Origin of the sequence: Inquilinus sp. CA228 (assembly GCF_052078665.1) — a bacterium.
In the GTDB taxonomy this organism is placed as follows: domain Bacteria; phylum Pseudomonadota; class Alphaproteobacteria; order DSM-16000; family Inquilinaceae; genus Inquilinus.
Map to the genome: position 1 here is coordinate 1 of NZ_JBQJIK010000054.1, position 56,194 is coordinate 56,194.

The following is a 56,194-nucleotide window of genomic DNA, read 5'->3' on the forward strand; positions in this document are numbered from 1 at the left end:
CCCGGAGCCGCTGGCGCGGCTCCGACCTCTCCCGCAAGCGGGAGAGGCAACGCCTCATTCTCGTGCGGAGATGGTGCCGGCCCCCGCAGGATCAACTCGACCCGGTCGAAGGACAGCGGCCCGCCGGCCAGGGGCAGCGCGCCGGGCGCGGCGTCGGCCAGGCCGAGCGGGCGCAGATACAGCCGCACCCCGGGCCGGGCGGCCCAGGGCGCGAAGTCGTCGGAGAGGGAAACGGCACGGGCCGCGTCGAAACGCGGCCCGTGGGTCTTGTCAGTCGCCATCCGGTCAGGTGCCCGCCCGATTACGTACCAGGTTGGGGCTCCGGGTCGATGCCCTTGGCGCCGCCCGAGGGCACCGAGGTGCGCTTGCCGCTGGTCGGGCGCTTCGGCGGCGGCGGCTCGTCGGTCGGCTCCGGCCGCACGATCGGCTCGCCGCGCAGGATCAGGCCCCGCACCTCGTCGCCGGTCAGCGTCTCGAACTCGAGCAGCGCGTTGGCCAGCAGATGCAGCTGGTCGATGTGCTCGGTCAGGATGTTGCGGGCCGTGCTCTCGGCCTCCTCGATCAGGCGACGCATCTCCTCGTCGATGATCTTGGCGGTCTCTTCCGAGATGTTCTGCGTCTGCGTCACCGAATGGCCCAGGAACACTTCCTGGCCGTTCGAGCTGTAGCGCAGCCGGCCCAGCTTCGGCGACATGCCCCACTCGGTCACCATGGCACGGGCCAGGTTGGTCGCCGCCTGGATGTCGCTCGAGGCGCCGCTGGTCACCCGCTCCGGCCCGAAGATCAGCTCTTCCGCCAGGCGGCCACCGAAGGTCATGGCCAGCCGCGATTCCATCTGGATCTTGGCCCAGCTGATGCGGTCGTTCTCCGGCAGGCTGACCACCATGCCGAGCGAGCGGCCGCGCGGGATGATCGTCGCCTTGTGGATCGGATCATGCTCCGGCACGTACAGCCCGACGATGGCATGGCCGGCCTCGTGATAGGCGGTGGTCTTCTTCTCGGCATCGGTCATGACCATGGAGCGGCGCTCGGCGCCCATCATGACCTTGTCCTTGGCCTCCTCGAACTCGGCATGGGCGACCACGCGCTTGCCGCGCCGGGCGGCCAGCAGCGCCGCCTCGTTGACCAGGTTGGCCAGGTCGGCGCCCGAGAAGCCGGGGGTGCCGCGGGCGATCACCCGCGGGTCGACATCCGGCGCCAGCGGCACCTTGCGCATATGGACCTTGAGGATCTTCTCGCGGCCCATGATGTCCGGGTTCGGCACCACCACCTGGCGGTCGAAGCGGCCGGGACGCAGCAGCGCCGGGTCCAGCACGTCCGGACGGTTGGTCGCGGCGATCAGGATCACGCCCTCATTCGCCTCGAAGCCGTCCATCTCGACCAGCAGCTGGTTCAGCGTCTGCTCGCGCTCGTCGTTGCCGCCGCCCAGGCCGGCGCCGCGATGGCGGCCGACCGCGTCGATCTCGTCGATGAAGATGATGCAGGGGGCGTTCTTCTTGCCCTGCTCGAACATGTCGCGGACGCGCGAGGCGCCGACGCCGACGAACATCTCGACGAAGTCCGAGCCGGAGATGGTGAAGAACGGCACGTTGGCCTCGCCCGCGACCGCGCGGGCGGTCAGGGTCTTGCCGGTGCCGGGCGGGCCGACCAGCAGCACGCCCTTCGGGATCTTGCCGCCCAGGCGCTGGAACTTCTGCGGGTCCTTCAGAAACTCGACGATCTCTTCGAGCTCCTGCTTGGCCTCGTCGATGCCGGCGACGTCGTCGAAGGTGACGCGGCCGGTGCGCTCGGTCAGCAGCCGGGCGCGGCTCTTGCCGAAGCCCATGGCCTTGCCGCCGCCGGACTGCATCTGGCGCATGAAGAAGATCCAGACGCCGATCAGCAGCAGCATCGGCAGCCACGACATCAGCGTCGTCAGCAGCAGGTTCGGCCCCTCGGGCGCCGCGGCCTGCACGCGCACGCCGGCCTGCGTCATCTTGTTGACGATGTCGGTGCCGTCCGGGACGTAGGTCCGGAACTCCCCGCCGCCGCCAGTCTGATTGTAATGGCCGACGACGGAGTTGCCCTGGACCTTGGCGTCCCCGACCTGGCCCTTCTCGACCGCGGTCACTAGGTCGCTGTAGGCCAGCTCACCCTGCGTGCTGCGGCCGCCGGAGCTCTGAAACAGGTTGAACAGCGCCAGGAGCAGCAGGCCGATGATGATCCAGAGCGCAAAGTTCTTGCCGAAATTGTTCACGGACGGTCGCCTCATGTCCCGCGCATGCCGCTTGCGCGGCGTCACGGCGTCGTGGGTCCCCGGAATGCCTCCGGAGGCTCGTTAGTAGATAATATAGCGCCGCGTCTAAACAACCGGGAATCCATTCGGCAGCAGCGGCGAAAGCGGCTCGAACCGCAGAATCAGGCCGTTTCCGGTTGTGCCGGCCAGGTTCGGGCGCCGCAGCACGTGGCCATTCCGCCACAGCGCCGGCAGCACCGCGGCCCGCGCGGATCCATCGACCAGGCGGTGTTGAAGGCGTTGGCCGCCTCGCCCGGGCGGCCTTGGGCCAGCAGGGACTCGCCGAGGCTGTAGGCGGCGGTCGCATCGCCGCCCGGCGCCGCGGCGAGGCCGTAGGATTGCGGCTCGGTCGAGGCAAAGCCCGGGACCGAGGTCCCGGGATCGGCCGCGCCCATGTCCTGAATCATGCCGCCCAGGCTGTCGCCCTGGCCGTCATAGGCCGGGGCCAGCGGGGCGGCGTCGGACCGCTTCGGCGGCATCAGCGGCGTCGGGGTGAAGGGCTGCGGCGTCCGCGGCGCGGCCGGGGCGCTCTGGGTCGGCGCCCGCTTGGCCGGGGCCGGGGCCGGCGCGGCCTTGGTGCTGCCACCACCGCCGCCCTCGAGCTCGTTCAGCCGGAACTCGATGTCGGCCTGGGCCCGCTTCAGCTGATCGGCGAGCTGCTGGTTCTGGTACTGCAGCTGCTCGATCTGGCCGGTCAGCTGCGAGATCTGCTGCTCCAGCGTGCTGACCCGGACCTCGAGCTGGGCCTCGTAGCTCTGCGCCCGGCCGGGCCCGGACGGGGCCAGGACCGCGACGGCAAACGCCGCGACCGCAAGAATACTCCATCGCCTGTGCGAAGCCGGCATGTCGCCTCCACCTCCATGGTTCGGGGCACGGGACCAATCCTGAGCTGATCCCAGCGGCGAAAATAAGACGCGCCGGGCACGGCGGCAACGGCGATGCCGTTGCCGCCGTCCGGCGCGCAAGTCGTCCGACCAGCGGCAGGCGGCCCCGCGAAGGCGCCGCCTGCCGTCCTGGCGGGGATCAGTTGACGATGGTGACCGCCCGGCGGTTCTGCGCCCAGGCCGACTCGTCGTGGCCCGGCACCGCCGGACGCTCCTTGCCGTAGCTGATGGTGGTGACCCGCGACGGGGCCACGCCATTGGCGATCAGGTAGTTGCGCACCGAGTTGGAGCGGCGGTCGCCGAGCGCGAGGTTGTACTCGCGGGTGCCACGCTCGTCGGCGTGGCCTTCGACGGTCACGGCGACGCTCTGGTACTGCTGCAGCCAGCCGCCCTGCTTGTTCAGCGTGGCCTGGGCCTCGGGGCTCAGGTCGAAGCCGTTGAACGAGAAGAACACCCGGTCGCCGATGTTCTGCGCCAGATCCTGCTGCGAGCCGGGAACGGCGGTGCCGGAGCCGAGGCCGCCGGCGCCTGCGCCGGTGCCGGCGTTCTGGGTGGAGCTGCAGGCCGTGGCCAGCAGCAGAGCCCCCATGAGGGACACAATCTTGAGACGCATGGTTCTTTGCCCCTGAGGTGGATCCGACTTTACGATTCGGAAAGCGGTTGAGGGAAAAGCAGGTTACTGCCCGCTCCGCAAGGTATTTCTTGCGTTATTTCTAGCATTTCTGCGGCTTGCCGTCACGGCAACAGTGGCGACCAGGCGGCATCGGACGCGTCGAAGGGCGTCGGCACCGCGGCGCTGACCCGGCCGGTGATGTCGACCGTGACCAGCTTGCTGCCGCCGCCGCCGCTCGCCGTGTACATCAGCACGCGGCCGTTCGGCGCCCAGGTCGGGCCTTCGGCCAGGAATCCCGAGGCCAGGTCGCGCTCGCCGGTGCCGTCCGGCCGCATCACGCCGATCGAGAATCCGGCGCCGCCCAGCTTGGTGAAGGCGATCAGGTCGCCGCGCGGCGACCACACCGGCGTGGCGTAGCGGCCCTGGCCGAAGCTGAGCCGCCGCACGCCCGAGCCGTCGGAGTTCATGATGTAGATCTGCTGGCTGCCGCCGCGGTCGCTCTCGAACACGATCTGCGTCCCGTCCTTGGAATAGGAGGGCGAGGTCTCGATCGAGGGGTCCGAGGTCAGGCGCTGCGCCGAGCGGGTGCGCAGGTCCATGACGTAGATGTCGGTGTTGCCGGCCGACGCCATGCTGAAGATCACCCGGTTGCCGTCCGGGCTGAAGCGCGGCGAGAAGGTCATGTTCGGGAAGTCGCCGAGCGATTCCTGCCGGCCGCTGCCGAGGTCGAGCAGATAGACCCGCGGCTTGTTGTTCACATAGGCCATGTAGGTGATCTGCTGCGTGTTCGGCGAGAAACGCGGCGTCAGCACCAGCTGGGAGCCGTCGGTCAGGAACTGATGGTTGGCCCCGTCCTGGTCCATGATCGCCAGGCGCTTGACCCGGTTGATCTCGGGCCCGGTCTCCGAGACGTAGACGATGCGGGTGTCGAAATAGCCGTCCTCGCCGGTGATGGCGCGGTAGATTTCGTCCGCGATCTTGTGGGCGACGCGGCGCATCAGGCTGCTGTCGCCGGTCAGGGTCAGGCCGGTCAGCTGCTGCTCGGCGCTGACGTCCCACAGCCGGAAGTCGACGTCGAAGCGGCCGTCGCCGCGCGGCCGGACCTGGCCGGTGACCAGGGCCTGGGCCGCCAGCACCTTCCAGTCGGCGAAGCGCGGGCCCTGCTGCAGCGAGGCCGCGTCCTGGGTGAAGGCACGCGGGTCGATCGGCGCGAACAGGCCGGAGCGCTGCAGATCCGCCGAGATGATCTGGCTGATCTGGCTGCCGACCGAGTCACCGGGGAAGTCGGTGATCGCGATCGGCATCGGCTGGGTCACGCCCTGGTTGATGTCGATCCGGATCTCGGCCTGCGACGGTGTCGCCGCCAGCGAGAGGGATACGACCGCAGCCAGGGCGGCCAGCGTGGTGTGGAGGAAGCCTCGTTTCATAGTCTGCACCTCGGTTCCTGGCTGGTCAGAACATTTGCGACGGATCGAACACTAGGCGGAAGGTGTCATCCGGCCATCCCCCCTGCGGGACGGGCCATTGATCGAACGTGACATAGACAGCGCGCACTGCCGCACGGGCCGCCGCGTTGCTGCGCATCGACGGATCGGCGATCTCCACGGAAGTCAGTTTGCCGCTGCTGTCGATCCGGACGAGAACCTCGACGACGGGAACGTCCTGCGCTTGGCGATCCACGTTCCACTGGTTTCCGACCACTCGGGCGATGGCATCCTTATCGCCTTTGCTGATGTCGCGCGACCGGGAGTTCTGGCCGGACGCTGCGGCGGGACGAGTCGAGCGGCTGGTGCTCGGCCGGGTCGACGTGGACTCACTGGCCAAGGCATCAAGTGCGTCGCTGTCGACCGACTGGGATTGGCCCTGCGACGACCGTGTCGGCGTGGCCGCCTGCTGCGCCGCCGGCGGGGGCGGCGACGGCCGTTTGCCGGGGCGCGGCGCCTCGGTCGGCGAGATCGCCATCGGGTCGGCCTGCGCCGTCTCGGCCGGCGGTGCCGGCGGGGAGGCGGTCGGGGTCGGCTCCGCCTGCGGCTTGCCCGAGGGCGGGTTCGGCCGCTGCGGCGGCGGGGGCGGCGGCGGTTGCGGCGTGGGCGGGGGTGGCGGCGAGCGTGTGGCCTCGGGCGACGGCGCCTGCACCGGCGGTGGCGGCGGCGTGGGCGGCGGCGGCGTCGGAGTCGGCGGCGTCGGCAGCTCCGGCGCCTGCGGCGGCGTCTTCGGCGCCGGCGGGGTCGGCGGCGGAGGCGGCGGCGAGGCCGGCTCGGGCTCCGGCGCCGGGCGTGCCTGCGGCGTCGGCTCGGACTGGCGCGGCTGCGGCAGCTGCGCCACCTTCGGCGGCTCCGGCCGCTGCGTCGGCGGCTTCGGCGACGGCGGCGACTTCGCCGCGGCGGGCGGTGGCGGCGCTTCGGCGTCGCCGGTGGCGTCCGGCGCCGGCGGGCGGTCCGGCGCGATCTCGCCGGTCGCACCCTGGTTCACCTCGTCGGCGCTGACGATCTCCACCGGCACGACCGCGATCGCCGGCGCGTCGCGCCGGAACAGCGGCAGCCCGAGCATCAGCACGACCAGCAGGACGCCGTGCAGGGCCAGGGAGATGATGAGACTGGGACGCATGGGGCTGGGTCAGCGCCTCGGTGCCGGTGCGGTGGGCGCGGCGGCCGGCACGGTGGTCACAGCGGCCTGGCCCTTCGGCGTCTCGGAGATCAGCGCCACCCGGGTGAATCCGGCCGCGGTGATGGCGCCCATCACCTGCATGATCCGGCCATAGGCCAGCGCCTGGTCGCCGAACACGAAGATCCGGGTCTCGTTCGGGCCGCCGCCCGCCGCCGAGGCCTGGGCCTTGGCGATCGCGGTCAGCATCGGCACCAGGTCCTCCGTCGCCACCTGTCTCTTCTGCACATAGATCTGGCCGGAGGCGTCGATGGTGACCTGGAGCGGATCCTCCTTGGTCGGGATGTTCTGGGCCCGGGTCTGCGGCAGGTCGACCGGCACGCCGACGGTCAGCAGCGGCGCCGTGACCATGAACACGATCAGCAGCACCAGCATGACGTCGACGAAGGGCGTGACGTTGATCTCGGCGTTGGGGCGGAAGGTGCGGCGGCCGCCGCGCGTCCGGCCGGTGGCGTGGGAGAGCGAGACACCCATCAGCTGCGGTCCTCGAGATAGCGCGACAGGATGGCGCCGAATTCGCCGGCGAAGTTCTCCAGCCGCTCGGCGTATTTGTTCAGGTCGTTCGAGAACTTGTTGTAGGCGGTGGTGGCGGGAATGGCGGCGAACAGGCCGATGGCGGTGGCGAACAGCGCCTCGGCGATGCCCGGCGCCACCACGGCGAGGCTGGTGTCGGCCTGTGCCGCGATCGACTGGAACGAGTTCATGATGCCCCAGACCGTGCCGAACAGGCCGATGAAGGGCGCGGTCGAGCCGACCGAGGCCAGCACGGTCATGCCGCGCTCGACCCGCCCGAGCTCACGGGTCATGGTCACCTGCATCACCCGGTCGATGCGCTGCTGCAGCCCGGCCCGCATGCTGCCGGAGGCGCCGATGCCGCGGTCGGCGGCGATGCGCCATTCCTTCATGCCGGCGGCGAAGGTGGCGGCCATCGGGTCGGGCGGGTTGGCGCCGACCTGGTCGTACAGGTCGTCGAGCGAGCCGCCGGACCAGAACGCGTCCTCGAAGGCATCGGCCTGGCGGTTCAGCCGGCGCACGCGGATCCACTTCTCGAAGATGATCGCCCAGCACCAGACCGATGCCGCCAGCAGCAGCAGCATCACGAATTTGACGACCACATCGGCCTGCAGGAACAGGCCCCACATGCTCATGTTGTGCACGCCACCCTGCCCGACCGCCTGAGCGGTTTCGATCACCGACTGCTCCATACCTTCGCCCTTCACTCCGCCGCGTGTGACGCGGTCTGACCCTTGATCGCGTTGAAGACCTCGCGGAGCCGGGGCGGCATCCGCGCCGCCCGGCCGTCACGAGTGATGCAGGCCAATTTCAGCAGCAATGTGACGATGTCATCCCCGCCGCGCCGGATCGCCTGCGACATTTCGAGACTGGCGCCGCCGATCGCCGTCACCCGGGTCTCGACCACCAGCTGGTCGTCGAGCCGGGCGGAACGGCGGAAATCGATGGCGCAGTGGCGCACGGCGAAGGCGATGCCGGTCTCCGCCAGCATCGTCCACTGCTCGAATCCCGCCACGCGCAACAGCTCGGTCCGCGCCCGCTCGGCGAAGCGCAGATAGGAAGCGTGATAGACGATGCCCGAGCCGTCCGTGTCCTCCCAATAGATCCGGACGGGGAAGCTGTGGGGCGCGCTCACGGCTCGTCTTCCGCCAACAGGTCGAGCTGGGAGGCGGCGCGCTTCGGCTCGGCCAGGCCGAGGGCGCGGTAGCCGCGGTCGCCCAGCACGCGGCCGCGCTGCGTGCGCTGCACCAGGCCCTGCTGCAGCAGGTACGGCTCGATCACGTCCTCGATCATGTCGCGCTGCTCGCTCAGCGCCGCCGCCAGCGTCTCGACCCCGACCGGGCCGCCGCCGTAATGCTCCGCGATCAGGCGCAGGTAGCGCCGGTCCATGGCGTCCAGCCCGGCCTCGTCGACATCGAGGCGCTTCAGCGCCTGGTCGGCGGCGTGGGCGTCGATCTGGGCCAGCCCGGCCACCGCGCCGAAATCGCGCACCCGGCGCAGCAGCCTTCCGGCGATGCGCGGCGTGCCGCGCGAGCGCTTGGCGATCTCGTGCGCGCCCTCCTCCGACAGCGGGCAGCCCAGCAGCCGGGCGCCGCGGGCGACGATCGATTCCAGCTCCGGCGTGCCGTAGAAGTTCAGGCGCAGCGGGATGCCGAAGCGGTCGCGCAGCGGCGTGGTGATCAGGCCCGACCGGGTGGTGGCGCCGACCAGGGTGAAGGGCGGCAGGTCGATCCGCACCGACCGCGCCGCCGGCCCCTCGCCGATGATCAGGTCGAGCTGGAAGTCCTCCATCGCCGGGTACAGGATCTCCTCCACCGCCGGGTTCAGGCGGTGGATCTCGTCGATGAACAGCACGTCGCGCGGCTGCAGGTTGGTCAGGATCGCCGCCAGGTCGCCGGCGCGGGCGATCACCGGGCCGGAGGTGGCGCGGAAGCCGACGCCGAGCTCGCGCGACACGATCTGGGCCAGCGTGGTCTTGCCCAGGCCCGGCGGGCCGAACAGCAGGACATGGTCCAGCGCCTCGGCCCGGCCGCGGGCGGCGGTGACGAAGACGCGGAGATTGTCGCAGACCTCGCGCTGGCCGACGAAATCCTCCAGCGTCTGCGGCCGCAGCGAGGCCTCATCGTCGCCCTGGCGCTCGCCGGTGACGATGCGGTCGGGCCCATCATCGTTTGGGGGGCCGCTCATGACGCCAGCTCACGCAGGGCCGCGGGGATGATCGCCGACACGGTCGCCTCGGGGCCGAGCTTGCCGCCGGCCCTGGCCACCGCGGCGAAGGCCTCGGCCCGGCCATAGCCGAGATTGACCAGGGCGGAGATCGCGTCGGCCGCGGCTCCCGCCTCCGCCGGCGCGGCCGCGACGCCGCCGCCGGTATGGAACGTGGCGAGGGCTGGCCCGAGGGCGATGCCGCCGACCTTGTCCTTCAGCTCCGACGCGATGCGGCCGGCCAGCTTTGGCCCGACGCCTTCGGCCCGGGCCAGCATCGCCTTGTCGCCGGCGGCGATCGCGGTCGCCACCTGGTCCGGCGACAGCACCGACAGGATGGCGAGGGCGACCTTGGCGCCGACCCCCTGCACCGTGGTCAGAATCCGGAACCAGTCGCGCTCGGCGGTATCGGCGAAGCCGTAGAGATGGATGTGGTCCTCGCGGACATGGGTCTCGACATGCAGCGCCACCGCCTCGCGCGGGCCGCCGAGCAGGCCGAGGGTGCGGCGCGAACAGAACACCAGGTAGCCAACGCCGTTGCAGTCGACCACCGCGTAATCGGCCCCGGCGCTGTCCAGCAGGCCGCGCAGCCGGGCGATCATCGCGCCACCTGCAGCCGGATGCCGGCGATGCTGGCCTCGGTCTGGCGGTGATGGGCGTGGCAGATCGCCACCGCCAGCGCGTCGGCCGCGTCCGGCGTCTTGAAGGTCGTCCCCGGCAGCAGCATCCGCACCATGTGCTGCACCTGGGTCTTGTCGGCATGGCCGGCGCCGACCACCGACTTCTTGATGTGGTTGGCGCCGTATTCCGCGACCCGGAGGCCGGCCAGCGCCGGCACCAGCAGCACCACGCCGCGGGCGAGGCCGAGCTTCAGGGTCGAGGTCGGGTTCTTGTTGACGAAGGTCTCCTCGACCGCCGCCTCGTCCGGCGTCCAGCTCCGGATCACCTCGACCAGCCCGTCATGCAGCTGCACCAGGCGGGCGGCGAGGTCGGCCTTGTCGTCGGAATCGACGTGGCCGTCGGCGATGTAGCGCAACCGGTTGCCGTCGACATCCAGGATGCCCCAGCCGGTGTGGCGCAGCCCGGGGTCGAGGCCGAGGATCCTCATCGGCGTCCCGCCGCCGCGCAGGCGGGGCTCGACCGGCCGGCTGCGGCGGCCCGGAACGTTCCCCCTGCTCTCCTCACACCGCGCTCCATATCCCCTCCGCCGGCTCAGGCCGTGAGCCGCGCCATGATCTCGTCCGGGATCTCGAAATTGGCCGAGACCCGCTGCACGTCGTCATTGTCGTCGAGCGTGTCCAGCAGCTTCAGCAGCGCCGCGCCCTGCTCCTCGTTCACCGCGATGGTGTTGAGCGGACGCCAGACCAGCCCGGACAAATCCGGCGCGCCGAACGCCTCCTCCAGCGCGTCGCGCACGGCGGCGAAGCCCTCGACCGAGGTGGTCACGGTGTGGGTCTCGTCATCGCTCTGCACGTCGTCGGCGCCGGCCTCCAGCGCCGCCTCGAACACCGCATCGGCGCCGGCGGCCTTGGCCGGGAACACCAGCTCGCCGACCCGGCTGAACATGAAGCTGACCGAGTTGGTCTCGCCCAGCGACCCGCCATGCTTGGTGAAGGTCGAGCGCACTTCCGCCGCGGTGCGGTTGCGGTTGTCGGTCAGCGCCTCGACGATCACGGCGATGCCGGCCGGGCCGTAGCCCTCGTAGCGGATCTCGACATAGTCGTTGTCGTCGCCGTCGCCGGTCGCGCGCTTGATCGCCCGCTCGATGTTGTCCTTCGGCATGTTCTCCTTGCGCGCGGCCTGGATGGCGGCGCGCAGGCGCGGATTCATCGCCGGGTCGGGCAGGCCGAGCTTGGCGGAAATGGTGATCTCGCGCTGGAGCTTGGTGAAGATCTTGCCCCGCTTGGCGTCCTGCGCGCCCTTGCGATGCATGATGTTCTTGAACTGTGAATGACCGGCCATGGGGCAGTGCCTGACTGACTTGGGAAACTCGCGGCGGGAGACATATGCGGCCGGCCCGGCGTCGGCAAGCGCCACCGCACGGTCACCCGCGCCGCGTTAGGCCCAGACTATGGCGGTTTTGTGGTCCGGAGGGAAGAGGCACGAAAGTTTCCAGCCCGGGATATTCCGTTTCACTGCAATCGGATAGGCGAGATTGCGAAGAAGTAAGTTGAATTCGATCAACCTGCTGATTCGGCCGGGGCGAAACCGGTCGGCCAGGCCGGCACCAGCCGGCCGCCGAGGCGCAGCGGCTCGACCCGGCGGGCGAGTCCCGTGGTCTCGTCGGTCTCCAGCACCAGGCCGCAGATCGTCGGCTGGCCCTCGGCCGGGGTCAGCCGCTCGGTCGGCATCTTGCGGATGAAGCGGGCGATCGCCGGCTCCTTCACCATGCCGATGACGCTGTCGTAGTCGCCGCACATGCCGGCATCGGTCTGGTAGGCGGTGCCGCCGCGCAGGATGTGCAGGTCCGCGGTCGGGATGTGGGTGTGAGTGCCGACCACCAGCGTCACCCGGCCGTCGAGATGGTGGCCCATGGCCATCTTCTCGCTCGACGCCTCGCCGTGGAAATCGACGATGATGGCGTCGACCACACCCGGCATGGCCATGTCGGCGAGCAGCTTGTCGACCGCGGCGAAGGGATCGTCCAGCGCGTCCATGAACAGCCGCGCCATGATGTTGACCACCAGCACCTGGCGGCCGCCGCGGGCCTGCAGCAGGGTGGCGCCGCGCCCCGGCGTGCCGGCCGGGAAGTTGGCCGGGCGCACCATCCGCTTGTCGCGGTCGATGCTGCCCAGCAGCTCGCGCTGGTCCCAGACATGGTTGCCGGTGGTCAGGCAATCGACGCCGGACTCGTAGAACTCCTCGGCGATCTTCGGGGTGATGCCGAAGCCGCCGGCCGAGTTCTCGCCGTTGACCACGACGAAATCGAGGTCGAGGCGCTGCCGCAGCCGCGGCACCTGCTCCATCACCGCCACGCGGGCGGCACGGCCGACGACATCACCCAGAAACAGAATGCGCATCCGAAATCCGTCTCACACAGCAATGCGGATCGCCTCGCGATCCGTCACGATCCAGTCCAGGGCCTCGTCGTGCAGGCCGACCGGCACCGCCGCGACCTCCTGCCCGGCATAGCCGACACCGACCGCCACCACCGGCCGCTGGGCACGGAGCCCGGCCAGGGTGCGGTCGTAGAAGCCGGCGCCGTAGCCCATGCGGAAGCCCTTGCGGTCGAAGCCGAGCAGCGGCACGAACAGCAGGTCGGGCACCCGCTCGGGCGCCGAGGGCGCCGGCACCGCCACGCCGAACACGCCATCGACCAGCGGCGCCTCGGGCGTCCAGTCGCGGAACACCAGGGGCTGGCCCCTGCCCTGCACCACCGGCACGCAGGCGGCGTGGCCGCGATCGATCGCGGCGCGCAGCAGCGGCAGCGGGTCGAGCTCATCGTCGATCGGCAGGTAGCCGCTGACCACGGCGCCGGCGGCGAAGGGGATGGCGGCCAGCACAATGTCGCGGAGCCGGTCGCCGGCCCCGGCCCCGTATTGCACGTGGTACGCAGCACGACGCTCGCGCGCCGCGGCCCGGAAGGCCTTCTTGGAGTCGCGGAGGTCCGTGTCGTCAGACGGTGCGGGAAGAGGCTGAGCGGAGCCGCATCGGCCGGTGGTCATTATGTCTCCTCTTGGGCCCTGCATCAGCAGGTGGGCGCCATGTGCCGGGACCACGGTCCCGGCAGGGACAGCTCCCTAAGAGAAGTGCTACGGCCCCAGGGACAATCGACCTGTCGCACCGAGCAGCCCCGCTACGCGATCAGATTTAGGGCGTCTCGACCCGGGCTGCAATGGCCTCGATCCGATCCGCCAGTTTCTGCAGCCGCGACGCCAGCTCCGGATCGTCCAGCGGCGACGCCGCCACGGCCGCGGCGCCCGGGACCTTGCCCTCGCGCAGGTCGAGCAGCTCGTCGCCCAGCATCAGCGCGACCATGACCAGGAGATGCGTGTCGGTCGCGGTCCGCACCGAGCCCTGGATCTCGCGGATCCGCTCCTGCACGAAGGTGGCGACCTCGCGGACGCGCCCCTCCTGCCCGTCCTCGCAGGCGATCGGATAGGGGCGGTTGTTCAGATTGATTTCGACCCGGGCCACGGCACTACTTTTCCAAAAGGGTCTCGATGCGCTGGATCACCTGGGTGACCCGCGCCGCCACCGTCGCCGTGTCCTCGCGCAGCTCGGTCTCGATCTCGGTCACCGCCTGCGTGCGCACGCGGTCCGCGATCTCGTCGATCTGCGTCTGGCTGCGCTCCGCCTGCGCGGCCACAGCAGCATCCAGGCGCTCCAGGGCGCGTTCCAGGCGGTCGAGCTCCGCGGTCAACCCGCTCATCGGCGGGACTCCAGATCCAGCGTCATCCGGGTGAAACTATGCGTCGCTCCCGTCCCCGTCAACGGAAGCCTCCGGTACCGCAACGCCGACGGTGCCGGCGAAGGCCGTCAGCCGCTCCCAGGTGCGGCGGTCCAGCGGCACGCCGAGCCTTGCACGCTCCGCCGCCTCGCGCTTCTCCGGGTCGCCCGGCGCCATCACCTCCTGCCCCGCCTGGGCCGGCTGCGCCCGCAGATCCGCGAGAATCGCCGCGAGCGACGAATCATAGCCGCCGGCGGCGAAGCCCTGCGGCTTCAGCAGCAGGAAGAAGTGGCCGATATGCACCGGCTGGCCCGGGCCGGTGAACTTGGTCATGCGGAAGCCGTGCGGCATGCCGGTCAGGCTGGCGCACAGGATCTCGACCATCATCGCCAGGCCGGCGCCCTTGTAGCCGTAGCCCAGCCCGCCGACCGGGATCAGGCCGGTGGCGACATGCGGGTCGGTGGTGGCGACGCCGTCGTCGCCGACCGCGACCTCGGGCGGCAGCTTCGTGCCGGTGTCGCGGCGCAGATGCACCCGGTTCAGCGGGACGGCGCTGGTCGCCATGTCCAGCAGCACCGGCTCCTCGTCCCGCGCCGGGGCGGCGAAGCTGATCGGGTTGGTGCCGAAGAAGGGCTTCACCCCGCCATGCGGCACCACCAGCGCGTCGGAATGGGTGCAGCCGAAGGCGATGAAGCCGCGGCGCGCCGCCGCCAGGGTATAGACGCCGGTGGCGCCGTGATGGGCCGAGCGGGTGACCACGGCGGCGGCCAGGCCGGTCTCCTCCGCCAGCTTCGCCGCCTCGTCGATGGCGCGGTAGCTGGCGAGGTGGCCGAGGCCGCCATCGGCGTCGACCACGACGCAGGTCGGCGCCGTGCGGGTCGCGGTCACCGCCGGGGCCGGGTTGACCCGACCGTTCTGCAGCTGGTCGAGATAGAACGGCACCAGCCGCACGCCATGGGTGTCGACGCCGCGGGCCGAGGCGTCGGTCATCGCCCGCGATGTCGCCGCAGCGGCCTCGCCCGACATCCCGGCGCCGCGCAGCAGCGCCGCCGCGAAGTCTTCCAGCACCGCCCGCTGCAGGCGCACCCCGTCGAACCGTTCCATCCCGTCTCTCCGAAGCCCTCTCGGCCGGCACCGCCGGCGTTATGTCCGACTTGTGTAGCGCAGCGCTCCCACGACCTCCAGAGGTTCCGGCCGGCATCGCGAACGTCCGACGTTTCCGAGCCGTTTCCGGCCCGAAATGGGCATTTGGTGGCATTGACGCGGGGGCACCGGGGCTGCATGGTGCCGCCGCCCCCGACGAGCGCGCCGCCTTGACGAGAGCCTGGGCGGGCCATCGTCGGATCCCCGTGCCCCCCGCAACGGATCGATGCCATGAGCGACAGCCCCCGGACCGTGACCCACTCAGACATGGCGAACGCCATCCGCTTCCTGTCCCTGGACGCGGTGGAGGCGGCGAAAAGCGGCCATCCCGGCATGCCGATGGGCATGGCCGACGTCGCCACGGTGCTGTTCAGCCGCTACCTGAAGTTCGACGCCGCCGCCCCGACCTGGGCCGATCGCGACCGCTTCATCCTGTCCGGCGGCCACGGCTCGATGCTGCTCTATTCGCTGCTGTACCTGACCGGCAACAGCAAGATCACGCTCGACGAGATCAAGCATTTCCGGCAGCTCGGCTCCCACACCGCGGGCCATCCCGAGGTCGACCACGACGCCGGGATCGAGACCACCACCGGGCCGCTGGGCCAGGGCCTGGGCAACTCCGTCGGCTTCGCGCTGGCCGAGCGCATCCTGAACGCCCGCTTCGGCGACGACCTGGTCAACCACCACACCTGGGTCACCTGCGGCGACGGCGACCTCGAGGAGGGGATCAGCCACGAGGCCTGCTCGCTGGCCGGGCATCTCAAGCTCGGCCGGCTGATCGTGTTCTACGACGACAACCACATCACCATCGACGGCCCGACCTCGCTGTCCTTCAGCGACGACGTGCAGAAGCGCTTCGAGGGCTATCACTGGCACGTCCAGCGCATCGACGGCCACGACACCGACGCGATCGCCGCCGCGATCGACGCGGCCCTGGCCGATGAGCGGCCGAGCCTGATCGCCTGCCGCACCATCATCGGCTGGGGCGCCCCGAACAAGCAGGGCAGCAGCGCCACCCACGGCTCGCCGCTGGGCAAGGACGAGGTCGCCGCCACCCGCGCCAACCTGAACTGGCCCTACCCGCCCTTCGAGGTGCCGGAGGCCACGGTCGCGGCCTGGCGCGAGATCGGCAAGCGCGGCGAGGCCGAGCGCCTGGCCTGGGACGCCCGCCTGCTGAAGACCCCGGCCGAGGCCCGCGCCGCCTTCCGCCATGCCATGGACGGCACCCTGCCCTCCGGCCTCGACGGCATCCTGGCCAAGTTCAAGGCCGAGATCTCGGAGACCAAGCCGAGCCTGGCCACCCGCGTCGCCTCCGGCCAGGTGCTGGAGCTGCTGGTGCCGGCGATCCCGGAGCTGATCGGCGGGTCGGCCGACCTGACGCCGTCGAACAACACCAAGACCAAGGCCTCGACCGACATCGAGCCCGGCAAGTATGGCGGCCGCTATGTCCGCTACGGCGTGCGCGAGCACGGCATGGCGGCGGCGATGAACGGCCTGACGCTGCATGGCGGCATCATCCCCTACGGCGCCACCTTCCTGACCTTCACCGACTATTGCCGCCCGTCGATCCGCCTGGCGTCGCTGATGCGCCAGCGCGTCGTCTTCGTCATGACCCATGACTCGATCGGCCTCGGCGAGGACGGCCCGACCCACCAGCCGGTCGAGCATGTCGCGGCGCTGCGAGCGATCCCGCATCTGATGGTGTTCCGCCCCTGCGACGCGGTCGAGACCGCCGAGGCCTGGCAGATCGCGCTGGAGACCGAGGACGCGCCGTCGGTGCTGGCGCTGACCCGCCAGAACCTGCCGACGCTGCGCCTCAACGCCAATGCCGAGAACCTGTCGGCCAAGGGCGGGTACATCCTGCGGGAGGCGACCGGCACGCCGCGCGTGCTGCTGGTCGCCACCGGGTCGGAGGTGTCGATCGCCAACGAGGCGCGCGACGCGCTGGAGGCCGAGGGCATCGGCACCCGCCTCGTCTCGATGCCCTGCACGGCGCTGTTCGACCGCCAGCCGTCGGATTATCGCCGCCGGGTGCTGGGCCAGGGCGTGGTCCGGATCGCGGTCGAGGCCGGGGTGCGCCAGGGCTGGGACCACTATATCGGCTCGGAGGGCGGCTTCGTCGGCATGACCGGCTTCGGCGCCTCGGGCCCCTACGACCAGCTGTACAAGCATTTCGGGATCACGGCCGAGGCGGTTGTCGCCGCCGCCAAGGCCAAGCTGTAACGCCGATGCCGGGGACCAACCCCTCCCTCAGCTGTCATCGCCGGGCTTGACCCGGCGATCCAGGGGCCACCGAGAGCGGCTCTTGCCGCCCTGGATGCCCGGGTCAGTCCTCGGATCAAGTCCGAGGACGGGCATGACAAGAAGAGGGACGGGTCGGTCCTGATAGGCTATCGGGTACGAGACCATCGGAGCGGAGAAGACGACATGGCCGTGAAGGTTGCCATCAACGGGTTCGGGCGCATCGGGCGCCTGGTGCTGCGGGCGCTGATCGAATCCGGGCGCAAGGACATCGAGGTGGTCGCGATCAACGACCTCGCCGACGTCAAGACCAACGCCCATCTGCTGAAATACGACAGCGTGCACGGCCGGGCGCCGTTCGACATCGCGGTCGAGGGCGACACGCTGATCGTCAACGGCCACGGCATCAAGGCGGTGCAGCAGCGCGACCCGACCCAGTTGCCCTGGGGCGCGCTGGACGTCGAGATCGCGCTGGAATGCTCCGGCATCTTCACCAAGCGCGACGACGCGGCCAAGCAGCTGACGGCCGGCGCCAAGAAGGTGCTGATCTCGGCCCCGGCGACCGACGAGGACCTGACCGTCGTCTACGGCGTCAACCACGACAAGCTGACCGCCGAGCACAAGATCGTCTCGAACGCCTCCTGCACCACCAACTGCCTGGCGCCCGTCGCCTGGGTGCTGCATGAGGCGGTCGGCATCGAGCACGGCTTCATGACCACGATCCACAGCTACACCGGCGACCAGCGCATCGTCGACACGATGCACAAGGACCTGCACCGGGCCCGGGCCGCGGCGCTGAACCTGATCCCGACCTCGACCGGCGCCGCCAAGGCCGTCGGCAAGGTGCTGCCGGAGCTGAAGGGCAAGCTGGACGGCACCTCGATCCGGGTGCCGTCGCCGAACGTCTCGGTCGTCGACTTCAAGTTCGTCGCCAAGCGCCCGACCACGGTCGAGGAGGTCAACGCGGCGATCAAGCAGGCCGCCGATGGCAAGTTGAAGGACATCCTCGGCTTCTACGAGGAGGACCTGGTGTCGACCGACTTCAACCACGACGCCCGCTCCTCGATCTTCGCGATCAACGAGACCAAGGTCATCGACGGCACCTTCGTGCGGGTGATGAGCTGGTACGACAACGAATGGGGCTTCTCGAACCGGATGGGCGACACCGCGATCGCCATGTCCCAGGCCCGCTGACCCGGGATCCCGGTCCAGGAACGCAGGAGGGCGGCTTCGGCCGCCCTATTTTTTTGCCTGAAAATTCGGCAGCCCGGGGACCGCGCAAAAAAGAGGGGCGTCCCGAAGGACGCCCCAAGTCTGGCCGCCAATGGTGCGACGCGCTATTGCACTGCCTCGCCGTGCAGGGCGAGGTCGAGGCCGTCGCGCTCCGCCTCTTCCGAAACCCGCAGGCCCATCACCGCCTTGATCACGAGCAGCAGCACCAGGGTGACAACGCCGCTCCAGACCAGGGTCGCGACCACGCCTTCGAGCTGGATCCAGAGCTGGCCGGGGTTGCCGTAGAGCAGGCCGGCATAGTCGCCGGCCCCGGCGGACACCGCCGGATCGGCGAAGACGCCGGTCAGCAGGGCGCCGACGATGCCGCCGATGCCATGGACGCCGAACACGTCGAGCGAGTCGTCATAGCCGAACGCCTTCTTGATCGAGGTCGAGGCGATGAAGCAGACGATGCCGGCGACGATGCCGATCACCAGCGCCCCGGTCGGGTTGACGAAGCCGCAGGCCGGGGTGATCGCGACCAGGCCGGCCACGGCGCCGGAGATGACGCCGAGCACGCTCGGCTTACCCTTGCTCGCCCATTCCGCGAACATCCAGGCCAGCGCCGCGGCGGCGGTGGCGATGTGGGTCGCCGCGAACGCCATGCCGGAGCGGCCGTCGGCGGCGAGCCAGGAGCCGGCGTTGAAGCCGAACCAGCCGACCCACAGCAGCGAGGCGCCGATCACGCTGTAGACCAGGTTGTGCGGCGCGAAGGCATGCGCCGCACCGGTGCCGTAGCCCTTGCGCTTGCCGATCACGATGCAGGCGACCAGCCCGGCGATGCCGGCATTGATGTGCACCACCGTGCCGCCGGCGAAGTCGAGCACGCCGAGACTGAAGAGCCAGCCGTTCGGCTGCCACACCCAATGGGCCACCGGCGCATAGACGAGCAGCGACCAGAGCAGCATGAAAACCAGCAGCGACGAGAACTTCATCCGGTCGGCGAAGGCCCCGACGATCAGCGCCGGCGTGATCGCGGCGAAGGTCATCTGGAACATCATGTAGACCGATTCCGGGATGACCGTGGCGACCGGGGCCGCCGCCCCGCCCGCGCCGAGCGTGAACACGCCCGAGACCGGCAGGCCATTGAGGAAGAAACGCGAGAGATCCCCGAGATAGGGACCGCCATTGGTGAAGGCGAGGCTGTAGCCGAGCACCATCCAGGCGATGCTGATCAGGCAGGTGGTGGCGAAGCACTGCATCAGCATCGACAGCACGTTCGCCTTCCGCACCATGCCGCCGTAGAACAGCGCCAGACCCGGAATGGCCATCATCAGGACCAGCAGCGTGGAGGTCTGCATCCAGGCCGTCGCCCCCGAATCCGGCACGGCCGGCGCGTCCTGCGCCAATGCCGGCAGGGCGAGCAGCAAGGCCGCCCCTACTAGTCCTGTCCCCCAAAACGTCCGCTTCATTGAGTCGTCTCCAGCCTTCGTCTTCCCGGCTGACGGTCGGCAGCCGCCCTGTCGGCACCGGCTCGAACCGCCCTTCGCCCCGGTCCAAGCAAGTGCCGTGCCGGTTCTGCCGAGGTGGCCGAAGGCGAGGCTCGCCGCCGATCGGCAAATCACCAATGATTAAATTCTAGGCAACCAATGCGGCACTGGCGAAAATTTAGACGGCATTGCCGCTGATGCCTTCCGACGGCCACCGCGCTAGGGTGCCACGCCTTCCGTCAGAGAGCCGCCATGAGCAAGACCGTCAGCCAGATCCCGCTGCCCTCGCCCGCCCTCGGGACCAGCCGCACCGTCACCGTGCACCGCTACGGCCAGCCCGGGGCCTGCCCCAAGGCCTATGTCCAGGCCGGGCTGCACGCCGACGAGCTGCCGGGCATGCTGGCGGCCCACCACCTGCTGCGCCGGCTCGATGCGCTCGACGCCGCCAGGGCGATCAAAGGCGAGATCGTGGTGGTGCCGGTCGCCAACCCGATCGGCCTGTCGCAATCGGTGCTGGAATATCACATCGGTCGCTTCGCCCTGGACGGGCGCGGCAACTTCAACCGCCACTACCCCGACCTGGCCCCGATCGTGGCGCCGCGCATCGCCGGCCAGCTGACCGGCGACACCGAGCGCAATGTCCGGCTGGTGCGCGCGGCCCTGCTGGCGGCGCTGGCGGAGCACCAGCCGGCCGGCGAGACCGGCGCGCTGCGCAAGCTGCTGCTGGGCCTGTCGATCGACGCCGATCTCGTGCTCGACCTGCATTGCGACAACCGGGCGCCGGTGCATGTCTATCTCGGCACGCCGCTGTGGCCGGATGGCGAGGACCTGGCCCGCGAGTTCGGGGCCGAGGCGGTGCTGCTGGCCGAGGAGTCCGGCGACAACCCATTCGACGAGGCCAATTCGTCGCCGTGGTGGGTGCTGCGCCGGCTGCTCGGCGACGAGCATCCGCTGCCGCCGGCCTGCCTGGCGGCGACGATCGAGCTGCGCGGCCAGGCCGATGTCGACGACGACACCGCCGGGGCCGACGCCGACGCGCTGATCCGCTTCCTGCAGCGCCGCGGCGTGGTGGCCGGCGATCCCGGCCCGCTGCCCGAGGCGCGGTGCGAGGCGACGCCGCTGGCCGGCAACGAGATGCTGCGCGCCCCGGTCGCCGGCATCGTCACCTATGCGCAGCCGCTCGGCGCCCGGCTGCGCCGCGGCGAGCACGTGGCCGACATCGTCGATCCCACCGCTTCCCCCGACCAGGCGCGCACGCCGCTCCATGCCGGGGTCGACGGGGTGCTGTGGTCGCAGTGCCTGCACCGGCTGGTGCGGCCCGGCGACGTCATCGCCAAGATCGCCGGCGCCGAGCCGATCGAGGGCCGCGGGGCCATCCTGCTGACGACCTGATCGGGTCCGGATCCGCCTCGCCGAGGTGGCGGGAGCCATGCACGCGGCGCGTGCATTTCCTCTCGCCTTCCCGGGCCGATCGGGGCAGGATGCTCCTCCTCGGGCCATTGCACGGCCAGACTGCCCGTGCCTCGCCATCGGACCCTCGGCCGGCAGAGTCACGGCCCTGAATCCGCCAATCGGATCGCCCCATGAGTGCCCCGAATCGTTCCCCGATCCCGCTCGTCACGCGCGCCGGATCGAAGCCGACATCCTTTCCGGTGGCCGAGACCGCGCGCCCGGCCACCTATCTGATCCGGCTGCGCCATTTCGTCGTGCCGATGTCGATCGGCGTCTATGCCCATGAGGAGCAGCGGCGCCAGCGCGTCCGCATCAGCGTCGAGATGGAGGTCGAGCTGCCGCCGGGTGGCATCGGCGACGACATCGGCCGCGTCCCCTCCTATGAGGGGCTGGTGCAGGGCCTGCAGGCCCTGGCCGAGACCGAGCATGTGCGGCTGATCGAGACCGTCGCCGAGCATGTGCTGGACCTCGCCATGGCCCATCCGATGGTGCTGCGGGCGGTGGCCGAGGTCGAGAAGCTCGACGTCTTCCCCGAAGCCGATTCCATCGGCGTCCGCTTCGAACGCCGCCGCGAGGGCTGACCCCCTCAGTCGTACTTGATGTAGGCGAAGCGCGCGTCGGTCGGCGTGCCGTCCAGCCCGCCCCCCTCGCGGGCCGGCTGCCAGGCCACCACCTCCTCGATCTTGCGGGCCAGGGCGAAGTCGCGGTCGGTGATGCCGCCGCCGGCATCATGCGTGTTCAACCGGACCTCGACCCAGCCCCAGGAGGCGGCGATCTCCGGATGGTGCCAGGCGGCCTCGGCCAGATGGCCGATGGCGCCGATCGCCAGCATCGTGCCCTTCCAGCCATGCGTCTCATAGCGCCGGCTGATACTGCCGTCCTGGTAGCGCCAGCGCGGCAGGTCGCGGGCCAGGCGGGCCTCGACCTCCGCGGGCGGGTAGGCGTGCGGTTTGGCGGCCATGGCGATCCTCCCGGTGGGATCGGCGGCCCCGGCGGGCCGCCTTCACTCCCGAGAGGATAGCGCGTCAGTCGCGGACGGCATCCCCCTGCGCGACAACCACGGCGAAGCGGTCGGCCAGGGCGGTCAGCGCCGCCCGGTGCACCTCCGCCGCCGGCCGCACGCCGCCGAGCGGATCCGGCAGGTCGCGAGTGCCGCAGGCCGCGGCGACGACCGTCGAGAACAGGCCGTGGTCGACCGCCGAGCGGGTGGTGGCGTCGACGCACATATGAGTCATGAAGCCGACCGTCACCAGCTTGGAACGCCCGGTCACGGCGATGCGCCCGGCCAGGTCGGTGCCGGCGAAGGCGTTGGGCAGGCCTTTCTTCACCACCACCTCCCCGGCCGCCGGCGCCACCGCCGCGATCGGGGCGACATAGGGGCCGTCGACGTCGAACAGGCCGCCCTTGCGCTCGTTCAGCACATGGATGATCGGGGTGCCGAGGCGGCGCGCCCGGGCCAGCAGCGCGGCGGCCGCCTCGACCGCAGCGCTCCATCCGGGCAGGGACAGCTGGCCGTCGCTGTATTCGCGCTGCATGTCGATCAGCACCAGCACCGCCTCCGACAGGGCGGCGGGCTGGAGCCGGGCGCCGGCATGGTCGAGCAGGGTCTTGGGAAGCATGGGTCGTCTCCAGGAAAGAAGGGGGGTCAGGCGGCTTCGGCCGGCGCTTCGGCGGCCAGCGCGGCGGTCACCGACGGGGGGGCGCCGATGCGCCGCAGATAGGCCGCGATCGCCGGCCAGCGGCCGAGGTCGATGGCGAAGAACCGGGTCCAGCCCAGCACCGTGAACAGATACGCGTCGGCGACGCTGAAGCCGTCCTCGAGCAGATGGTCCCGCTGCCGCAGCGCGTCCTCGATCACGGCGAAGCGGCGGAACAGCTTCTCGCGGAAGATCGCCTTCGCCTCCTCCGGCAGGGCCGCGTTGAACAGCGGGCTGAGGCCGGCATGGATCTCGCTGGTCATGAAGTTCAGCCATTCCTGCAGCCGAACCCGCTCCCAGGTCCCGTTCGGCGGCGCCAGGCCAGCCTCGGGCTTCAGGTCAGCCAGGTATTGCAGGATCGCCGGCCCCTCGGTCAGCACCCGGCCGTCGTCGAGTTGCAGCGCCGCGACATAGCCCTTGGGGTTGATCGCCAGGAAATCGCCGCCATCGGCGGTTTTCTTGGTCCGGTTGTCGACCCGGACCAGGGTGAAGGGCAGGCCGAGCTCGCGCAGGACGATGTGCGGCGACAGCGAGCAGGTCTCGGGGGCGTAGTACAGCTTCATCCGGCACTCCGGCATCGGGCCGCCGCAGGGATCGCGGCGGATCACGCGATCGAACTTGGCCGCCGCCATGCCTGCAGGAAAGCCGAGATTCTGCCGGGCGCATCTGCAATACTGCAGACATGGATTGGGATCTCGCCCGCTTCGTCCTGGCGATCGCCCGGCACGGCACTGCCTCAGCCGCGGCGCAGGCGCTGGGGGTCGACCAGACCACTGTGTCGCGCCGCCTCGCCGCCGCCGAAGCCGTTCTGGGTGTGCCGCTGTTCGAGCGGGTCGACCGGCGGTTCCGGCCGACCCCGGTCGGGACCGCCGTCGCGGTCCAGGCGGAGGCGATGGAGCGGGCGGCCGCCGCCATCGCCCATGCCGCGCGCGACCGCGAGGCGGCGCTGTCCGGCCCGATCCGGATCGCGGCGCTGCCCAGCTTCGCCTCCTGGCTGATCCCGCGCCTCGGCGCGCTGCACCGGCGCCATGCCGGGCTGCGGCCGCCGATCCTGAGCGCGGAGACGACTGCGGATCTGGAGCGCCGCGACGCCGATATCGCCCTGCGCCTGGCCCGGCCGCGCGCCGGCGACCTGGCGGCGCGGCTGGCCGCCCGGATCGGCCACGCCGTCTATCGCGCGCGGGGCACCGATGGCGACGGCTGGATCGCCCTGGACGAGGCGCATGAGGAGCTGCCGCAGAGCGTCTGGCTGCGCGACCAGCCCGGCGGCCGCGACCCGCTGCTGCGGGTGAGCGGCGGCATCGAGCTGCTGGCCGCGGTCCAGGCCGGCCTCGGCCGCGCCATGCTGCCCTGCTTCATGGCGGATGAGGAGCCGGGGCTGGAGCGCCTGTCCGGCCCCGTCCCGGTGGTCACGCGCGAGCTCTGGCTGGTCCTGCCCGGCCCGGCCAAAGACGTGCCGCGCATCCGGACCGTGGCCGACTGGCTCGCGACCGCGCTGGCGGAGGACCGTGCCCGGCTGGAGGGCGTTCAGGCCTGACCGGGCTCGGGAACCCAGCTCTTCTCCCGATCGGCATGGCCGTAGAGACGCTCGACCAGCAGCCGCACCGTCGGGTCGCTGTCCAGCGCCTCCTGCATCCGGCTGAAGGTCCGGGTCCGGGTAACGCCGTGCTCGTGCCAGGACTTGCCGCCGCTGGCCACGTTCTGGGCGAAGGCCTGCAGCCGGTCGAGGGCGCGGGCGAAGCGAGCCTCCGGCGTCTCGCCGGCCTCGAACTCGGTCCACCAGCCATGCACCCTGTCGCGCAGGTCGGGCGGCAACAGGCCGAACAGCTTCACCGCCGCCTCGGCCTCGCGCGCCGCCTGGTCCTGCCGGCCGACATCGTCATAGGCGAAGGTGTCGCCGGCATGGATCTCGACCAGATCGTGCGTCAGCACCAGCGACAGGACCTTGGCGATGTCGACCTCGAAGCCGATCTCGTCCTTCAGCAGCAGAGCGTAGAGCGCCATGTGCCAGGTGTGCTCGGCGTCGGTCTCGCGCCGGCTGCCGTCGGTCAGATAGTTCTGCCGGGTGATCTGCTTGAACTGGTCGCAGACCAGCAGGAAGTCCTGGATCTGGGCCAGGCGGTCGGCGGGCGGGGGCGTTTCGCTCATGGGATCACCAGACGGGGTCGATGCTGCGGTGGCCGAGGATCTCCTGGATCCGACGGTGGGTCGCGCCGTGGATGTCGCGCGGCAGGTCGTCGGCCGGGAAGAAGCGGGCCTCGGCGATCTCGAAGGACAGGCGGCCGCCGGACGGGCGCCAGCGGTCGGCCAGGAACACCGCGACATGGTCGCAGCGCAGCTGGTCGAAATGGGCGTAGACCGAGAACAGACGGTCGACCGATTCGACCTCGACCGCCGCCTCCTCGCGCGCCTCGCGCACGGCGCAGGCCTCGAAGCTCTCCCATTTCTTCACCCCGCCGCCGGGGAAGAACCAGCCGGGGCGGTAGGTGTGGTGCACCAGCAGGAAGCGCCCCTCCCCGTCCCGCACCACCATGCGGGCACCGAGGGTCAGCGGCTTGCGCAGCCGCAGATAGGCGTTGTGGGCGCGGTGCAGCAGGCGCGGCAGGGTGCGGCGGGCCGATTTCATGGCCGCAGATGACCCGGCGGAGCTGGCCTGTGTCAACCGGCCACGAACCCCGCGATCGCCGCCCGCAGCGCCTCCGGCTCGTCGACCCGGATCGAGTGGCTGCTGTCCTCGAAGATGCGCAGGGCCGAGCCCGGGATCAGGCGGTGGATCTCCTCGGAGAATTCGGGCGGGCAGATCCAGTCGTGCCGGCCGGCCAGGATCAGGGTCGGCGCGGTGATCCGCGCCAGCTCCGGCCGCAGATCGAGCCGGCGCAGGAAGCCGTCGGGGCCGAAGGCGCGGTTGATCGCGTCCGGCGAATGGATCGCCCGCCCCTGCGTCGCCGCCGCCGCCGCCGGGTCGTAGCGGCGGGAATAGAGCGGCCCCATCGCCTGGTAATAGGCCTCCAGCTCCGCCTCGGTGCGAAAGCCGCCGGCCCACAGCCTCTCCCCCGCCGCGACCTGCTCGGCATTGCCGCGTTCGCGGAGAATCTCCTGCGCCCGCGGGATGAAGCCGGCGTGCGCGGCGGTGACGATCAGCACCAGATGCGACACCGCCTCCGGATAGCGCGCGGCATGCGCCATCGCGACCATGCCGCCATAGCTGGTGCCGATGCTGACGATCGGGCCGAGGCCGAGATGGCGGCGCAGCGCCTCCATGTCCTCGACATTCTCGTCGAGCGTGTAGCGCGCCGGGTCGCCGCGGGCGGAGCGGCCCTGGCCGCGATGGTCGAAATAGACCAGTTGCAGGTGCTGGGCCAGCGGGCTCAGGCTCGGCTTGAAGCCGCTGTGGTCCGAGCCCGGGCCACCATGGATCAGGAAGCCGGTCGGCCGCTCGCGCATCGCGCCGCCGTCCGGCACCAGCCCGGCGCCGTCGATGTCGAACCAGATCTCGGTGTCGCGGAGCTTCGCGCGCATCTCGTCCTCTCGAAATTCAGATCCCGGCGTGCACCGCCACCCCGGCGGCCAGGCGCCGCAGGTCCAGCCGCGCCTGCCGGCGCCGCTCCTCGGCCTCGGCCAGCCCGACCGGCACGAAGCGCAGCACGTCGCCCGGGCGCAGCTGGCCCAGCACCGGCAGGTCGGACTCGATCACCTGGGCGATCCGCGGATAGCCGCCGGTGCTCTGGGCGTCGGCCATCAGCACGATCGGCTTGCCCTCCGGCGGCACCTGCACCGTGCCGGTGGTCACCGCCTCGGACAGCAGGTCGCGGGGGTACGACAGGCTCAGCGCCGGCCCGTCCAGCCGGTAGCCCATGCGGTCGGAGCGCGGGCTGACGGTGAAGCGCTCATTGTGGAAGGCGGCCAGGCTGTCGGGGTCGAAGGCGGTCGCCTGCAGCCCCGGCAGCACCCGGACATGCGGCGAGCGCCGCAGCGACGGGTCGAGATCGGCGGCGGCGGACCAGCCGGTGGTGGCGAAAGGCCGGTCGCCGCGCTCCGCCGCCAGCAGCTTGGCCAGGCGCTGGCCCAACGCCGTCGGCGCGCCGGCCGGCAGCCGGTCGCCCGCCTTGAGCGCCCGCCCTTCGAACCCGCCGAGTCCCGCCCGCAGATAGGTCGAGCGGCTGCCCAGCACCGGCGCCACGGCGATGCCGCCGGCGATCGCCAGATAGCTGCGGCAGCCGATATACGACGGGGTGAAGCGCAGCTCCGCCCCCGCCGGCACCAGCACCGGCCGGCGCAGCGGCAGCGCCTCGCCGCCCACCGTCCCGCGCATGCCGCCGCCGGCCAGCGCGATCAGCGTCTCGGCCTCGAAGCGCAGCACCGCCCCCATCAGCGTCATCTCGAGCGTGGCGGCGCCGGGATCGTTGCCGGCCAGGATGTTGGCGACGGCGTGCGACCGCCGGTCCATCGCCCCGCCCACCACCACGCCGTGGCGGCGATGGCCGAAGCGGCCGAGATCCTGCACCGTCGACAGCAGGCCGGGGTCGAGCACGGCAACGGTCACTTGGCAACTCCGGCCAGGGCCTCGAACGCCGCCGCCGCGATCGGGCGGAAGCGGATGCGGTCGCCGGCCGCCAGCAGGCAGGGCGGGTCCTCGCCCGGCAGGAACAGCGCCAGCGGCGTGCGGCCGATCAGGTTCCAGCCGCCCGGGGATTCGACCGGGTAGATCCCGGTCTGCGGCCCGCCGATGGCGACCGAGCCGGCCGGGATCTTCAGCCGCGGCGAGGCCCGGCGCGGCGTCGCCAGCCGCTCCGCCAGCCCGCCGAGGAAGGGGAAGCCGGGGCTGAAGCCGATCATGTGCACCCGGTACTCGCCGCCGGAATGCAGCGCGATCACCTCCTCTTCGGTCAGACCGTGATGCTGGGCCAGCTCGGCCAGGTCCGGGCCGAAGCCGCCGCCATAGGCGACCGGGATCTCGACCAGCCGGGGCTCCCCCAGCGCCGCCGGGTCGAGGCCGGACAGCCGCGCCTCCAGCAGCCGCTGCACCGTGGCCGCCGGCGGCTCGTCGCGGTCGCGCGGCACGGCGTCGGGATCGAAGAACACGGCCAGCGTGGCGAAGCCGGGCGAGGCCTCGACGAAGCCGGGGAACGGGTCGCGCTCCAGCGACAGCGCGAGGGCGTGGATGGCGTCGGCGATCGCCGGATCGATGGTCTCGCCGAAGCGCACCACCATCGCGGTCTCGGTCATCACGGCGATCGACGCAGCAGGCACGGGTCTCTCCTCGAATCCTGTCCCAAGCCATAGCGCGGCAACGCCCGCGGCGGAAGCATGGTGGTCCGCCTCTTGATTAGCCCGCCGGGGCGGCGATGATGGGCACGACGCCATCGTACCACCCCATAGCGACCCGGGAGACCCCGCGTGACCGATCCGGCCCTGTTGTCGGCAGCCGAGCTGTCGAGCCTCTACGCCGCCCGCGACCTGTCCCCGGTCGAGGCGACGCAGGCCAGCCTCGCCCGGATCGAGCGGCTGAACCCGCAGCTCAACGCCTTCTGCGGCGTCCACGGCGAGGACGCGCTGGCCGCGGCCCGGCAGTCGGAGGCGCGCTGGCACGAGGGCCGGCCGCTGAGCCCGATCGACGGCGTGCCGACCTCGGTGAAGGACCTGGTCCTGGCCCGCGGCTGGCCGACGCTGCGCGGGTCGAAGACGGTCGACCCGGCCGGCCCGTGGGACCAGGACGCGCCGTCGGTGGCGCGGCTGCGCGAGGCCGGGGCGGTGCTGGTCGGCCGCACCACCACGCCGGAATTCGGTTGGAAAGGCGTCACCGATTCGGTGCTGACCGGCATCACCCGCAACCCGTGGGACCCGACGAAGACGCCCGGCGGCTCCTCCGGCGGCGCGGCGGTGGCGGCGGCCACGGGCATGGCGGCGCTGAACATCGGCAGCGACGGCGGCGGGTCGATCCGCATCCCCGCCGGCTTCACCGGCATCTTCGGGCTGAAGCCCAGCTTCGGCCGGGTGCCGGCCTATCCGCTCAGCCCCTTCGGCACCGTCTCGCATCTCGGGCCGATGACCCGCACGGTGCGCGACGCCGCGCTGATGCTGTCGGTGCTGGCCCGGCCCGACCCGCGCGACTGGACCGCCCTGCCCTTCCCGGTGACCGATTTCACCGAGGGGCTGGAGGATGGCGTCCGCGGCCTGCGCATCGCCTATGCCCCGACCCTGGACGACGCGCCGGTCGACCCCGAGATGGCGGCCTCGGTGGCGCAGGCGGCGGAGGTCTTCGCCGGCCTCGGCGCCCGGGTCGAGACGGTGACGCTGGACCTGCCCGACACCGGCCCGATCTTCCGCGCCCACTGGTTCGTCGGCGCGGCGACGCTGCTGTCCTCGATCCCGGAGGAGAAGCACGCCCTGATCGACCCCGGCCTGCGCGCCGTGGCGGCCGAGGGTGCGGCGATCCCGCTGCTCGACTACACCCGGGCGACGCTGGCCCGCGGCCGGCTGGGCGTGGCGATGAACCGGTTCCACCAGGACTGGGACCTGCTGCTGATGCCGTCCCTGCCGATCCCCGCCTTCGCCGCCGGGCAGGCGGCGCCGACGGCGCCGGACGGCTCGTATTGGGCGAACTGGACGCCCTTCACCTACCCCTTCAACCTGACGCAGCAGCCGGCGGCCAGCGTGCCCTGCGGCCTGACCGCGGCGGGCCTGCCGATCGGCCTGCAGATCATCGGCCCGATGTTCCGGGACGCGCTGGTGCTGCGCGCCGCCCGCGCCTTCGAGGCGCTGCACCCGGCACCGCTGCCGCCGCTGGCCCGATCGTGACCGAGACCAAGCCCTTCTGGCGCCGCAAGCGCCTGGACCAGATGACCCGCAAGGAGTGGGAGTCGCTGTGCGACGGCTGCGGCCGCTGCTGCCTGCACAAGCTGCGCGACGCCGACGAGCCGCCGGACACGCCCAACGTCGACTACACCGACATCGCCTGCAAGCTCTTGGACACTCACAGCTGCCGCTGCACGCACTACCCGACCCGCCGCCGCTACGTGCCGGACTGCGTGCAGCTGACGCCGAAGAATGTCGACCATCTCGGCTGGATGCCCTCGACCTGCGCCTACCGCCTGCTGTCCGAAGGCCACGATCTGTACTGGTGGCACCCGCTGGTCTCCGGCGACCCGGAGACGGTGCACATCGCCGGCATCAGCGTGCGCGACAAGGTGATCTCCGAGGTGGAGGTCGAGGAGGACGAATACGAGGACCATATCGTCGAGTGGCCCGCTTAGAAGCCCTCACGGGATGTTCTTCGGCGGCAGCACCGGCCTGGGCAGCGGGATCAGGTCGACCGATTTGGACTGGCCGCCGAGGAACTCCGGGTCGAGCAGCCCGCCGCCGGAGGGGTCGCCGCCCGGCGGCGCCCCGGCGTTGACGAACCCCATCACGCCGGCATGCGACGGGCTGCCGAAATACTGCGCCCGGCCGCCCTGCGGATTGCCCTTCTCGATCTCCGCCTGCGCGGCCGAGACCCGGCCGGCCAGCTCCGGCGAATAGGGCAGCAGATAGGCCCGCGGCACGCCGCTGGGCAGGTTGGAATCGTCCAGCTCCTCCAGCCAGAGATGGATGGCGCCAAGCTCGCCGCGCGACGGGTTCGGCTCCAGCACGCGGGTCCACAGCACCTGGAAGCGATCCGGCACCGCCACCGGCGCCGACCAGCCGAGCAGCCCCTGCGTGGCGAAGAACACCGCGACATAGGCGACGCTCGCGGCCAGGATCGCGGCGATCTTGACCAGCCGGCGCACCGGCAGCCCGATCATCACCGCGAGCAGGATCGTGCTCAGCAGCACATAGGCCAGGGCCAGGCCGAGGACGCTGCTCTCCAGCCCGGTCATCACGGCCCCCTCATGGCTGCCCGACCTGCCAGGTCCGGTTGAAGGTCTGCAGGATCGACCGCGCGATATGGCTGGTGCCGGTGACCGCGCCCTTCTGGTCCAGGGTGAAGCGGACGATGGTCCGCTCGGTCCCGCCCTGGCCGGACTCGATCGTCTCCTTGGCCACGATCGTCACGATCGGGTTCAGCTTCTGCACCGTCACCGTCACCGGCACCGGTTTCCCGGTCAGGGCCGCGAAGTGATAGAGGTTCACGGTGTATTCGCCGGCGACGATGCCGCGGATGGTAACCAGCTCCTGCCGCGTCGCGGTCGGCACCTTGACGCCGTTGACCAGGACGAAGTCGTTCAGGCCGCCGCGGTCGTCGCGGTCCAGCACCATGAAGCCGGCGTCGCGCCGGCGGTACCAGACGACATTGCCGATCGGGTCCTGGACGAAGATGTCGAAATCGTCGGGATGATTGTCCGGCCAGTCCAGGCTGATCATGAACTCGGCCTTGCTGTCGACCTTCCCCTCCTTCGCCTCCGGCGCCACGATCAGCAGCGCCACGAAGAACAGGAAGGCCAGGATCTGCAGCGCCTTGAACAGCACCACGCTGAACGGGTCGAAGGCGTCTTCGCGCGGCAGCAGCTCGAAATCGTCGATCATTCGGCGGGCGCCCGGCTGTCCAGCGCCGAGACGACATGGACCTCGGTGAGGTCGACCGCGAAGGCGAAGATCTTCGCCGTGGCGCTGTCCAGCAGCGAGTACTGGATCTTGAGCAGGACCGAACCCGCCAGGCCCACCAGCGTGGTGTACATGGCCACCGCCATGCCGTCGCTCATCAGCGACATCGACGACCGCACCGCCTCGCGGTTCTCGGTGTCCAGCCCGGCGATCGGCGCCAGCATCATGATGAAGCCGATGATCGTGCCCAGCAGGCCGAGCTTCATCAGCGTGTCGCTGGCGAAAGCGCCGAAGGCATTCGACCCGCGCAGCCGGCTGGCGAGGACGCGCAGCAGCAGCGTCTGGTCGAGCCGCTCGGCGCCCTGCAGCGCCGCCTTGGTGGCGAGGTCGCGGATATGGCCGGAGACGAGGCCGGACGGCAGGCCACCCTCGGTCAGGACCCGGCGGCCGTTCCCGACCACGGCCCGGGCCGCCTTCACCGCTGCGTCGCCTTCCCGCGAGATCGCCAGCACGCGCCACAGGCAGTGCAGGCTGCTGGCGACGTAGAGCACCGAGATGATCAGCGAGATGTGGGTCGGGTCGCTGGCCACCATCCGGCCGATCAGGCCGAAATACCACAGCAGGACGACGGCGAAGAGGCTGACGCCGGTGAAGATCAGCCAGGGCAGCAGCGGGTCGCGCCCGGGCAACTCGAATCCGCGTTCGCTCATGCAGGGCTCCGACGGCAGGGGATCGACCGTCCGAAGCCTATCGGCCCGGCAGGACAAAGGGCCTGGGCACCGGTCCCGAACCGGCTTGGGCAATATGCCCGAGTTGCGCCGCCGGCCGGCCCGTCGCGGCCTCCGCGCTTGCCAGCCCCGGGCCGGGCGACCAGTATCGGCAAGATCCATTCGCGCGGGGGCGAAAAATGAACCTGTTCGTTCATCTCGTCTTGCGTCTCGCCGGCGTCGTCCTGCTCTGCCTGGCCTGCGCCGTCGGCTGGGTGCTGCTCGACACGCACCGCGCCATCGAGAAGGAGGCCTCGGCCTCCGCCGACCGCGTCGCCGGCGCGCTCGAGACGCTGTACTGGCGTGAGCTGCTGTGGCGCGGCGGGCTGAGCCGCCAGCATCTGGTGCCGATCCCGGACTGGGAAACCATGGCGACGATGAAGGTCATCTCGCCCGGTGTCTGCGTCACCTTCTCTCCCGGCAGCGAGCCGCCGCGCGGCCTGTGCAGCCAGTTGGAGGCGATCGGCGATCCGGCGCCTTCCTGGTTCCAGGCCGTCTACGACCATGTCTTCGGCGCCTATGCCCGGGTCGAACGCCCCCTGTCCGCACGGCAGCCCCTGGCCGGCGTGGTCACGGCCGAGCCCGACCGCGGCGCCGCCATCCGCCAGGCCTGGCACCAGATCGATGTCGTGCTCAGCGTCGCGGCGCTGCTCGCCGCCGGCATCGGCATCCTGGCCGCCGCGCTGGTCGGGCAGTCGCTGATGCCGGCCCGGACCATCGTCGCCGGCCTGCAGCGCCTCGGGCGAGGCGATTACAGCTACCGCCTGCCCGGCTATCGCACGGCGGAGTTCGACCAGATCTCCCGCGCGGTCAACGACCTGACCGCCCGCCTGGCCGAGACCACGGCGCAGCGGATGGCGCTGACCAACCGCCTGTTCCAGGTGCAGGAGGAGGAGCGCCGGGCGCTGGCCCGGGACCTGCACGACGAGTTCGGCCAGTGCCTCGCCGCCGTCGGCGCCCTGGCCACGGTGATCGAGCTGGAGGCGGCGGACCGCCCCGACCTCGCCAAGGACGCGCGCTCAATCCGCGAGACCAGCAAGCGGATGACGGCGACGCTGCGCGGCGCCCTGGCCCGGCTGCGGTCGCAGGAGGTCGAGGAGCTCGGCCTGGAGGCCAGCCTGGCCCAGCTCGTCGCCGGGTGGAACGCGCAGAAGGACCGGCAGGCCGCCTTCCATCTCGACATCGTCGGCAGCCTCGCCGGGGTGCCCGAGGCGACCGGCCTGAGCATCTACCGCATCGCCCAGGAATGCCTGACCAACGCCGCCCGCCACGGCAAGCCGCGCGACGTCCGGCTGCAGGTGGAGCGCGTCGATACGGAGGGCCGCGACGCCGTGGCCGTGAGCGTCGAGGATGACGGAGGCGGCACCCTGTCGCGGCTGGGCTGGGCCCCGGGCTACGGCATCCTCGGCATCCGCGAGCGGGTCACGGCGCTGGGCGGCAGCCTGTCGATCAGCCAGGCGCGCTGGGGCGTGCGCGTCGCCGCGCTGATCCCGCTGCTGCCCGCCCGCGAGGCGCCGGCCGCGGCATGACCGAGCTGACCATCCTGCTGGTCGACGACCATCCCGTGGTGCGGGAGGGCTATCGCCGGCTGCTGGAGCGCACGCCGGGCTACAAGGTGGTGGCGGAGGCGCATGACGCCGCCTCCGCCTACCAGGCCTATCAGAGGTCCAGGCCCGACGTGGTGATCATGGACCTCTCGCTGCCCGGCATCGGCGGGATCGAGGCGCTGCGGCACATCCGGCAATGGGACCGCGACGCGCGCATCCTGATCTTCACCATGCACAGCGGTGCCGGCTTCGCCCTGAAGGCGTTCGAGGCGGGGGCGGCCGGCTACGTCACCAAGGGCAGCGACGCCGCCGAGCTGGTCAGCTCGGTCGCGGTCGTCGCCCGGGGCGGCCGGGCCATGAGCAACGACGTGGCCCGCGAGATCGCCGCCGAACGCCTCGCCCGGCCGACCTCCCCGCTGGACGAGCTCAGCCCGCGCGAGACCGAGATCCTGCGCCTCGTCGCCTCGGGCTGGTCGGATGAGGAGATCTCGGCCTCGCTGCATCTCAGCCTGAAGACGGTCCGCAACTACCACTACCAGATCAAGGCCAAGGTCGGCGCCCGCACCGACGCCCATCTGGTGTGGCTGGCCATGGGCATGGGCCTGGTCCAGGCCGGACCGCAGGCCGCCGCCCCGAAGTGAGTTCAGGAAGAAGGTAAGGTTCAATTCTATTGTCATCGCCGGGCTTGACCCGGCGATCCAGGGGCCACCCAGAGCGGCATCGACATTTCTGGATGCCCGGGTCAAGCCCGGGCATGACAGTTTGTCCTGGCGGCGGGGCTGCCGGGACTGCAGTGTCTCGTCGCCAACGGAACCGATGGATTCGACATGTCAGGACCCGGCGTGACGCTGCTGGATGGCGGCATGGGGCGGCAACTCGCCCGGATGGGCGCGCCGTTCCGGCAGCCGGAATGGTCGGCGCTGGCGCTGATCGAGGCGCCCGAGACGGTGCAGGCGGCGCATGCGGCCTTCATCGCCGCCGGGGCGGAGGTGATCACCACCAACAGCTACGCGCTGGTGCCCTTCCACATCGGCGAAGAGCGTTTTTCCGCACACGGGCTGGAGCTGGCCGACTTGTCGGGACGGCTGGCGCGCCGGGCCGCGGAATCGGCCGCCACGCCGGTGCGGGTGGCGGGATCGCTGCCGCCGCTGTTCGGCTCCTACCGCCCCGACCTGTTCGAGCCGGAGCGCGCGCCGGAGATCGCCCGGATCCTGGTCGAAGGGCTGGCGCCGCATGTCGATTTCTGGTTGGCCGAGACCCAGAGCTCGATCCGCGAGGTCGCCGCAGCGGCCGCGGCGGTGGCCGGGCGCGGAAAACCGCTGTGGATCTCCTACACCATCGAGGACGAGCGGCCAGAACTCGGCATGCCGCGGCTGCGCTCCGGCGAGGCGGTGGACGAAGCGGTGAGCGCGGCGCTCGATCTCGGCGCCGAGGCCGTGCTGTTCAACTGCAGCCAGCCCGAGGTGATGGGCGACGCCGTCACGGCTGCCGCCCAGGTGATCGGCGCGGCCCGGTCGCCGGTCCGGATCGGCGTCTACGCCAACGCCTTCCCGCCGCAGCCGGAGGACGCCGCCGCCAATGACGGCCTGTCGGAGCTGCGGGCCGATCTCGACCCCGACCGCTATCTCGGCTGGATCCGGCGCTGGGCCGGCCTCGGCGCCTCGCTGGTCGGCGGCTGCTGCGGCATCGGCCCGGAGCACATCGCCCGCCTCCGCGCGGCGCTGCCGGAGCTCACCGCGTAGGTTGGGTTCGCGAAGCGAACCCAACACCCCGCCGACGGAGCAAACCTGTTGGGTTCGCGGCCGCGAACCCAACCTACTCGGCTCGCCCGATCGATTCATTTTTGTTCGACATATTGACGTCCTCCGCCCTCTGCGCTACGACTGACATGTCAGATCGATATCACTGCCCGCGCGGAGCCTGCGCGGCAGATGACAGGGAGTTGGACGTGCCCCAGCCAGGCGAGCGTTTCGGCCTTTCCGCGGCCTTGACCGTCCCCTTCCGGCCGGACGGGCGTGTCGATTTCCCGCGCTTCGTCGCGCATGTGCGCTGGTGCCTGGCGCAGGGCTGCCGCACCGTCACCGCCTTCGGCACCACCGGCGAGGGCGCCGCCTTCTCGCTGTCCGAGCGCGAGCAGGTGCTGGGCGCCCTGGCCGGTGCCGGCATCGAGGGGCGCCAGCTGGTCGGCGGCATCTCCGCCTCCTCGGCCGAGGACGCCGTGGCGCAGGCGCGGATGGCGCTGGACTTCGGGGCCGACGCGCTGCTGCTGCCGCCGCCCTTCTACTTCAAGGGCGTCGGCGATGACGGCCTGTTCGCCTGGTTCGCCCGGGTGTTCGAGCAGCTCGGCGCCGCCGCCCGCGGCGTGATCCTGTATCATATCCCCAGCGTCACCCAGGTGCCGCTCTCGGTCGAGCTGGTCGGCCGGCTGCGCGCCGCCTTTCCGGAGGTGATCCGCGGCGTCAAGGATTCCTCCGGCAGCTGGGACTATGCCCAGGCCCTGCTGGCGCAGCATCGCGACCTGGCGATCCTGATCGGCGATGAGCGCTGCCTCGCCGCCGCGGTCCGGCTCGGCGGCCAGGGCGCCATCTCCGGCATCGCCAACATCTACCCCGAGGCGATGCTGCCGCTGGTGCAGGAGGGGCGCGACGACGACCGCATCCAGCGCCTGGTCGAGGCCCTGCTGGCCTATCCGGTGATCCCGGCGGTCAAGGCGCTGGTGGCGAACCGCACCGGCGATCCCACCTGGCTCGCCACCCGCGCGCCGCTGCAGCCGCTGTCGCCGGCCGAGGCGGCACGGCTCGGCGCCGCGGCGGACAGCCTGTTCACGACGATGGCGGCGACCGGATGAGTGAAGGCGAACCGCTGAAGCTGCGCGAGAAGGCCTATGACAGCTTCACCCAGCACCTCCTGGCCAACAACCTGCACGCCGGGCAATTCATCTCCCAGCGCGAGCTGGTGGCGCTGACCCAGATGCCGCTCGGCGCCATCCGCGAGCTGGTGCCGCGGCTGGAGGCCGAGGGGCTGATCAAGACCGTGCCGCAGCGCGGCATGCAGATCATGCACATCGACCTGACCATGATCCGCGACGCCTACCAGTTCCGGCTGTTCCTGGAGAAGGAGGCGACCGCCGCCTTCACCCGCACCGTGACCGACGGGGGCCTCGAGGTGCTGCGGGCGCAGCATGAGGAGATCATCGCCCGGGTCGAGCGCGAAGGCCCCACGCCGCAGGTGGTCGACGACGCCCAGGCCACCGATTGGGGCCTGCACGACATCATCATCGACGCGCTGGGCAACGAGATCATCTCCAAGACCTATCGCGTCAACTCGATCAAGATCCGGCTGATCCGGCGCGAGCTGACCGGCATCGCCGGCCTCGTCGTGCCGGTGATGCGGGAGCATCTCGGCATCATCGACGCGATCGCGACCCGGGACCCGGTCCGCGCCGCCGAGGCGATGACGGCGCATATCGCCAACGCCCGGAACCGCGCCCTCGGGCTGTAACCGAAGCGGCCGGGCCCAAGCCCGGCTCAACCAAGCATAGGGAGGACACCATGACATCCATGTTGAATCTGAGCCGCCGCTCGCTCCTCGCCGGCACCGCAGCCGCTGCCGCCGCGGCGGCCCTGCCCCGCATGGCCTGGGCCGCGCCGGACTGGAAGAAATACGCCGGCACCCATATCGAGGTGAACCTGGTCAAGAGCCCGCGCAGCGAGACCATCGCCCGGAACCTGAAGGAATTCACCGACCTGACCGGCATCGATGTCGGGCTGGAGCAGACGCCGGAGCAGCAGCAGCGGCAGAAGGCGGTGATCGAGTTCAACAGCGGCGCGCCGAGCTTCGACGTCATCCATCTCAGCTATCATGTGCAGAAGCGGATGTTCGAGAAGGGCGGCTGGCTGGCCGACCTGCGGCCGTTCCTGGCCGACCCGGCCCTCGCCGACCCGGCCGTCAGCCTGACCGACTTCTCCAGCGCCGGCCTGGCCTACGCCACCGCCGACGACGGCGCCATCGGCAGCCTGCCGCTCAGCGTCGACTACTGGATCATCTACTGGAACAAGGAGCTGTTCGCGGCCAAGGGGCTGAAATACCCGACCAGCTTCGAGGAGCTGGTGTCCGCCGCCGAGGCGCTGACCGACCCGGCCGCCGGCACGTATGGCTTCGTCGCCCGCGGCATGAAGAACGCCAATGTCCCGGTCTGGACGTCCTTCATGCTCGGCAACGGCGTCGCCCCGCTCGCCGACGACCGCAGCCTGGCCACCACCTCGGACGGCGCGGTCGAGGCGGCGAAGCTGTACCAGCGCCTGCTGACCAAGGCGGCCCCTCCCGGCGTCGCCGGCTTCAACTGGAACGAGTGCCAGTCGGCCTTCCTGCAGGGCAAGGTCGGCATGTGGCTGGACGGCGTCGGCTTCGCCAAGCCGCTGGAGGATCCGAAGCTGTCGCGCGTGGTCGGCAAGACCGGCTACGGCGTCATGCCGAAGGGCCCGCAGGCCCAGGCCTCCGCCACCTTCGGCGACGGCATCGGCGTGACCAAGGCCAGCGAGAACAAGGAGGCCGCCTTCCTGTTCTGCCAATGGGCGGTGTCGCGCACGGTGCAGGCCGACCTGCTGCAGAGCGGCTCGGGCGTGCCGTTCCGCACCTCGATCCTCGACGATGCCGAGGTGCGCAAGGGCGTGACCCTGCCGGCCGACTGGATCGACGCCGTCGTCGGCTCGTCCAAGGTCAGCAAGCTCGGCCTGCCGGTGATCGTGCCGGTGACCGAGTTCCGCGACATCTTCGGCATCGCCCTGACCAACATCGCCGGCGGCGCCGACCCGGCGGCCGAGCTGGCCAAGGCGACCGAGCAGTTCAAGCCGATCCTGGCCAAGAGCGAGGCCTGAACCGATGACGGCCGCGGACGCCGGGGTGGGACGGAGACAACGCGTGCGGGCGCGGCGGCCGAACGCCGTCGCGCCGACCCTGCGCACCTACCTGCCCTTCATCCTGCCGGCGGTGCTGGTGGTCGGGACGGTGATCGTCTTCCCCTGGGCCTTCACCGGCTGGGTCAGCCTGCATGACTGGCAGGCCACCGGCGCCGGCGGCTTCATCGGCCTCGACAACTACGCCCAGCTGTTCGCCGACGCCCGCTTCGGCGAGGCGGTGTGGCACACGCTGCTCTACACCGCCCTGTCCGTGCTGCTGCCGCTGGTCCTTGGGCTGGCGGCGGCGCTGGTGTTCAACGAGCGCTTCCCTTTGCGCGGCCTGGCCCGCGGCATCGTGATCATGCCGATGATGGCGACCCCGGTCGCCATCGCCCTGGTCTGGACCATGATGTTCCACCCGCAGCTCGGCGTGCTGAACTACCTGCTCAGCCTGGTCGGGCTGCCGCCCTCACTGTGGGTGTTCGACCAGGCCACGGTGATCCCGTCGCTGGTGCTGGTCGAGACCTGGCAGTGGACGCCGCTGGTCATGCTGATCGTGCTGGGCGGCCTGTCGGCATTGCCGACGGAACCCTATGAGAGCGCCCAGATCGACGGCGCCAGCTGGCTGCAGCAGTTCCGCTACCTGACCCTGCCGATGATCTCGCCCTTCCTGATGGTGGCGGTGATCATCCGCTCGATCGACGCGCTGAAGAGCTTCGACATCATCTACGCCATCACCCAGGGCGGCCCGGGCACGGCGTCGGAGACGATCAACATCTACCTCTACACCCAGGCCTTCACCTACTACGACATCGGCTACGGCTCGGCGATCGCGGTGGTGTTCTTCGGCATCGTCGTCGCCATGTCCCTGGCGCTGCTGTGGCTGCGCCAGCGCGCCAAGCTCGCGGCCACCTGAGGAGGCCCGCCATGCCCCGCCCCCTCTCGAAGATCCTGCGCCGCGCCGCGCTGTATTTCGCCGTGCTGGTGATCGTGTCGCCGGCGCTGCTGTTCTTCCTGTGGATGCTGTCGCTGTCGCTGAAGCCGGAGGTCGACAACCTCAGCTATCCGCCGGTGCTGATCCCGACCACCCTGGCCTGGAGCAACTACGCCCAGGTCTTCGCCGAGAACTCCTTCGGCCGCTACTTCATCAACAGCCTGATCGTCACCGGCAGCGCCACGCTGATCGGCCTGGTGATCGGCGCCCCGGCCGCCTACGGCATCGCCCGGGCCAGGGCGACCAAGCTGTCCGTCGTCGTCATGATCGCCCGGATGACGCCGGGCCTGAGCTACCTGATCCCGCTGTTCCTGATGTTCCGCTGGCTCGGGCTGATGGGCACGCTGTGGCCGCAGATCATCACCCATCTGGTGATCACCCTGCCGATCGTGATCTGGGTCCTGATCTCCTATTTCGAAGCCCTGCCGATCGAGCTGGAGGAGGCCGGGCGGATCGACGGCGCCAACCGCTGGCAGGTGTTCCGCCACGTCGTGCTGCCGCTGACCCGGCCGGGCCTCACCGTGGCCCTGCTGCTGTCCTTCATCTTCTCCTGGAACAACTTCGTCTTCGGCATCGTGCTGGCCGGGCGCACCACCCGCACCCTGCCGGTCGCGGTCTACAACTCCCTGACCTTCGAGCAGGTCAGCTGGGGGCCGCTTTCGGCCGCGGCGCTGGTGGTGGTGGTGCCGGTGCTGGTGCTGACCGTGGTCGCCCAGAAGCAGATCGTGGCCGGCCTGACCTCCGGCGCGGTGAAGGGCGGCTGAACCGCCACCCCCTCATGAATTCGTCGATGCACCCCAATTGGATCACTTGCAAATTAGGTAAAATGCCGTAGTTTGTAGGTATATAGTCATGCTCATTTGAAGCGCATTGGCTCGGGGGATGGTGTCATGTCCGTCATTCAGATCGCCGACGATCGGGTCCTGCCGGCAACGGCGCCCGCGACCTCGATCCGGACCGCCCTGGTCAGCCGCCAGGACGAGATCCTCTCCCTGCGGCAGAACGCATCCGACATCCTGTTCCGTCTTCGCGCCGTCCGCGAGACCTGGTCCGACACCGACCTGCCGCCGGCCCAGGAGCGCTGGGTGCTGCAGCAGGTCATCGAGTGCCTGACCGTCAGCTGCGACCCGCCGACCGGGGACGAGTTCGACCGGATCGCGGTGGCCGGCCAGGCGCTGGCCCTGCTGTTCGACATGTCGGATGAGGAGTTCGCGGCCGTCGCCGCGGAGGACGACGATTACGACCTGGTCGATTTCGACGCCGATCTCGACGATGCCGAGGATCTGGCAGCGGCCAGCGCGGCGTAGGACCCGGCGACGGCCGCTGCCGGACCCGTCCCCGTCGCATGCCGAATAGCTTTGCCGCGCGAGACGTCTTGTCCTAATCCGAGACGGCAGTTTCAGCTTCGGCACGGTCCATCTTGTCCCTCTCCCTCGGCATCGACACCGGCGGCACCTTCACCGACGCGGTCCTGTTCGACCCCGGCCGCGGCGTCGTCGCCGCCGCCAAGCGGCTGACCACCAAGCACGACCTGGCGCTGGGCATCGGCGCCGCCATCGACGCGGTGCTGGAGCAGCACCCGGCCGAGATCGCCTTCGTCGGCCTGTCCACCACCCTCGCCACCAACGCCGTGGTCGAGGGCCAGGGCAACCCGGCCTGCCTGATCCTGATCGGCTATCCCGAGGCGGCGCTGGACCGTGCCGGGCTGCGCGAGGCGCTCGGCAGCGACCCGGTGGTGGCCGTGTCCGGGGGCCACCGGCCCTCGGGCGAGGAGCAGGCGCCGCTCGACCTCGACGCCGTCCGCGCCGCCATCCTGCGCCACGCCCCGGCCGTCACCGCCTTCGCCGTGGCCGGCTATTTCGCCGTCCGCAACCCGGCGCATGAGCAGGCCGTGCGCGACCTGGTGCGCGACCTGACCGGCAAGCCGGTGACCTGCGGCCACGAGCTGACCTCCGGCCTCGACGCGCCGCGGCGGGCGCTGACCGCGCTGCTCAACGCCCGACTGATCCCGCTGACCGCGTCGCTGATCCGGGCGGTGCGCGGCCGGCTGGACGCCCGCGGCATCGCGGCGCCGCTGATGGTGGTGAAGGGCGACGGGTCGCTGATCGCCGACCGCTTCGCTTTGGCCCGGCCGGTCGAGACCGTGCTGTCCGGCCCCGCCGCCAGCGTCGTCGGCGCCCGCTGGTTGACCGGCCGCGAGGACTGCTTCGTCTCGGATATCGGCGGCACCACCACCGACATCGCCATCCTCAAGAACGGCCGCCCCCTGGTGAACCGCGAGGGCGCCCAGGTCGGCGGCTGGCGCACCATGGTCGAGGCGGTGGAGATCCGCACCTTCGGCCTCGGCGGCGACAGCGAGGTCCGCATCGAGCCGGGCATCGGCCTGGCGGTCGGGCCGCGCCGGTCGGTGCCGCTGAGCCTGCTGGCGCACCAGCATCCGGAGATGCTGGCGGCGCTGCGCCGCCAGGCCGATCGGGCCGAGGGCATCAGCCTGGACGGCCGCTTCGCCCTGCGCCTGCGCGCGCTCGACACCGATACGCTGTCGCCGCCGGAGCGGCGGATCTGGGACGCGCTGGCCGACGGGCCACAGCCGCTGGAGACCGTCCTGAGCAGCCACCTGCTCGACCGGCCGCTGGAGCGGCTGGTGGCGCGCGGGCTGGTGATCCTGTCCGGCTTCACCCCGACCGACGCGGCGCATGTGCTGGGGCTGCATGGCGGCTGGTCGCGCGAGGCGGCGCTGCTGGGCGCGGCGCTGTGGGCCCGGCGCCCGGCCGAGCCGGGCTGGACCCCGCCCGCCGATGCCGAGGCCTTCGCCCGGTCGGTGCTGGAGCGGCTGACCGCCGACAGCGCCCTGGCCCTGGTCGAGGCGGCGCTGGCCCGCGACGGCGTCGCCGATCCCGCCCGCGAGGCCCGCGGCCTGCTGCCCCGCCGGGCGGTGGCGGGCGACCACGTGGCCTCCGACCTGCTGCGCCCTGCCCTCGTCCTCGGCCTGCCGCTGGTCGGCATCGGCGCCTCGGCCGCGACCTATTATCCGGAGATCGCCCGGCGCCTGGGCACCGAGAGCGTGGTGCCGGAGCATGCCGGCGTCACCAACGCCATCGGCGCGGTGGCCAGCGGCGTGCTGCAGCGGGCCACCGTCACCATCACCGCGCCGGAGGAAGGCCGCTTCCGCGTCCACGCCCCGGCCGGCATCCGCACCTTCGGCAGCCTGGAGGAGGCCGCCGCCCATGCCGAGGCCGAGGCCCGCGGCCGGGCCGAGGCCCTGGCCCGCGAAGCCGGCGGCCAGGAGGTGGCGGTCACCGTCACCCGCGCCGACCGCGTGGTGGCGATGGCCGGCGGCCTCGACCTGTTCGTCGAAAGCACCGTCACCGCCACCGCCGCAGGGCGGCCACGGATGGGGTGAGGCTGCTCCGGCGGCTGGGCCCGAGCCACCCCCTCACCCGAAATCGCTACGCGATTTCGACCTCTCCCCAAGGAGAGGTAAAAGGGGCCGCGGCTCGTATTCCCCTCTCCTCGGGGCTATGGCATTCACACATCGATCGGCGACACCGACGGCGGGCATGTGAACAGATTGCCTCTCCCGCTTGCGGGAGAGGTCGGACATCCGAAGGATGTCCGGGTGAGGGGATAGCGGCCTCGCCGAAAGCGCTGCTTTGCCGCAAGCGAACGCATGATCAACCCTGTCCTGAAACGCTGATCCTGGTGTCGCGGCCGAGCCGCCCTCACCCGGTCTCGCTGTGCGAGCCCGACCTCTCCCGCAAGCGGGAGAGGCAACGGGAATGCGCCTGGACATGTGTGAATCCGATAGCTCCTCGGGGAGAGGGAGGGGCCCGGCGCCGAAGGCGACGGGAGGGTGAGGGGGAGAGCCGGCCGCGCCGCCGAGCAAGCTCCCCTCACATCAGCCGGCTCGTGACGACAAAGAACAGCACGAAGATCACGCCCAGCCCCCACACCACCGGGGTGACGCCGGAGCGGCGACCCAGCGCCAGGCACAGCAGGATGTAGGCGAAGGTGCCGATCGCCATGCCGTTGATCAGGTTGTTGCTGAGCACCGTGACCAGCAGCATCAGCACCACCGGCACCGCATTGGCCAGGTCCGACATGTCGACCCTGGCCAGCCCCTGCAGCATGAAGATGCCGACCACCACCAGCGCCGGCGCCGTGGCCTGGGGCGGGATGATGACGAAGACCGGCCAGATGAACAGCGCCAGCACGAAGCAGGCCGCGACCACCACCGAGGTCAGCCCGGTGCGGCCGCCGGCCTGCACCCCGGCGACGGATTCGATGAAGGCGGTGACCACCGAGGTGCCGAGCAGCGGCCCGACGATGGTGGCGGTCGCGTCGGTCGAGAACGCGGCGGTGGCGTTCGGGATCGACCCGTCCGGCCGACGCAGATTGGCCGCCCCGGTGACGCCGATCAGGGTCGCCAGCGTGCTGAAGAACTCGCCGCACAGGAAGTAGAACATCAGCGGCAGCGCCACCACGAAATGCGAGACGAGGTAGCTGAAATCGAGCGCCAGGAAGGTGCTTGCAGGCCATTTCGGCAGGGCGAAGACCGTGGCCGGCAGCGACGTCACCATGGTGCCGTCATCCTTCAGCGGCACGAAGATGCCGATCACGGTGAGGACGGCGATCGACAGGATCAGCGCCCCCGGCACGTTCCGCGCGACCAGCACCGGCGTGACCAGGATGCCGGCCAGGGTCAGCAGCACCGGCGGGCTGGCCAGCGACCCCATCGCCACATAGGTGTTCGGGTTGGCGACGATGAAGCCGGCGCCGCGCAGGCCGATGAACACGATCAGCGTGCCGACCGCGGCCTGGATGCCGATCTTCAGCGCGTCCGGCACCTCCTTCGCCACCTTCTCGCGCAGCTTCGACAGGCTCAGGGCCAGGAAGATCACGCCGGTGACGGCGACCATGGCCAGCGCCCCCTGCCAGGGGATGCCCATCTGCTTCACCATCACATAGGCGAAGACGATGTTGGACCCCATCGCCGGCGCCACGGCCAGCGGCAGGTTGGCGGTCAGCCCCATCATCAGGCTGCCGAAGATCGCGGCCAGGGCGGTGGCGATCACCAGGTCGCCGCGGTCCATCCCGGCAGCCGACATGATCGCCGGGTTGACGGCGACGATATAGGCCATCGCCGCGAAGGTGGTGATGCCGGCGATCACCTCCTGCGGCAGCGAGCTGCCGCGCTCGGACAGCCTGAAACGGCGGTCGAGCCAGCCCCCCGTGGACGACGCGCGGACATTGGAAACGGTCATGAGCCCCCCTCGCCCGGGTCTGCGCCGGGTCGGTTCGATCGGAACGGCGCTCCCCCCTACCAGACGACGGGGTGGGTCTCCCCGCTCTGCACATTGACGAAGCCCTGCGGCGCCTGCTCGCAGGGCGCCACCAGCACCCAGCGCCACGGCGCGCAGGTCAGGGTGGCGAAGATCAGCCGCTCCGGGAAGCCCGGGAACCAGCGCGGATGGAAGGTCGGCTCGTACATCCAGTCGATGCCCTCGGCCGCGGCGTACAGCGCCTGCATCTCGGCGTCGAGATCCTCCGGCGGCCGGCAGCTCATCAGCCCGCCGATCTCGTAGCGCACCGTGGCCAGCACCTCGCCGTCGCGCACCAGGGCCCAGCCGCCCTGCAGCTCGGCCAGGGTGTTGACCGCCAGCGCCATGGCGGCGTCGGAGGAGCCGGCGACCCAGATGTTGTGCTTGTCATGCGCCACCGAGCAGGCAAGCGCGGTCTCCGCCGTGCGCGGACCGCAGCCGAGCCAGAACATCTTCGCCACCCGCCCGTCGCCGGAGAAGCGGTCGACGATGGCGAATTTGGTGATGTTGCGCTCCGGGTCTCGCTGCACCGCGCCGTCGCGCACCGGCAGCTCGGCGGTGATGAAGCCGTCGGCCCAGTGGAACGGCCGCAGCAGCGCCGCCTGCATGGTCTCGCGGCCCGGCGCGGCCGGCAGCGCAAAATCCGCCGCCGTCAGGTCGCGCTTGATGTTGACCGTCTGCCGCGCCCAGCCCGGCCAGTCGATCGCCGGCACCGGGCCGGTGTAGCGCTGGCCCTCGGACACCGGCTGGCCGTCGGACCAGACCTCGACGATCTCGAGGCTCGCCACGTCCGACAGCAGCACCACGTCGGCGTAGCGCCCCGGCGCCAGGCTGCCGACCCAGGGCGTCAGCCGCATGTGCCGCGCCGGGTTCAGGGTGACGCACTGGATCGCGATCTCCGGCGCCAGCCCGTGGCGGATCGCCAGCCGGGCGTTGTGGTCGGTGGCGCCGAGCTTGAAGGTGTCGGAGACGCTGCGGTCGTCGGTGGTGAAGGCGAGCTGCGACCAGTCGGCCAGGCCCTTCCCGATCAGCCAGGGGATCACCTCCGGCATCGAATAGGGCCGCAGCTCGACGAAGATGCCGTGGGCCAGCTTCTCCCACACCTCCTCCGGCGTCCACGCCTCGTGGTCGGAGGCGAGGCCGGCGGCAGCGAAGGCGCTGATCGAAGCGGTGTCGCGCAGGCCCGCGCCATGGCCCTCGACCACGCCGCGTTGCTCGAAGGTGGCGCGGATCATGCCCCAGAGCCGCGGATAGGACGGGTTCTCCGGGTTCCAGACCGCCGGCCAGTCCATCACCTCGTCCAGGCCGGCGACCATCAGGCTCTCCTTCAGGAAGCCTTTCTGCTCGTCATAGCCGTACCAGCCGCCGCCCCATTCATAGGCGGTCGGCGGCACCGCCGAGCCGGGCAGCGGGAAGATCTTGAGCGGCGAGCCGCGGCGCCGGGCTTCGAACCAGAAGGCCAGGTTGTTCGGCCCGTCGACATTGGAGAATTCGTGGCTGGCCTCGCAGGTCCAGGTGTTGCCGCGCGGCAGCACCAGCGCGGCCTCCCATTCCGGCGTCAGATGCGTGCTCTCGATGTGCTTGTGCACCTCGCCGAAGCCCGGCACGGCCGCCAGATCCGGCTTCTCCACCCGCCGCGCCGCGGTGCCGGGCCAGGTGCCGGCCGGCCCGGTCCAGGCGATGCGCCGGCCCTTGATCGCGATCTCCTGGTCGTCGCGCCAGGTCCGGGTGTGGATTTCGAGCAGCCGGCCCACCCGCAGCAGCGTGTCGGCCGGGCGCTTGCCCAGCGCGGTCAGCACCAGGTCCTGGCGAATCGCCACCTCGTCCTCCGCACCGATCAAGAGGTCGTCGGGCAAGGAGGGGGCGCTGGCCATGGCCGGTCTCCGAAGAAGGTATGTCCGACCTTTACCTCTCCCTAGGAATCCCCGCCAGTCCCTTTTCCGCAGGCCGCAGGTGAAATTTCAAAGGGGTGACGCCGGCCAAGGGATGGCCGGAAGCCTCGCCACCCGGCCCAAGATCAACTCACAATCAAAGACAGAACAATTTATCAGAAAATCCAAACTACTATAACACTGCAACAAATATGAAACACGGCAGAGCCATCGATTTTATTTCTTCTGCAAAGCCAAGTCTCCTTAACAAAAGTTTATCTGATCTTGGCTATAGCTTTCCCGGTCAGTGATTCCCTTGGCTTTGGGACAGCCATCCTTCGCCTCAGGCGTTTGCAGGACCCAGGTCGACGGACAGCCAGCAGGAGATCCACCATGTCCATCCCCACCTCCCGACGCCTCCTCCTTCAGGGTGGCGGCGCCGCCCAGGCCCTGGGCGCCATCGGCAGCCTCGGCGCGCTGTCGCAGCGCCAGGCCCAGGCCGCCGCCACCGGCGAGAACTGGACCGCCCCGGTCCGCAGCCCCTACGGCCCGCTCGCCCCGGCCGCCGACGAGAGCACCGGCCTGCCGCTGCTGCTGCTGCCGCCGGGCTTCCGCTACAGCTCCTTCTCCTGGACCGGCGACCGCATGGCCGACGGCCAGCCGGTGCCGCGGGCCCATGACGGCATGGCGGTGATGCACGGCAAGGGCGGCCGCTGGTTCGGCTTCGGCCGCGGCCATGGCCACGGGCACGGCCGCGAGGACGAGCTGATCCTGGTCCGCAACCACGAGATCAACGCCGCCGCCACGTCGATGACCGCGCCGGGCACCTACGACACCGGCACGATCGACACCAGCGGCTCGCGCGCCGGCGGCGGCACCACCACGCTGCGCTTCCGCAACGGCCGCTGGCTCTCGGCGGAAGCCAGCCTGGCCGGCACCACGCAGAACTGCGCCGGCGGCCACACGACCTGGGGCACCTGGCTCACCTGCGAGGAGGTCAAGACCAACGCCCGGTCCACCGCCGGCCGCCGCCACGGCTATGTGTTCGAGGTGCATCCGGAGGCCGAGCGCACCACCGGCCGCCCGCTGGTGGCGATGGGCCGCTTCAGCCATGAGGCCGTGGCCATCGACCCGCGCACCGGCGTCATCTATCTGACCGAGGACGACCGCAACAAGTCGGGCCTGTACCGCTTCATCCCGTTCGACCGCTCGGGCCGCTACGGCGCGCTCGATCATGGCGGCCGGCTGCAGGCGGCCCGCGTCCGCCGCCGTCCGAACGCCGACCTGGTGGTCGCCCATGTCGGCGACGAGTACCAGCTGGAGTGGATCGACATCGAGCAGCCGGACATGGACGCGGTCACCGCGCCGATCGGCTTCCCCGACATCGGTGCCGGCGAGACGCTGAGCGGCCCGTTCGCCCAGAGCTGGGCCGAGGGCGGGCTGCGGATGAGCCGCGGCGAGGGCATCTTCTACGCCGATGGCCGCATGTTCATCGTCGACACCAGCACGGGCAAGGAGCCGAGCGGCCGGCTCGGCCGCGGCTACGGCGCGGTCTGGGTGCTGGACCTGTTCACCCAGCGGCTGCGGGCGCTGTTCGTCAGCGACAGCCAGATCGCGGCGCACAACCCGGACAACGTCACGGTCAGCCCGCGCGGCGGCGTGGTGCTGTGCGAGGACCCGGACGCGGCGCCGGCCGGCAGCCCGGACAATTACGGCCCGGGCACCCGGCTGGTCGCGCTGACCCGCCAGGGCGCGCCGTTCTACCTGTTGAAGAACAATGTCGAGCTGACCGCCGGCCAGATCGCCGACGCCGGCAAGACCATCGCCGAGGGCGACTACCGCGCCAGCGAGTTCGCCGGTGCGTGCTGGAGCCCGGAGGGGCGGACCCTGTTCGTCAACATCCAGACCCCGGGCATCACCTTCGCCATCACCGGCCCGTGGCAGCGCGGTCCGCTCTAGGCGGCGTCAGACGGCCTCTTCTTCCCCCAGCGCCGAGATCGTCCGTTCGGTCTCGGCGCTGCGGGCGCGGGCCACCTCGGTGATGGTGCGGCGCAGATCGGGGTGGGCGCTGGCCAGGGCCTGCAGGTCGCGGGCGGTCAGCGCCAGCAGCTTGCAGAAGGCGATGGCGGTGACGGTGGCGTTGCGGCGGCCGCTGATCAGCACCGCCATCTCGCCGAAGAAATCGCCGCGGCCGAGCCGGAACTTGCGGCCGCCGCGGCCGATCTCGACCGCGCCGGAGGAGATGAAATACATGGTGTCGCCGCGGTCGCCGGCCTGGACGATGGCCTCGCCCGGCACCGCGAAGATCGGCTTCAGCAGCTTGCAGATCTGGCCGATCCGCTCCTCCGACAGGCCCTGGAAGAACGGCAGGCGCCGCACCAGCTCGGCGGTGCTCAGGCCGAGGTCCAGCTGCGGCCGCTTCTGCAGCGTCTCGTACAGCCGGCCGACGTCGCGCTGCAGGTCCTCATAGATCTCGCCGCTGATGAACTGCTGGTTGCGCAGCTCGTCATATTCCGCCGATTCCAGCCGCAGCGCCGCCCAGCGCAGGAAGCGCTCGGACATCCGCCGCTCATAGTCCGGATATTGCAACCGCAGCGCCTCGATCGCGGCGACGCAGGCGTCGAGCCGGGTGGTCAGCACGGCGTTCAGCGACTGCCACACCTCGGCGCCGAGCAGCCGGCGCATCTCGGCCTCGGCGTGGCGCTGCAGCATCTCGATCATCATCCGCGCCACCTTCAGCATCTCCAGGCGGTCGGCGATGCCGCTGGACAGCGGCCGGTCCCAGCCGGAGTAGCGCTGCAACTGGATGGCCAGGCGGAAGCTGGGCCCGAAATCGATGTTGCGGGCGGCGGCGGCGAGATAGCCGGCCCGGCCGCCGGTCATCGCCGCATCGTGCAGCCGGCCGACCTGGGCCAGCAGGTCGACCGTGGTCCGGCGCGACATCAGCTTCTGGTCGAAATGCTCGACCACCAGGTCGCGCTCGCGGTTGGCCAGGGCCATCAGCCCCATCCGCTCGCGCTCCTTCGGATCGATCATGAAGGGCCGGCTGGCCAGGCCGCTGAGCCGGCTGCGATAGGCCTCGGCCGCCTCCTTCGCCACCTCCGGCGACAGATGCTGCTCCGCGGCGATCTCCTCGATCCGCTCGGCGATGCCCTCGCGCGCCTGGTGCAGGGCGCGGTCGCGCAGCGCCAGCTCGGTCGCGCTCAGCGCGTTCAGGCCGAGCGCGCGCATCACGATCCGCAGCGTGGTGGCGTTGATCAGCAGCGTCCACAGCACGAAGCCGGTGGCCAGCACCACCACGAAATGCGTCGCCTCGGGCCCGAGCAGCGGGTTCTCGCTGACCGCCAGGGCCAGCGCCAGGGTGACGGCGCCGCGCAGCCCGCCCCACAGGATGACGACGCGGTAGGGCGTGCTGATCGGCTGGCCGACCTTGAGCCAGGTCAGCACCGGCAGCAGCCCCCACAGCACGATCGCCCGGGCGGCGAAGGCGGCGGCGATCAGCACCAGCAGCAGCAGGCCGTCCTCGACCGTGGCGTCGCGCAGGAACTCCGGCACCAGCATGGCGGCGAAGATGAAGATCAGGGTCGAGGCGCAGAAGCCGAGCAGCGCCCACACCTTCTCCAGCCCCTCCCAGCCCTCGGCCGAGATCCGCACCCGGCCGGTGGAGCCGACCACCAGCGCCACCGTCACCACCGCGACCACGCCGGAGACGTGCAGGTAGCGCTCGGCCACGATGTAGGCGATGTAGGGCAGCGCCAGGGTGAAGGCGACCTCGGCCACCGGGAACCGGTTCAAGGGCCGCATCACCATGAAGGCCAGGCGGCCGGCGATGAAGCCGAACAGCCCGCCGCCGATGAAGAAGCGCAGGAACAGCAGCGGCGCGCCGCCGGCATCGGCCTCGCCATGGCCGTCGCCGCCGGAGGTCAGCAGGCCGACCAGCACGATGTAGAGGGTGATGGCCGCGGCGTCGTTGAGCAGGCTCTCGCCCTCGACCAGGATGGTCAGGCGCCTTGGCGCCCCGGCGTCGCGGAAGATGCCGATCACCGCCGCCGGGTCGGTGGTGGCGACGATGGCGCCGAGCAGCAGGCACAGCAGCAGCTCGTGGCTCGAAGTGCCCCACAGCGCCACCCCGACCACCAGGCTGCACACCAGCACGGCGACCACGGCGAGGGTCAGGATCGGCGCCATCTCGTCCATCATCCGCCGCACATCCATGTGCAGCCCGGCCTCGAACAGCAGGATCGGCAGGAAGATGTGCAGGATCGCCTCGGACCGGATCTCGCCGCCGGTCAGCGCATGGGTGAACTCCGACAGCGGCCCGCCGCTGCCGATCGCGCCGGTAGCGCTGGCGACCGAGCCCAGGGCGATGCCGAGCCCGGCGATCAGCACCGAATGCGGCAGCGACAGCCGCGCCGCCAGCGGCTGCAGCAGCGCCACCAGCACGATCAGGACGGAAATGGCGAGCACCGCCAGGGCGATATCGGGCATGGCTTCCCATCGGCAACGCCGGATCCGCCCGGCACGGCGATACTACACGAGCAGCGCCGCCTGTCGCCGGTGATGGTGGTCACTGAAGGCTGAGATCAGCCCGGCGCGTCGCCGCTTGCAAACCATGAAGTCCTGTCGGCGGGACAGCCGGGCACCGCCGGCGGAATCGGCTGGTCCTTCGGCCGGGCTTCGTCGAGGGTCAGAGCACGAAATCCGCCACGACGAGCCCGATGGCGCCGGTGAGCTGGATGTGGAAGTCCGAGGCGCCGTCACCGTCGACATCGCCGGCGACGGTGGTGACCCCCGGGGCGGTGAAGGCGAAGCGAAGCTGTCCGGCCACGCCGGTGTAGAGGCCGCTGCCGATGAAGCTGAAGGCCTGGTCGCCGGGCGCGCCGGTGTTCGCGTCGATCAGCGACAGGTCGATCCTGTCACCCTGGGCATGGCTGAAATCGGCGATCCGGTCGGCATTGGCCCCGACCACGCTGTCCGCGGTCGCGGCATAGGAGAAACGGTCTGCCCCGGTCCCCCCCGTCAGCGAGTCCTTGCCGGCGCCGCCGCCGAGCACGTCATTGCTCTCAAAGCCGTTCAGCGCATTGGCCCCGCTGCTCCCGGTCAGCGTATCGCCGCCCTGGCTGCCGTTGACGTTCTCGATCGCGGCGAAGGTGTCGCCCGCGGCGTTGCCGCCGCTGCCGGTGCCGGTGGCGAGATTCACCGTGACGCCGGTGGCCTCGCCCCAATAGCTGGCGAGGTCGACGCCGGCGCCGCCGTCCAGCTTGTCCGCGCCGCCGCGCCCGCGGAGCACGTCGCCGCCGTTCCAGCCCTGCAGCGTGTTGGCGCCGGCATCGCCGGAGAGGGTGTCGCTGCCCTGGCTGCCGCTGAGGTTCTCGATCCCGACCAGGGTGTCGCCTTCGGCCGCGCCGCCGCTGCCGGTCGCCGCAGCGAGGTCGACGACGACGGCTTCCGGACGCTTGTAGTAGCTGGCGGTGTCGATGCCGGCGCCGCCGTCGAGCTGGTCGGCACCCTCTTCGCCATAGAGCACATCGTTGCCGTCGCCGCCGTTGAGGATGTCCTCACCATCGTGCCCCAGCAGGATGTCGGTGCCGCCGAGACCGCTGAGGACGTCGTCCCCGCCCCGGCCGTCGAGCAGGTTGTTCCCGGCCGAGCCGGTCAGGATATCGTTGACGAGGAAGGCGCCGTAGGCATTCTCGATGCCGGAGAACACGTCGCCCGCGGCATCGCCGCCGCTGGCGGTGCCGGTGCTGAGATTGATCGTCACGGCGGCGGAGCCGGCATAGTCGATCAGGTCGATCCCGGCGCCGCCGTGGAGCTGGTCCGCCCCGTCGCTGCCCGTCAGGTGATCGTCGCCGGCCCCACCGATCAGCGTATCGTTGCCGGACAGCCCGCTGAGATCGTCATTGCCGTCAGCGCCGTTGAGGACATTGGCGACACCAATGCTGCCGATGAGCGTGTCCCCGCCCAGGCCACCGATGATATTCTCCATATCGACACAGCTGTCGCCCGCGGAGTCGTTGCCGCCGCCGGAGCCGACGCCGTTGGCGAGGTTGAGGACCACCCCGGCGATGGCGCCGGCATAGCTGACGGTGTCGATGCCGCTGCCGCCTTCGAACCGGTCCGCGCCGGCGCCGCCGGTCAGCACGTCATCGCCGTTGCCGCCGACCATCCTGTCGTCGCCGAGGCCGCCATCGATCAGATCGATGCCGCCGCCGCCATGGATGATGTCGTTTCCGCCGAGGCCGTTCAGGGTATCGTTGAAGGCCGTCGCCTGCGGGATATCGGTGTAGCCGGGCGGGAGGACCACCCCGTCGCCGAGCAGATGGATCAGATCGTTTCCCGCGGTTCCGTTGACGACGGCCATTCTCGAACTCCAACTGGACAGGCGCGGCACCCGCACCGGCGGTCATTCTGCATAAGATCGTCTGTGGCGCATCTCCCAGATGGGAGAGCGCGGACAACTCTCTTCGCCTGGAGCCCCTACCCCGCCACCTTTTTCACCTCGAAATGCCCGGGCGGATGGGCGATGGCGTCCTGGGCGGCGACCAGCTGGATCTCGCGCTGGCCCGAAAGATGCGTCGCCTCCATCACCGCATAGACGGTGCCGGCGGTGCGGCCCAGCGCCACGGCCGGGTCGCCGCTCCTCAGCCAATGCGCCAGGAACAGCGCCGCGGTGATGTCGCCCGAGCCGTTGACCGAGATCGGCAGCCGCGGCGTCGCCACGATCCAGGCCCCGTCCGGCGCCACCGCCAGCATCTCGATCACGTCGTCCGGCGCGTCGCGGCGGATCAGGCTGGTGACCAGCACGATCTTCGGCCCGGTCGCCTGCACCTTGCGGGCCGCCGCCAGCGCGTCGTCCAGCGTCGCGATCGCCCGGTCGTCGCCGACCCCGGCGCCGAGCCCGGCCAGGAACTCCAGCTCGAACTGGTTCGGGGTGATGATGTCGGCCTGCGGCACCGCCTTGTCGCGCATGAACTCCGGCAGGCCGGGGCGGACGAAGAAGCCGCGGTCGACATCGCCCAGCACCGGGTCGCAGCAATACACCGCCTGCGGGTTCGCCGCCTTCACCTTGGCCACGGCGTCGAGCACGACATGGCCGAGCGACACGTCGCCCATATAGCCGGACAGCACGGCGTCGCAGCCCGGCAGCACGCCGCGCTCCTCGACCCCGCGCAGCACCTCGGCGATCTGGTCGGCCGGCAGCACCGGGCCGCGGAAGCTGCCATATCCGGTGTGGTTCGAAAAATGCACGGTCAGCACCGGCCAGACATCGATGCCGAGGCGCTGCAGCGGGAACACCGCGGCGCTGTTGCCGACATGGCCGTAGGCGACGGAGGACTGGATCGACAGGATGGCGGTCACGGGTCGGCTTTCTTTCGTTCGGTGTCGGTAGGTTGGGTTCGCCCTTGCGAACCCAACAATGGCTCGGGCTGCGGGATGTTGGGTTCGCGTCGCGAACCCAACCTACGCCGCGGCCAAACTCAAATCCGGATCGCTCCTGAGCAGATCCACCAGCACCCGCAGCCCCCGCTCCAGCTCCTCGGCATCGGCGGCGGCAGTCAGCGTGATGCGCATGGCGTGCGGCGTCTCGGCCCGGCCGGGCACGAACAGCTCGGTCGAGGTCATGGCCAGGCCGCGCAGCCGCGCCGCCGCCACCACGTCCTGCGCCCGCCACGGCTCCGGCAGCTCGAGCCAGATGTGGAAGCAGCCGGGCTGGCTGTGCCAGGTCAGCCCCTCCAGCACCCGCGCCGCCACCGCGTGGCGCGCCTTGGTCTCGCGCCGGATGCGGTCGGCCAGCACGTCGCAGGTGCCGTCCTCGATCCAGTCGGCGACGATCTGCCCCATCACCGGCGGCGCCATCCAGTTGGTGGCGCGGGCGGCGGAGCTGAAGCGCCCGAGCCGGTCGGACGGCATGGCGGCGAAGCCGATGCGCAGCGACGGCGCCATGCTCTTCGACGCCGCGGTGATGTAGATGCTGCGCTCCGGCGCGAAGCTGGACAGGGCCGGCGGCGGGTCCTCGGCGATGGTGCCGTAGATGTCGTCCTCGACGATGGTGATGCCGAGGTCGCGGCACAGCTCGGCGATCGCCTTGCGGCGCTCGACCGACATGGTCTTGGTGGTCGGGTTGTGCAGCGTCGGGGTGGTGTAGAGCAGCCGCGCGCCCGAGGCGCGGGCCGCGGCCTCCAGCGCCTCCGGGATCATCCCCTCCCCGTCCATGGCGACGGCCTTGAGCGACAGGCGCAGCAGGCTGGACAGGGCGCGGACGCCGGACCAGGTCAGCTCCTCCACCAGGATCGGGTCGCCGGGGTCGCAGAACGCCATCAGCGCGGCGGTGATGGCGTGCTCGGCGCCGCTGGTCACCAGGACGCGCTCGGGCCCGACCTCGATGCCGCGGCGGCGGATCCACTGGGCCCCGGCGGCGCGGTGCTCCCACCGCCCGGTATGGGCCTGGTAGTTGATCAGCTCGCCGAGCGCGTTCGACCCGGCGATGCGGCGCATGGCCTCGGCGTATTCCGGGGCGACGACATGGCTGGGCGGCCGGTTGACGCCGAGCTCGATGGTCTGCGGCCCGCCGACCGCCGGCATGTCGAGCGTGGCCTGGGACCGGGCGCCGGCCTTGACGAAGCTGCCGCGCCCGACCTCGCCGGCGACGAGGCCGCGGCGCTCGGCCTCGGCATAGGCGCGGCTGACGGTGCCGACGGTGACGCCCAGCCGCCAGGCGAGGTCGCGATGGGTGGGCAGCCGCTCGCCGACCTTGAGCCGACCGGCATAGACGTCCTCGGCGATGGCGTCGGCGATGCGGAGATATTTCGGCCCCGCGCGGTCGACCAGCGACGGCATCCACATGGCGGCCTCCTCTTGTGTCGCGCCCATTGTGTCACGATTGTCTCGATCCGCATCAGAGCACGATCGGGACAATCGGGACAAGGAGGGGTGGGATGCAACGCGGACAGGGCAGGATTGTCGGGGTGCGGGAATGTAGCGCTAGGCTATGAGCCCCTGACAAGCCACCGAAATGAAGAACCCCGTCATATGTGCTTTCCGACCAAACTGAGCACGTGCCAATGATGGCGAAGCCCCGTCAATCACGAGGGAAGCATTACCAGTTCGGAAGCGCAAAGCAGCCTGTCGATTTGCTAGGCCGGTAAATAGTGGACGAAATCCATAACCTCGCCCGTGATCAAAGCCGAATCGAGACGCACCGTCTGTCAGGGCGAGACGAAGCGCCTCAGAATGATCATCAAGTTTCCGGTACTCCGGCGCTTCCCGCAATGTAGCAAGAAGTCCAACACCCCGATCCGAGACGACGAATTCAAAAACTCCCGGTAAAGCGTGAAATGCAACTATTCCACTATCCTGTACTCCAGAATGCTCAATTATGTTACTGCGAAATTCTCCCATCGCCGCAATCATTTGCGAAGACCAATCGCTAGACAATCCGGCACCGATAGCCGCACGCTTCGCCTCGATCGCGAAAGCCACCCAATCCTGCTCGA

The 56,194-nt window shown here is 70.7% G+C and carries 53 protein-coding genes, 1 other RNA gene and 2 pseudogenes (1 of these 56 cut by a window edge); 18 read left to right on the plus strand and 38 right to left on the minus strand.

Annotated features, from left to right (window positions below):
- From ACTOWL_RS24690 to ACTOWL_RS24780, 19 genes and pseudogenes are all read right to left on the minus strand, one after another.
- Positions 1-281 (minus strand): annotated as a pseudogene (locus ACTOWL_RS24690) (hypothetical protein); the annotation flags it as partial.
- 20 nt (positions 282-301) lie between these two features.
- Complete coding sequence (gene ftsH, locus ACTOWL_RS24695; RefSeq protein ID WP_441323941.1) at positions 302-2,251, minus strand: ATP-dependent zinc metalloprotease FtsH; 1,950 nt, start codon at positions 2,249-2,251, stop codon at positions 302-304.
- A gap of 146 nt (positions 2,252-2,397) precedes the next feature.
- Positions 2,398-3,120, minus strand: coding sequence for a YbgF trimerization domain-containing protein (locus ACTOWL_RS24700; RefSeq protein WP_441323942.1), 723 nt, complete (start codon positions 3,118-3,120; stop codon positions 2,398-2,400).
- A gap of 178 nt (positions 3,121-3,298) precedes the next feature.
- On the minus strand, positions 3,299-3,772 hold the full coding sequence (pal, locus tag ACTOWL_RS24705) for a peptidoglycan-associated lipoprotein Pal (protein WP_441323943.1): 474 nt from the start codon (positions 3,770-3,772) through the stop codon (positions 3,299-3,301).
- A 122-nt stretch (positions 3,773-3,894) separates the two neighbouring features.
- On the minus strand, positions 3,895-5,208 hold the full coding sequence (gene tolB / locus ACTOWL_RS24710; RefSeq protein ID WP_441323944.1) for a Tol-Pal system beta propeller repeat protein TolB: 1,314 nt from the start codon (positions 5,206-5,208) through the stop codon (positions 3,895-3,897).
- Between the two features lie 16 nt (positions 5,209-5,224).
- Positions 5,225-5,473, minus strand: coding sequence for a hypothetical protein (locus ACTOWL_RS24715; RefSeq protein WP_441323945.1), 249 nt, complete (start codon positions 5,471-5,473; stop codon positions 5,225-5,227).
- A 915-nt stretch (positions 5,474-6,388) separates the two neighbouring features.
- Positions 6,389-6,910: a protein TolR gene (tolR, locus tag ACTOWL_RS24720; protein ID WP_441323946.1), complete on the minus strand. Its 522-nt coding sequence runs from the start codon at positions 6,908-6,910 to the stop codon at positions 6,389-6,391.
- On the minus strand, positions 6,910-7,641 hold the full coding sequence (gene tolQ / locus ACTOWL_RS24725) for a protein TolQ (RefSeq protein WP_441323996.1): 732 nt from the start codon (positions 7,639-7,641) through the stop codon (positions 6,910-6,912). Before tolQ ends, tolR begins: the two co-directional genes overlap by 1 nt.
- Before the next feature lie 11 nt (positions 7,642-7,652).
- Complete coding sequence (ybgC, locus tag ACTOWL_RS24730) at positions 7,653-8,084, minus strand: tol-pal system-associated acyl-CoA thioesterase (RefSeq protein WP_441323947.1); 432 nt, start codon at positions 8,082-8,084, stop codon at positions 7,653-7,655.
- Positions 8,081-9,136 carry a Holliday junction branch migration DNA helicase RuvB gene (gene ruvB, locus ACTOWL_RS24735; protein WP_441323948.1) on the minus strand — a complete coding sequence of 352 codons (1,056 nt, stop codon included), beginning with the start codon at positions 9,134-9,136 and terminating at the stop codon, positions 8,081-8,083. The genes ybgC and ruvB overlap by 4 nt, the downstream gene beginning before the upstream one ends.
- Entirely contained in the window at positions 9,133-9,756 is a 624-nt protein-coding gene (gene ruvA, locus ACTOWL_RS24740; protein WP_441323949.1) for a Holliday junction branch migration protein RuvA, read from the minus strand. Before ruvA ends, ruvB begins: the two co-directional genes overlap by 4 nt.
- On the minus strand, positions 9,753-10,262 hold the full coding sequence (gene ruvC, locus ACTOWL_RS24745) for a crossover junction endodeoxyribonuclease RuvC (protein WP_441323950.1): 510 nt from the start codon (positions 10,260-10,262) through the stop codon (positions 9,753-9,755). Before ruvC ends, ruvA begins: the two co-directional genes overlap by 4 nt.
- Before the next feature lie 104 nt (positions 10,263-10,366).
- Complete coding sequence (locus ACTOWL_RS24750; protein ID WP_441323951.1) at positions 10,367-11,116, minus strand: YebC/PmpR family DNA-binding transcriptional regulator; 750 nt, start codon at positions 11,114-11,116, stop codon at positions 10,367-10,369.
- Between the two features lie 218 nt (positions 11,117-11,334).
- Positions 11,335-12,174 (minus strand): TIGR00282 family metallophosphoesterase, encoded by an 840-nt coding sequence (locus ACTOWL_RS24755; protein ID WP_441323952.1) that lies wholly within the window; start codon positions 12,172-12,174, stop codon positions 11,335-11,337.
- 12 nt (positions 12,175-12,186) lie between these two features.
- Positions 12,187-12,735: pseudogene (locus ACTOWL_RS24760) on the minus strand (5-formyltetrahydrofolate cyclo-ligase); the annotation flags it as partial.
- A gap of 57 nt (positions 12,736-12,792) precedes the next feature.
- A non-coding RNA gene (gene ssrS, locus ACTOWL_RS24765) (6S RNA) lies at positions 12,793-12,951 on the minus strand.
- Positions 12,952-12,964: 13 nt separating this feature from the next.
- On the minus strand, positions 12,965-13,291 hold the full coding sequence (locus ACTOWL_RS24770; RefSeq protein ID WP_441323953.1) for a cell division protein ZapA: 327 nt from the start codon (positions 13,289-13,291) through the stop codon (positions 12,965-12,967).
- A 4-nt stretch (positions 13,292-13,295) separates the two neighbouring features.
- Complete coding sequence (locus ACTOWL_RS24775; protein ID WP_441323954.1) at positions 13,296-13,526, minus strand: hypothetical protein; 231 nt, start codon at positions 13,524-13,526, stop codon at positions 13,296-13,298.
- Positions 13,527-13,562: 36 nt separating this feature from the next.
- On the minus strand, positions 13,563-14,648 hold the full coding sequence (locus tag ACTOWL_RS24780) for an Ldh family oxidoreductase (protein WP_441323955.1): 1,086 nt from the start codon (positions 14,646-14,648) through the stop codon (positions 13,563-13,565).
- Positions 14,649-14,918: 270 nt separating this feature from the next.
- On the opposite strand from ACTOWL_RS24780, the gene tkt reads away from it, so the two are divergent.
- Complete coding sequence (gene tkt, locus ACTOWL_RS24785; protein WP_441323956.1) at positions 14,919-16,910, plus strand: transketolase; 1,992 nt, start codon at positions 14,919-14,921, stop codon at positions 16,908-16,910.
- A 204-nt stretch (positions 16,911-17,114) separates the two neighbouring features.
- Positions 17,115-18,122 carry a type I glyceraldehyde-3-phosphate dehydrogenase gene (gene gap, locus ACTOWL_RS24790; protein WP_441323957.1) on the plus strand — a complete coding sequence of 336 codons (1,008 nt, stop codon included), beginning with the start codon at positions 17,115-17,117 and terminating at the stop codon, positions 18,120-18,122.
- A gap of 143 nt (positions 18,123-18,265) precedes the next feature.
- Here the strand turns inward: gap and ACTOWL_RS24795 are convergent, their stop codons facing one another.
- Complete coding sequence (locus ACTOWL_RS24795; RefSeq protein WP_441323958.1) at positions 18,266-19,612, minus strand: ammonium transporter; 1,347 nt, start codon at positions 19,610-19,612, stop codon at positions 18,266-18,268.
- Between the two features lie 270 nt (positions 19,613-19,882).
- Here ACTOWL_RS24795 and ACTOWL_RS24800 point away from each other — a divergent pair, with 270 nt between their 5' ends.
- Both ACTOWL_RS24800 and ACTOWL_RS24805 read left to right on the plus strand, forming a co-directional pair.
- Positions 19,883-21,022 (plus strand): succinylglutamate desuccinylase/aspartoacylase family protein, encoded by a 1,140-nt coding sequence (locus ACTOWL_RS24800; RefSeq protein ID WP_441323959.1) that lies wholly within the window; start codon positions 19,883-19,885, stop codon positions 21,020-21,022.
- A gap of 260 nt (positions 21,023-21,282) precedes the next feature.
- Positions 21,283-21,663, plus strand: coding sequence for a dihydroneopterin aldolase (locus tag ACTOWL_RS24805; RefSeq protein ID WP_441323960.1), 381 nt, complete (start codon positions 21,283-21,285; stop codon positions 21,661-21,663).
- 5 nt (positions 21,664-21,668) lie between these two features.
- Here ACTOWL_RS24805 and ACTOWL_RS24810 read toward each other — a convergent pair whose 3' ends face one another.
- The 3 genes from ACTOWL_RS24810 to gstA form a co-directional block, all read right to left on the minus strand.
- Positions 21,669-22,043 (minus strand): 4a-hydroxytetrahydrobiopterin dehydratase, encoded by a 375-nt coding sequence (locus ACTOWL_RS24810; protein WP_441323961.1) that lies wholly within the window; start codon positions 22,041-22,043, stop codon positions 21,669-21,671.
- 64 nt (positions 22,044-22,107) lie between these two features.
- Positions 22,108-22,701, minus strand: coding sequence for an isochorismatase family protein (locus ACTOWL_RS24815; RefSeq protein ID WP_441323962.1), 594 nt, complete (start codon positions 22,699-22,701; stop codon positions 22,108-22,110).
- Between the two features lie 26 nt (positions 22,702-22,727).
- Positions 22,728-23,342 (minus strand): glutathione transferase GstA, encoded by a 615-nt coding sequence (gene gstA / locus ACTOWL_RS24820; protein WP_441323963.1) that lies wholly within the window; start codon positions 23,340-23,342, stop codon positions 22,728-22,730.
- Positions 23,343-23,461: 119 nt separating this feature from the next.
- Here gstA and ACTOWL_RS24825 point away from each other — a divergent pair, with 119 nt between their 5' ends.
- On the plus strand, positions 23,462-24,316 hold the full coding sequence (locus ACTOWL_RS24825) for a LysR family transcriptional regulator (RefSeq protein WP_441323964.1): 855 nt from the start codon (positions 23,462-23,464) through the stop codon (positions 24,314-24,316).
- Here the strand turns inward: ACTOWL_RS24825 and ACTOWL_RS24830 are convergent.
- From ACTOWL_RS24830 to pxpB, 5 genes are read right to left on the minus strand one after another with little or no spacing between them, the layout of a single operon-like run.
- Positions 24,307-24,927 carry an HD domain-containing protein gene (locus tag ACTOWL_RS24830; protein WP_441323965.1) on the minus strand — a complete coding sequence of 207 codons (621 nt, stop codon included), beginning with the start codon at positions 24,925-24,927 and terminating at the stop codon, positions 24,307-24,309. The genes ACTOWL_RS24825 and ACTOWL_RS24830 overlap by 10 nt on opposite strands.
- Before the next feature lie 4 nt (positions 24,928-24,931).
- A complete protein-coding gene (locus ACTOWL_RS24835) occupies positions 24,932-25,405 on the minus strand; it encodes an NUDIX domain-containing protein (protein WP_441323966.1) in 474 nt (157 codons plus the stop codon).
- A 32-nt stretch (positions 25,406-25,437) separates the two neighbouring features.
- The gene (locus tag ACTOWL_RS24840; protein ID WP_441323967.1) at positions 25,438-26,298 is read right to left on the minus strand and encodes an alpha/beta fold hydrolase; all 861 of its coding nucleotides are present in this window, start codon (positions 26,296-26,298) and stop codon (positions 25,438-25,440) included.
- Positions 26,299-26,314: 16 nt separating this feature from the next.
- Positions 26,315-27,322, minus strand: coding sequence for a biotin-dependent carboxyltransferase family protein (locus ACTOWL_RS24845; RefSeq protein WP_441323968.1), 1,008 nt, complete (start codon positions 27,320-27,322; stop codon positions 26,315-26,317).
- Entirely contained in the window at positions 27,319-28,029 is a 711-nt protein-coding gene (pxpB, locus tag ACTOWL_RS24850) for a 5-oxoprolinase subunit PxpB (RefSeq protein ID WP_441323969.1), read from the minus strand. Before pxpB ends, ACTOWL_RS24845 begins: the two co-directional genes overlap by 4 nt.
- 147 nt (positions 28,030-28,176) lie before the next feature.
- Between pxpB and ACTOWL_RS24855 the strand changes: the two genes are divergently transcribed.
- Positions 28,177-29,577: an amidase gene (locus ACTOWL_RS24855; protein ID WP_441323970.1), complete on the plus strand. Its 1,401-nt coding sequence runs from the start codon at positions 28,177-28,179 to the stop codon at positions 29,575-29,577.
- Positions 29,574-30,032 (plus strand): YcgN family cysteine cluster protein, encoded by a 459-nt coding sequence (locus ACTOWL_RS24860; protein WP_441323971.1) that lies wholly within the window; start codon positions 29,574-29,576, stop codon positions 30,030-30,032. The genes ACTOWL_RS24855 and ACTOWL_RS24860 overlap by 4 nt, the downstream gene beginning before the upstream one ends.
- Positions 30,033-30,038: 6 nt before the next feature.
- Here ACTOWL_RS24860 and ACTOWL_RS24865 read toward each other — a convergent pair whose 3' ends face one another.
- Genes ACTOWL_RS24865 through ACTOWL_RS24875 form a run of 3 tightly spaced genes read right to left on the minus strand, consistent with a single transcriptional unit; the run spans position 30,039 to position 32,009 of the window.
- Complete coding sequence (locus ACTOWL_RS24865; RefSeq protein WP_441323972.1) at positions 30,039-30,635, minus strand: hypothetical protein; 597 nt, start codon at positions 30,633-30,635, stop codon at positions 30,039-30,041.
- Between the two features lie 10 nt (positions 30,636-30,645).
- The gene (locus tag ACTOWL_RS24870) at positions 30,646-31,281 is read right to left on the minus strand and encodes a hypothetical protein (RefSeq protein WP_441323973.1); all 636 of its coding nucleotides are present in this window, start codon (positions 31,279-31,281) and stop codon (positions 30,646-30,648) included.
- Positions 31,278-32,009: a MotA/TolQ/ExbB proton channel family protein gene (locus tag ACTOWL_RS24875; RefSeq protein WP_441323974.1), complete on the minus strand. Its 732-nt coding sequence runs from the start codon at positions 32,007-32,009 to the stop codon at positions 31,278-31,280. The genes ACTOWL_RS24870 and ACTOWL_RS24875 overlap by 4 nt, the downstream gene beginning before the upstream one ends.
- Before the next feature lie 197 nt (positions 32,010-32,206).
- On the opposite strand from ACTOWL_RS24875, the gene ACTOWL_RS24880 reads away from it, so the two are divergent.
- The 10 genes from ACTOWL_RS24880 (at position 32,207) to ACTOWL_RS24925 (ending at position 42,908) form a co-directional block, all read left to right on the plus strand.
- On the plus strand, positions 32,207-33,595 hold the full coding sequence (locus ACTOWL_RS24880; RefSeq protein ID WP_441323975.1) for a histidine kinase: 1,389 nt from the start codon (positions 32,207-32,209) through the stop codon (positions 33,593-33,595).
- On the plus strand, positions 33,592-34,254 hold the full coding sequence (locus ACTOWL_RS24885) for a response regulator (protein ID WP_441323976.1): 663 nt from the start codon (positions 33,592-33,594) through the stop codon (positions 34,252-34,254). Before ACTOWL_RS24880 ends, ACTOWL_RS24885 begins: the two co-directional genes overlap by 4 nt.
- Positions 34,255-34,440: 186 nt before the next feature.
- On the plus strand, positions 34,441-35,355 hold the full coding sequence (locus tag ACTOWL_RS24890) for a homocysteine S-methyltransferase family protein (protein WP_441323977.1): 915 nt from the start codon (positions 34,441-34,443) through the stop codon (positions 35,353-35,355).
- Positions 35,356-35,561: 206 nt separating this feature from the next.
- Positions 35,562-36,461, plus strand: coding sequence for a dihydrodipicolinate synthase family protein (locus tag ACTOWL_RS24895; protein ID WP_441323978.1), 900 nt, complete (start codon positions 35,562-35,564; stop codon positions 36,459-36,461).
- The gene (locus ACTOWL_RS24900) at positions 36,458-37,114 is read left to right on the plus strand and encodes a GntR family transcriptional regulator (protein ID WP_441323979.1); all 657 of its coding nucleotides are present in this window, start codon (positions 36,458-36,460) and stop codon (positions 37,112-37,114) included. The genes ACTOWL_RS24895 and ACTOWL_RS24900 overlap by 4 nt, the downstream gene beginning before the upstream one ends.
- 50 nt (positions 37,115-37,164) lie before the next feature.
- Positions 37,165-38,490: an ABC transporter substrate-binding protein gene (locus tag ACTOWL_RS24905; protein WP_441323980.1), complete on the plus strand. Its 1,326-nt coding sequence runs from the start codon at positions 37,165-37,167 to the stop codon at positions 38,488-38,490.
- Positions 38,491-38,533: 43 nt separating this feature from the next.
- Positions 38,534-39,427 carry a carbohydrate ABC transporter permease gene (locus ACTOWL_RS24910; RefSeq protein WP_441323981.1) on the plus strand — a complete coding sequence of 298 codons (894 nt, stop codon included), beginning with the start codon at positions 38,534-38,536 and terminating at the stop codon, positions 39,425-39,427.
- A gap of 11 nt (positions 39,428-39,438) precedes the next feature.
- Entirely contained in the window at positions 39,439-40,269 is an 831-nt protein-coding gene (locus ACTOWL_RS24915) for a carbohydrate ABC transporter permease (RefSeq protein ID WP_441323982.1), read from the plus strand.
- A gap of 126 nt (positions 40,270-40,395) precedes the next feature.
- On the plus strand, positions 40,396-40,812 hold the full coding sequence (locus tag ACTOWL_RS24920; protein WP_441323983.1) for a hypothetical protein: 417 nt from the start codon (positions 40,396-40,398) through the stop codon (positions 40,810-40,812).
- Positions 40,813-40,925: 113 nt separating this feature from the next.
- Complete coding sequence (locus tag ACTOWL_RS24925; protein WP_441323984.1) at positions 40,926-42,908, plus strand: hydantoinase/oxoprolinase N-terminal domain-containing protein; 1,983 nt, start codon at positions 40,926-40,928, stop codon at positions 42,906-42,908.
- 490 nt (positions 42,909-43,398) lie between these two features.
- Here ACTOWL_RS24925 and ACTOWL_RS24930 read toward each other — a convergent pair whose 3' ends face one another.
- Both ACTOWL_RS24930 and ACTOWL_RS24935 read right to left on the minus strand, forming a co-directional pair.
- Positions 43,399-44,769: an NCS2 family permease gene (locus tag ACTOWL_RS24930; RefSeq protein ID WP_441323985.1), complete on the minus strand. Its 1,371-nt coding sequence runs from the start codon at positions 44,767-44,769 to the stop codon at positions 43,399-43,401.
- 56 nt (positions 44,770-44,825) lie between these two features.
- Positions 44,826-46,700, minus strand: a complete 1,875-nt coding sequence (locus ACTOWL_RS24935; RefSeq protein WP_441323986.1) for an adenine deaminase — start codon at positions 46,698-46,700, stop codon at positions 44,826-44,828.
- Positions 46,701-47,090: 390 nt separating this feature from the next.
- Here ACTOWL_RS24935 and ACTOWL_RS24940 point away from each other — a divergent pair, with 390 nt between their 5' ends.
- The gene (locus ACTOWL_RS24940; protein WP_441323987.1) at positions 47,091-48,656 is read left to right on the plus strand and encodes an alkaline phosphatase PhoX; all 1,566 of its coding nucleotides are present in this window, start codon (positions 47,091-47,093) and stop codon (positions 48,654-48,656) included.
- A 6-nt stretch (positions 48,657-48,662) separates the two neighbouring features.
- Here the strand turns inward: ACTOWL_RS24940 and ACTOWL_RS24945 are convergent, their stop codons facing one another.
- From ACTOWL_RS24945 to ACTOWL_RS24965, 5 genes are all read right to left on the minus strand, one after another.
- Positions 48,663-51,185 (minus strand): cation:proton antiporter, encoded by a 2,523-nt coding sequence (locus ACTOWL_RS24945; RefSeq protein WP_441323988.1) that lies wholly within the window; start codon positions 51,183-51,185, stop codon positions 48,663-48,665.
- A 199-nt stretch (positions 51,186-51,384) separates the two neighbouring features.
- Complete coding sequence (locus ACTOWL_RS24950; protein WP_441323989.1) at positions 51,385-53,061, minus strand: calcium-binding protein; 1,677 nt, start codon at positions 53,059-53,061, stop codon at positions 51,385-51,387.
- A 116-nt stretch (positions 53,062-53,177) separates the two neighbouring features.
- Positions 53,178-54,059: a pyridoxal kinase PdxY gene (gene pdxY / locus ACTOWL_RS24955; protein ID WP_441323990.1), complete on the minus strand. Its 882-nt coding sequence runs from the start codon at positions 54,057-54,059 to the stop codon at positions 53,178-53,180.
- A gap of 102 nt (positions 54,060-54,161) precedes the next feature.
- Positions 54,162-55,544: an aminotransferase-like domain-containing protein gene (locus tag ACTOWL_RS24960; RefSeq protein ID WP_441323991.1), complete on the minus strand. Its 1,383-nt coding sequence runs from the start codon at positions 55,542-55,544 to the stop codon at positions 54,162-54,164.
- Positions 55,545-55,682: 138 nt separating this feature from the next.
- Positions 55,683-56,194, minus strand: the 3' portion of a protein-coding gene (locus ACTOWL_RS24965; protein ID WP_441323992.1) for a hypothetical protein. It continues 301 nt past the right edge of the window; 512 of the gene's 813 nt are visible here — the last part of the coding sequence; its start codon lies off the right edge, out of view — the gene reads right to left on this strand; it ends in the stop codon at positions 55,683-55,685.

Bases quoted from the DNA above. Each gene is read 5' to 3' on its own strand.
- ACTOWL_RS24880 (WP_441323975.1), top strand. From the start codon at position 32,207: ATGAACCTGTTCGTTCATCTCGTCTTGCGTCTCGCCGGCGTCGTCCTG.
- ACTOWL_RS24830 (WP_441323965.1), bottom strand. From the start codon at position 24,927: ATGAGCGAAACGCCCCCGCCCGCCGACCGCCTGGCCCAGATCCAGGAC.
- ACTOWL_RS24960 (WP_441323991.1), bottom strand. From the start codon at position 55,544: ATGTGGATGCCGTCGCTGGTCGACCGCGCGGGGCCGAAATATCTCCGC.
- ftsH (WP_441323941.1), bottom strand. From the start codon at position 2,251: ATGAGGCGACCGTCCGTGAACAATTTCGGCAAGAACTTTGCGCTCTGG.
- ACTOWL_RS24905 (WP_441323980.1), top strand. From the start codon at position 37,165: ATGACATCCATGTTGAATCTGAGCCGCCGCTCGCTCCTCGCCGGCACC.
- ACTOWL_RS24935 (WP_441323986.1), bottom strand. From the start codon at position 46,700: ATGGCCAGCGCCCCCTCCTTGCCCGACGACCTCTTGATCGGTGCGGAG.
- ACTOWL_RS24865 (WP_441323972.1), bottom strand. From the start codon at position 30,635: ATGACCGGGCTGGAGAGCAGCGTCCTCGGCCTGGCCCTGGCCTATGTG.
- ACTOWL_RS24875 (WP_441323974.1), bottom strand. From the start codon at position 32,009: ATGAGCGAACGCGGATTCGAGTTGCCCGGGCGCGACCCGCTGCTGCCC.
- ACTOWL_RS24775 (WP_441323954.1), bottom strand. From the start codon at position 13,526: ATGAGCGGGTTGACCGCGGAGCTCGACCGCCTGGAACGCGCCCTGGAG.
- ACTOWL_RS24840 (WP_441323967.1), bottom strand. From the start codon at position 26,298: ATGCGCGCGAAGCTCCGCGACACCGAGATCTGGTTCGACATCGACGGC.
- ACTOWL_RS24780 (WP_441323955.1), bottom strand. From the start codon at position 14,648: ATGGAACGGTTCGACGGGGTGCGCCTGCAGCGGGCGGTGCTGGAAGAC.
- ACTOWL_RS24940 (WP_441323987.1), top strand. From the start codon at position 47,091: ATGTCCATCCCCACCTCCCGACGCCTCCTCCTTCAGGGTGGCGGCGCC.
- ACTOWL_RS24835 (WP_441323966.1), bottom strand. From the start codon at position 25,405: ATGAAATCGGCCCGCCGCACCCTGCCGCGCCTGCTGCACCGCGCCCAC.
- ACTOWL_RS24890 (WP_441323977.1), top strand. From the start codon at position 34,441: ATGTCAGGACCCGGCGTGACGCTGCTGGATGGCGGCATGGGGCGGCAA.
- ruvB (WP_441323948.1), bottom strand. From the start codon at position 9,136: ATGAGCGGCCCCCCAAACGATGATGGGCCCGACCGCATCGTCACCGGC.
- ACTOWL_RS24930 (WP_441323985.1), bottom strand. From the start codon at position 44,769: ATGACCGTTTCCAATGTCCGCGCGTCGTCCACGGGGGGCTGGCTCGAC.
- ACTOWL_RS24870 (WP_441323973.1), bottom strand. From the start codon at position 31,281: ATGATCGACGATTTCGAGCTGCTGCCGCGCGAAGACGCCTTCGACCCG.
- ACTOWL_RS24815 (WP_441323962.1), bottom strand. From the start codon at position 22,701: ATGCTTCCCAAGACCCTGCTCGACCATGCCGGCGCCCGGCTCCAGCCC.
- ACTOWL_RS24750 (WP_441323951.1), bottom strand. From the start codon at position 11,116: ATGGCCGGTCATTCACAGTTCAAGAACATCATGCATCGCAAGGGCGCG.
- ACTOWL_RS24900 (WP_441323979.1), top strand. From the start codon at position 36,458: ATGAGTGAAGGCGAACCGCTGAAGCTGCGCGAGAAGGCCTATGACAGC.
- ACTOWL_RS24810 (WP_441323961.1), bottom strand. From the start codon at position 22,043: ATGGCCGCCAAACCGCACGCCTACCCGCCCGCGGAGGTCGAGGCCCGC.
- ACTOWL_RS24755 (WP_441323952.1), bottom strand. From the start codon at position 12,174: ATGCGCATTCTGTTTCTGGGTGATGTCGTCGGCCGTGCCGCCCGCGTG.
- ACTOWL_RS24795 (WP_441323958.1), bottom strand. From the start codon at position 19,612: ATGAAGCGGACGTTTTGGGGGACAGGACTAGTAGGGGCGGCCTTGCTG.
- tkt (WP_441323956.1), top strand. From the start codon at position 14,919: ATGAGCGACAGCCCCCGGACCGTGACCCACTCAGACATGGCGAACGCC.
- ACTOWL_RS24885 (WP_441323976.1), top strand. From the start codon at position 33,592: ATGACCGAGCTGACCATCCTGCTGGTCGACGACCATCCCGTGGTGCGG.
- ACTOWL_RS24700 (WP_441323942.1), bottom strand. From the start codon at position 3,120: ATGCCGGCTTCGCACAGGCGATGGAGTATTCTTGCGGTCGCGGCGTTT.
- pal (WP_441323943.1), bottom strand. From the start codon at position 3,772: ATGCGTCTCAAGATTGTGTCCCTCATGGGGGCTCTGCTGCTGGCCACG.
- gap (WP_441323957.1), top strand. From the start codon at position 17,115: ATGGCCGTGAAGGTTGCCATCAACGGGTTCGGGCGCATCGGGCGCCTG.
- gstA (WP_441323963.1), bottom strand. From the start codon at position 23,342: ATGAAGCTGTACTACGCCCCCGAGACCTGCTCGCTGTCGCCGCACATC.
- ACTOWL_RS24825 (WP_441323964.1), top strand. From the start codon at position 23,462: ATGGATTGGGATCTCGCCCGCTTCGTCCTGGCGATCGCCCGGCACGGC.
- tolR (WP_441323946.1), bottom strand. From the start codon at position 6,910: ATGGGTGTCTCGCTCTCCCACGCCACCGGCCGGACGCGCGGCGGCCGC.
- ACTOWL_RS24950 (WP_441323989.1), bottom strand. From the start codon at position 53,061: ATGGCCGTCGTCAACGGAACCGCGGGAAACGATCTGATCCATCTGCTC.
- tolQ (WP_441323996.1), bottom strand. From the start codon at position 7,641: ATGGAGCAGTCGGTGATCGAAACCGCTCAGGCGGTCGGGCAGGGTGGC.
- ruvA (WP_441323949.1), bottom strand. From the start codon at position 9,756: ATGATCGCCCGGCTGCGCGGCCTGCTGGACAGCGCCGGGGCCGATTAC.
- ruvC (WP_441323950.1), bottom strand. From the start codon at position 10,262: ATGAGGATCCTCGGCCTCGACCCCGGGCTGCGCCACACCGGCTGGGGC.
- ACTOWL_RS24945 (WP_441323988.1), bottom strand. From the start codon at position 51,185: ATGCCCGATATCGCCCTGGCGGTGCTCGCCATTTCCGTCCTGATCGTG.
- ACTOWL_RS24800 (WP_441323959.1), top strand. From the start codon at position 19,883: ATGAGCAAGACCGTCAGCCAGATCCCGCTGCCCTCGCCCGCCCTCGGG.
- ACTOWL_RS24920 (WP_441323983.1), top strand. From the start codon at position 40,396: ATGTCCGTCATTCAGATCGCCGACGATCGGGTCCTGCCGGCAACGGCG.
- ACTOWL_RS24915 (WP_441323982.1), top strand. From the start codon at position 39,439: ATGCCCCGCCCCCTCTCGAAGATCCTGCGCCGCGCCGCGCTGTATTTC.